The organism is Ottowia pentelensis (assembly GCF_964341695.1).
Genome location: NZ_OZ224513.1, coordinates 1386535 through 1442812, shown reverse-complemented (window position 1 = coordinate 1442812; position 56278 = coordinate 1386535). Strand labels below are relative to the sequence as shown.

Here is a 56278-nt window from a genome sequence, read left to right as displayed (position 1 = left end):
CGTGCGCAGCGTGATGCTCCGGACCGAATCGACCGACGTGAACGCATCGTTTCCCACGGCCAGGTACAGAAGGCTGTTGTCCTCGATGCGGCCCACCGCCTGCAGCGTGTTGCTGCTGGCCAGCGCCCTGGCGACGTCGGGCAGGGTCAAGCCATACTGCTGCAGCACCTGCGGCGCCACCACCACCTGCACCTCGGGCGTGTGCCCGCCCAGCACGCCGATGCGACGCACGCCCGGAATGCCCGTCAAGAGCGGCAGAATCTGGTTCTGCGCGACGGCGCGCAGCTCGGACTGCGGGACCTGGTCGGACGTCAGCGCATAGGAGATGAACGGCATCACCGCGTTCGGGCTCATCTGCAGTGCGTCGTAAGAGGTGCCGGGTGGCAGATTGGGCAGTGTTTGAGCAAACGCGCTGTCCAGGCTCAGCAGCGCCCGGTTCATGTCCGAGCCCCAGGGGAAGTCCACGAAGATCTGCGCCGAGCCGCGCGAGGTCGTGGAGGTCACACTGACGGCGCCGGGTACAGCCCGCGCCGCGGCTTCGAGCGGCTGGGTGACGTCGATCAGCATCTGCCGGGCGGGCATGCTGCCGGCGTTCACGTTGACGCGGATGCGCGGAAAGTCGATCAGCGGGAACAGGCCGATCGGCAGGCTGGCCGCGGCGTAAAGGCCCGCCAGCGTCAGCACGAACGAAACGACCAGCACCGGCAGGCGGTGCGCTTGCAGCCAGGCGGTGAAGCTCATCGGGCGCTCGCCGCAGAGTCGTTGGCGGTCTTGCCGCCCAGCCGTACGGCCATGCCATCGTCGAGCTGGTAGTTACCGCTGAGCACCAGCGGCTGATCGGCCTTCAAGGCGGTGCCGCGAACCACGTTCTCATCGCCTTGCGCGCCGAGCACCTCGACCGCCACCCGGCGTGCCCTGCCACTTTCGACCTGGACTACGTAAGGCTTGCCCTCGGGGTTGACCAGCACCGCGGCATGCGGCACCACGTAGCCCTCGGTTTGCCCCACGGCAATCACCGCCTGCGCGCTTTCGCCGGCGAAGAGCGGGTTGGCCGGCACCGCGATGTCGATGGGAACCAGCCCCGTGCCGGGGTCGATGCTCGCGCCGCGGCGTGCCACCTTGCCCACGACCCGATGCAGGCCGTCAAGCGACGCCACCTGCACCGGATTGCCGGGCGCCACCAGCCGCGCCTGCGGCGGCGTGACGTTCACGCGCAAGGTCAAGTCCTCCGCCTTGGCGATTTCGAGCAAGGCCGCGCCGGCGGCGACCAGCGCGCCGCGTGTCACCGAGACCTTGGTAACGATGGCGTGGAATGGCGCGCGCACCGTGCTGGCCCCGGCCGCGCCCTGGGCTTTCAGCGCGTCCAGCGCCGCCTGGGCATCGGAGCGCGCTTTGCGCGCCGCATCGAGCTGCTGGGCGGTGGCCAGGTGCTGCGCCAGCATGTCGCGCGTGCGCGCCAGCGCCAGTTCGGCATCGCGCAACGCCGATTGCGCGACGCTGTAGCTGGCCGCGGTTTGCGCGTCGGGCACGAGCTGCAGCAGCGGCGCTCCCGCCGGCACCTCCTCGCCGGCGCGCACGTGAATGGCGCCCACCGCTTCGGACGTGCGCGCGCTGATGACTTGCGTGGCCGAAGGCGGCGACAGCATGCTGCCCCAGGCGGTGACGGTTCGCGGCAGGCTGCCGGCCTTGAGCGGTGCGACGTTCGCCAGCACGCTGGGCGCGCCGCCTTCGGCCGCGATGGCCGGCGCCATGGCGCTGCATGCGAGCGCCGCAGCGAGAACAAGGGTCTGGATTCTCATGATTCGTGTGCGTTGTCCAAAGGGGCCAGGCGGGTTTGCGGCAGACCGAGGCCCAGTTCCAGTTCGAGGCCGACTTGCGCCTCGCCAGCCGCGCGCTCGAGGTCGATCACCGTCAGGCGACGCGCAAGCACCGTGGATGCGTAGTCGGTGAGCGCGCGTGCGTCGAGGTTGCCGGCGGCAAACGCCGCGCGCGCCGTGGCGGCCTGCGCCTCGGCCGTGGCCGCATCCTGTTGCGCGCCGACGAGTTGCGTGGCCACCACGGCCATGCGAGTTCGCAGTGCGCGGATGGTGGATTCGGTGGCATCGAGGCGAACCTGGTACTGCTCGCGCAGCAGCAGGCGCGTGGCCCGGCTGAGCGCGATCTGATCCTGGTTGCGCTTGAAGATGGGCACATCGAACGTCACCGTGGGTCCGGCGGTCCGTACCTTGGACGTGTCCATGCCCCAGGTACCACCCAGCACCAGCGCCGGAAACTGGCCGAGGATGGCACTGCGCACGCCCTCGTCGGCCGCGCGGTAGCCGAGCTGCAGCGCCACCAGGTCCGGCCGGCGCCTGGACACGCTCGCAGCCAGTGCGTCCACGTCATCGGACGCCTGCCTGGCTGCTGGCGCCGCAATGGCAAAGCGCGCCGACGGCACGAGGCCCAGCAGCGCATTCAGGTCGGCCCAGTTCTTCAGTTGCTGCAGTTTCAGCGTGGCGACGGACTGCGCGAGTGCAGCCCGGGATGCAAGCAGCGGCGTGAGATCGGGCAGCGTGGCATTGTTCTGTTCGACCGCCCGCTGCATCTCGCCCGCCGTGCGCGTCAGCAGGTTGAGCTGGGTGCGGCTGAAACGAAGCGACTGGTCGGTCCAGTAGATTCCCACCGCCAACAGACGCGCCTTTTGCGCCACCTGCCATTCCTTCCAGAGCAGGTCGGCATTGACCTGCTCCACATGCGTCTTGGCCGCGGCGACGCGGCTCTTGTAGGTCACCAGCGAAGCCACGTCCTGCGCCAGCGACGCCGTCCAGGCCCCCGCGATGCCGGGGCCGCCCAGCAGCGCCGCATAGCCCAGGCTCATGGATGGGTTGGGAATGAGGCCGCTTTGCACCACGCCGGCCTGCGCCACGGCGAACTCGCCGCGCTCGGTGCGCAGCTCAGGCGCATTCAGGATGGCGAGCAGGCCGACCTGCCGGGGGTCAAGCGGCTGCTGGACATCGATGGCTTTCGATACTTCATGCGTCGCCGTGGCCGGCAGTGAATGGTGAAGCTCGCCGACGCCATTCATCAGTTGCGCGCGTTCGGGCAGTGGCAGCGGTTGATAGCTGGCGCAGCCCCCCACCAGCAGCGCGCATGCCCATGCACAGACCAAAAAGACGGGATGGTTCATCGTCATTGGCCTTCCTCGAACGGGCCACGGTTGGCCCAGGGATGTCCGTGGCGGCACCCAATCTTCATGGACATCGACTGCAGCGCGATCCTCATGGCTCGATGACCTCGCTGGCCTTGTCGTCTTGGGGAACCACCGAGTCGCCCACGGCACCTTGATTCGCAATCGCGTTGGCGATGAACTGGACCACCAGCGCGATGACCGTTCCCAAGGCCCAGCCCGCCATGACGTCGAACGGAAAGTGCAGGCCCAGAGCGATGCGGCTCCAGCCCACCACCAAGGCAAGAGCGACAAACAACACGCGCCACCACGGCCTGACCGGGACCATCGCGGCCATGACGGCCCAGGCTGCCGCCACCGTGGCATGCGAGCTTGGAAAGCCCGGGTCCGGACTGTGCGGCAGCCATTGCACGCCAAGTCCCAGCGCGGCGGGCCGCGGCATGGTGAAGCCGTATTTCAGCAAGCGTGACGCGGCGGCGGCAACGGCCACCGCAAGCAGCGTGCGCAGCGCCCGCCCACGCCAAGGCTCGCGGCCGATCAGCAGCGCGGTGATCGTCGCGACCACCAGATACGGCAGCCATTGCTGGCTGGCCATCTGCGCCAGCCTGAGCACCCAATCCGGTGCCGATGGGCTCAGGTTGAGCCACAGAAAAAGTGCTTGATCAAGTTCCGTCATGGCGGGCCTTCTTTTCCCTATCGGCGGATTCGATCCTTCCGGACATGCAGGTTCCGCCCGTGCTGAACATGCGCGCCGCAGTGTGGGCGAAGAAACTTAGCCTTGCCATAGGAAAGGCGATGCATCGCGAGCCTTCGGGTGCAAACCGAACACAATGCCGCCACGACGGCCGACAATGCCAACCGAAACTTGGAGCGACGTTCATGCCAGAGCCATCCCGCCCATCCGCGACCCGAGCCTGCCCCGTGGCGCACGACCATGAGCCGCAGGCCGATGCGCCCGCTTGCCCGTTCGATGAGCGGGCGACCGCCTTCGACCCCTACACCGATGCCTACATGGCCAACCCCTCCGAGCTGGTGCGCTGGTCGCGCGAGGAGCAGCCGGTGTTCTACAGCCCCAGGCTGGGCTATTGGGTGCTCACGCGATACGAATCCATCAAGGCCGTGTTTCGCGATCCGCACACCTACAGCCCCTCGATCGCGCTCGAATCCACGGAGCCGCCGACCGAGGAGGCGCTGGCCATCCTCAAGTCCTACGGCTACGCCCTCAACCGCACGCTGGTCAACGAGGACGAGCCCATGCACATGGCGCGCCGCCGCGCGCTGATGGCCCCCTTCACGCCCGAGCATCTGCGCCAGCACGAACCCATGGTGCGCCGCCTGGTGAGCGAGGCCATCGACGGTTTCATCGACGCCGGAGAGGCCGATTTGTTCAGGCGCCTGACCTGGCATGTGCCGTTTTCCGTCGCGCTGCACTTTCTGGGCATCGACGACGACGAAGATCACGAAAAGATGCATGAATTCGCCATCGCGCACACCAAGAACGCCTTCGGCCGCGCCACGCCCGAAGAACGCATCGAGGTGGCACACACGGTGGGCAAGTTCTGGCAGCTGTCGGGCGAAATCCTGGAGAAGATGCGCCGCACGCCCGAAGGTCCGGGCTGGATGCGCTACTCCATCCGCCAGCAAAAGCACCACCCCGAGGTGGTGACCGACTCCTATCTGCACTCCATGATGATGGCCATCATCGTGGCCGCGCACGAATCGACCTCCTTTGCCGCCGCCAACGCCATCCGCCTGCTGCTGGAGCACCGCAGCGTGTGGGACGAGATTTGCGAAGATCCTTCGCTGATCTCGCCCGCCATCGAGGAATGCCTGCGCCACGACGGACCAATCGCCTCGTGGCGCCGGCGCACCACGCGCGACGTGGTGATCGAAGGCGTTCCCATTCCGGCCGGCGCACGCCTGCTGCTGGTGGTGCATTCGGCCAACCACGACGCGCGCCAGTTCAGCGACCCGGATCTGTTCGACATCCGCCGCAGCAACGTGATCGACCAGCTGTCCTTCGGCTTCGGCGTGCACCAGTGCCTGGGCAAGAACATCGCACGCATGGAAATGCAGATCATGATCGGCGAGCTGACGCGCCGCCTGCCGCACATGCAACTGGTGCCGCAAGAATTCGACTACGTGCACAACCTCGCGTTTCGCGGCCCGCAGAACCTGCACGTGCGCTGGAACCCGGCGCACAACCCCGAGCGGCGCGACCCCGACGTGCGCCATTGGGCGCAGGCCGTGCACCTGGGCGGCCCCATGGCCAGCGCCATGGTGCGCAAGCTGCGCGTGCTGGCGGCCGACACCCTGGCCACCGACCCCGACATCGTGCGCCTGCGCTTGGTCGCCGCCGACGGCAGCGCCCTGCCCCGCTGGACGCCTGGGGCGCACATCGACATCGAGTGCGGCGACACCGGCCTGTCACGCCAGTATTCGCTGTGCGGCGATCTGGACAACGTGCATGAATGGGAAGTGGCGGTGCAGCACGACGCCGCCAGCCGCGGCGGCTCGGCCTGGATCCACCGCTACGCCACGGCCGGCGCGCCGCTGCGCGTGCGCGGGCCGCGCAACCACTTCCACCTGGATGAAGACGGCCGCCAGCGCCTGATCCTGATCGCGGGCGGCATCGGCATCACCCCCGTCATGGCCATGGCCCAGCGCGCGCGCGCCACCGGGCGCGACTACGTGCTGCACTACAGCGCCGCCTCGCGCACGCGCGCGGCCTATGCCGATGCGTTGCAGGCCCTGCACGGCGAGCGCCTGCAACTGCACCTGAGCGACGCAGGCAGGCGCTGCGACTTCGCCGCCCTGCTGGCGCAGCCACGGGCCGACACGCACATCTATGCCTGCGGCCCGCAGCGCCTGCTGGACGCCCTGCAGCAAGCCGTGGCACGGGCCGGCTGGCCGGCCGACGCGCTGCACGTGGAGCATTTCGAGAACAACGCGCCCAAGCTGGACCCCGCACACGAGCGCGCCTTCGAGGTCGAACTGCGCACCGCCGGTCTGACCCTGCACGTGCCGGCCGACCGGACGGTGCTGGAGGTGCTGCACGCCCACAACGTGGACGTGCAGTCCGACTGCGAGGAAGGCCTGTGCGGTACCTGCGAGGTGGCCGTGGCCGAAGGCGACATCGAGCACCGCGACAGCGTGCTCAGCCCGGCCGAGCGCGCCAAGGGCGACCGCATGATGAGCTGCTGCTCACGCGCCCGAACGGGGCGCCTGGTGCTCGATCTGTGACGTTCGATCTCCAATCGGGCAGCCGCACCGAAACGTTCGCCATCAGTCGAGCTTGTCTTCGCGCGACGAGATCACGGTGCCCTTGTCGGCATCGACCCTGACGTCGAACACCTTGCTGCCGCTGACGACCTCGACCTCATAGACCGGGCCCTGCTTGCCGTGCTCGAACTCGGCCTTGGTCGCCTTGCCGGCGGCGTGTTGCTCTGCCGCGGTGATGGCCTGCGTCAGTGAAACCTTGGCGTTGGCGGCAGCCAGCGCGTCGTTCTCGGCGCCAGCGGCAAAGGCCGTGGCGGCGGTGCCGGCGACAAGGAATGCCGCGAGGATGGGTTTGATGCAAGAGCTCATGCTGTATCTCCAAAAGCACGCAGGGATTTGCGTGATGGGGAGCGTAAGAAGGCGGACTTAGCCCACCCTGAGCCGCTGCCGGCCGCCGACGGCGCTGACCCGGCTTGCGCTTCGACACGCAAACAAGCGTTCCGCACCACCTTGATTTGATCGAGCCCGATTTATATACGATGAATTTCAATACGTATGATATTTATTGACATGGATGATGTTTTAGGGAATCATCCGCAGCGGATTTGATGGACGCCACACCCATGTCAGCCCTCGCCCATGCCCAAGCAGCCACGCGCAGCAGCAGCGATGTCGCGCGCAGCGTGCGCGCCGACATCCTCTCGGGTGCACGCAAGCCGGGTGAGCGGGTGCCGCTGGACGGGCTGAAGGCGGCACTCGGGGTCTCGCTCAGCCCGATCCGCGAGGGGCTGTCGCAGCTCGTGGCCGAAGGCCTGCTGATCCCGGCGGGCCAGCGCGGCTACCGCGTCGCCCCGGTGAGCGTGGCCGAATACCAGGACATCATGGGTCGGCGCATCGATCTGGAATGCATGGCGCTGGCCGCGTCGATTGCGCGCGGCGGCGAAGACTGGGAGGTGGCGCTGGTTGCGGCCTTCCAGCGCCTGATGAATTTCGAGTCCAAGCGCTGGTTGGCGGACGAGCTGGGTGCGTGGGAGCAGCGCCACGCGGCGTTTCACCAGACTCTGATCAGCGCTTGCGGCTCACCCATCCTGCTGGGCTTTTGCGCGCAGTTGCATGACATGGCCGACCGTTACCGGCGCGTACTCATGAGCACGCACGAACCGGACCGCGACGTGAGCGTCGAACACCAGGCCATGTACCAGGCCGCACTCGCGCACGACGCGCCACGGGCCTGCGCCGTCTTGCGCGAGCACATCGAGCGCACCGGGCAAACGGTGCTGCGGATGATGGGTGAGCGCACTGCCTCATGAACCCGCCGTCGACGGAGACCCCGATGATCCAGGCCCTGAGCTATGTGCTCGTTTCCACCCCCGCCATGACCGCCTGGCTGCAAATGGCCACCACCCTGGCGGGGCTGGAAGCCGAAGTGCTGCAGCCCGGTCGCACGGCCCGCCTGCGCATCGACGCCAAGTGCCAGCGTTTCGTCCTGCAGGCCTGCCACGGCGCGCCAACGCTGGGCATGGGCTACACGGTGCGAGACGGCGACGCGATGCAGGCGCTGGCGCGCCGCCTGGCGGACGCCGGCTTTGCCTGCACGCCTGCCACGGAGGACGAGCTGACCCTGCGCGGCGTTCAGGGCATGGTGCATTTCCGCGACCCCGACGGCTACCGCGTGGAGATCGCCCACGGCCTGCGCGACGGCGCCACGCCCTTCGCGCCGGGGCGGCCCATCGGCGGCTTTCGCACCCAGGCAGGTGGCGTCGACCTCGGCATGGGCCACACGGCGCTGCTGGCCGGCAACTTCGCGGCCATGCGGCGCCTGTACCACGAGGTGCTGGGCTTCGAACTGAGCGACCACGCCAGCCGCCCCTTCAAGGTGGACTTCTTCCACGTCAACCCGCGCCACCACACCATCGGCATCGCCGATACCGGCAGCGGGCCCGGCATCTATCACCTGATGATCGAATACAACTGCTGGGACGATGTGGGCCGCGCCTACGATCTGGCGCTGGAGCAGCCCGAGTCGATCGGCGTCTCGCTCGGGCGCCACGCCAACGACCACGTCACCTCGTTCTACCTGCGTACGCCCGACGGCTGGATGCTGGAGTTGGGCTGGGCCGGGCGCCTGATCGGCCCCGATTGGCAGGTCACCGAACTGCCGGGACTGAGCCTCTGGGGCCACGACCGCAGCTGGCTGCCCGCCGACAAGCGCGCCCAGGCGCGCCAGATGCTGCGCGACATCGCCGCCACCGGCCTGCGCGCACCCATCGCCCCAACCGAATGCGAGAACCCATGACCGACACCAGCCCCGAAATCGCCCGCAGCCTCACCCTGGGAGACTGCGCCGTCAACGTGCACGACGTGGGCCAGGGCGAGCCCATCCTGCTGATCCACGGCTCCGGGCCAGGCGTGACGGCCTGGGCCAACTGGCGCGGCGTGATCCCGGTGTTGGGCCAGCGTGCCCGCGTGGTCGCACCCGACATGCTCGGCTTCGGCTACACGCGCTGCCCGCCGGACCAGGTACTCGACCCAGCCGCCTGGGTGTGGCAACTGGTGGACCTGATGGACGCGCTCGACCTGCCCGCGGCGCACGTGGTCGGCAACTCCTTCGGCGGCGCGATCGCGCTGGCGCTGGCGCACCGACACCCCGAGCGCGTCAAGCGCCTGGTGCTGATGGGCGCCGTGGGCGTGTCGTTTCCGATCAGCGCAGGCCTCGACAAGGTCTGGGGCTACCAGCCCTCGCTCGGGGCCATGCGTGAGCTGATCGGCCTGTTCGCCTTCGACCAGAGCATCGTGACCGATGATCTGGTACGCATGCGGCACGCGGCCAGCACACGTGCCGACGTGCAGGAGCGCTTCGCGCGCCTGTTTCCGCCTCCACGCCAACGCGGCGTGGACATGCTGGCACTGCCCGAGGCGGCGCTGCGCACCATCGCGCACCGCACGCTGATCGTGCACGGGCGCGACGACCGGGTGATTCCGCTCGAGGTGTCCGAGCGCCTGCTGCGCCTGCTGCCGCACGCCGACCTGCACGTCTTTGGCGAATGCGGGCACTGGGTGCAGATCGAGAAGCTGCCCGGCTTTTTGCGCCTGGTGAGCGACTTCTTGCTGGAGTCCAAGGCATGACGCGCGACGACATCCTCGGCCGCTGGCTGATCGTCGACTGGCGCCAGGACTACGACGATGGTCGCGTCACCTACCCGTTGGGCCAGGGGCTGCGCGGCTTCATCGAGTATGGTGCGAACGGCATGTTCTGCGTCATCGAAAAACCCGACCGCCCTGCGCTGGCCGCCAGCCAGTGGACCGCCGGCGACGCCGACAAGGCGGCCGCCTACACCAGCTATTTCAGCTACGCCGGCGGCTGGGAGATCGAGCGCGTCGAAGGCGAGCAGGCCATCGTCGCGCATCAGGTGCAGCACAGCCTCTACCCCAACTGGGAAGGTGGCGTGCAGCGCCGCAGCGCGCGCCTGCAGGACGGGCTGTTGTACCTGAGCGCGCGCTTCGAGGAGGGCACGCGCGAGGCACGCAGCGCGCATCTCATCTGGCGCCGCGCGCCTGCATGATCGAATGCGCCATTTTTTTCACCACACGAAAGACGGAGACCTCCGCATGAAAGCACCCACCCTTGCCCTGGCCTGGCTGGCCGGCATCGCCACCCTGGGCACACCCGCGTTCGCGCAAACCTATCCCAGCAAGGCCATTCGCATCGTCGTGCCCTACCCGGCGGGCGGGGGCTCGGACTTCATGGCACGCACACTGGGTGCGCAAATGGCCACTGAACTGGGGCAGAACATCCTCGTGGACAACAAGCCGGGCGGCAACGGCGCCATTGCCGCGCAGGACGTGATCCGCAGCGGCCCCGACGGCTACACGCTGCTGAACTCGGACAACGGCCACCTGGTGTTCAACCCCGCGCTGTACAAGAACCTCACCTACAAGGTCGGCGACCTCACGCCCGTGACCACCGTGGGCACCGTGCCGATGATGCTCATCACCGGGCCGCAAAGCGAGTTCAAGGACATGCGCGACTTCATCGCCAAGGCCAAGGCCAACCCGGGCAAGTACAGCGTGGCCTCGGCCGGGCTGGGCAGCCCGCACCACCTGGCGCTGGAAATGCTCAAGCATCAGGCGGGCCTGTTCCTGGTGCACATACCCTACCGTGGCGCCGCGCCCTCGCTGGTCGACGTGGCCGGTGGCCAGGTGCCGCTGGCGATCAGCGACCTGGCCGCGGCGCGCAGCTTTGTCAAGGACGGCAAGGTCAAGGTGCTGGCGGTCGCCAGCAAAAAGCGCCTGCCGCAGATGCCCGACGTGCCCACGCTGGCCGAAATGGGCATCCCCGACGCCGAAGCCGCCGCCATCGTCGGTTTGGTCGCCCCCACCGGCACCTCGCCCGACGTGATCGCCAAACTGCAGCAAGCCGCCGCCAAGGCGTTCGCGGTGCCGGCGGTGCGCGAGAAATTCGTCAACTTCGGCATCGAGCCGGGCGGCATCCCCACCGCGGACTATGTGGCGCTGCTGCAGTCCGAGACGACGCGCTGGCACAAGCTGATCCGCGATCTGAAGATCACGCTGGATTAGCGAGGCCCCCGTTCAACCCGAGGCGGCTGCCCTCGGCGCGGCCTCGGCCGGCTCCAGGGCAGCGGCAATGGCGTCCTCCACGCGCTCCAGCCAGATGAACTGAAGGCGCTCGCGCACCTCGGCCGGAATGTCATCGTAGTCACGCCGGTTGCGCGCCGGCAGCATCACGCGCTTGAGCCCGGCCGCATCGGCGGCGATGATTTTTTCCTTGATGCCGCCCACCGGCAGCACCAGGCCGCGCAGACTGATCTCGCCCGTCATGGCGGTGTCGCTGCGCACCGCGCGATGCGTCAGCAGCGACACCAGCGCGGTGTACATGGCCACGCCGGCGCTGGGCCCGTCCTTGGGGGTGGCGCCGGCGGGCACGTGCACATGGATGTCGATCTTGCCCAGGCGTTCCTCGTCGATGCCCAGTTCCTTGGCGCGATGCTTGACGATGGAAAACGCCGCCTGCACGCTTTCGCGCATGACGTCGCCCAACTGCCCGGTCAGGATCAGCGAGCCCTTGCCGGGAAAGTTCGTGGCCTCGATGAACAGGATGTCGCCGCCCACCGGCGTCCAGGCCAGGCCGGTGGCCACGCCGGGCGTGCTGGTGCGCATGGCGGCCTCGTTCTCGAAGCGCGTGGGCCCCAGGATCGCGTCCAAGTCACCGGGACCCAGGCTCAGCGTAGTGGCCGAGACTTCGGCGATGCGCACGGCGGCATGGCGCAGCACGCGGCCGATCTCGCGCTCCAGGTTGCGCACGCCGGCCTCGCGCGTGTAGTCACGGATGATGCGGCGCAGCAGTTCATCCGACAATTCCACCTGCTCGGCCTTCAGGCCGTTGGCCTCGAGCTGGCGACGCACCAAGTAGCGGCGCGCGATCTCGAACTTCTCGTTCTCGGTGTAGCCCGCGAGCTGGATGATTTCCATGCGATCGCGCAAAGGCCCCGGAATGGTGTCGAGCATGTTGGCCGTGGTCAGGAACACCACCCGGCTCAGATCGAAGGGCACACCCAGGTAGTTGTCGCGGAAGGCCACGTTCTGCTCGGGGTCCAGCACCTCCAGCATGGCCGCCGAGGGGTCGCCCTGCACGCCGCGCCCCATCTTGTCGATCTCGTCGAGCATCATCACGCAGTCGCGCGCCTTGACCTTGCGCAGCGCCTGGATGATGTTGCCTGGCATGGCGCCGATGTAGGTGCGGCGATGGCCGCGAATCTCGGCCTCGTCGTGCACCCCGCCCAGGCTGACGTGGGAAAAGGGCCTCCCCATGGCCCGCGCGATCGACTGACCCAGCGAGGTCTTGCCCACGCCGGGCGGCCCGACGAAGCACAGGATGGGCGCCTTGCCATGTGGCGCCAGCTTGCGCACCGCCAGGAACTCGATGATGCGCTGCTTGATTTTGTCCAGGCCGAAGTGATCCTCGTCCAGAACCTCGCGTGCGTGGGCGATGTCGATCGGGCGCGCCTCGGGCTCGGCCCAAGGCAGATCGATCAGCCAATCCAGATAGGTGCGCACCATACCGGCTTCGGTGGCGCCCTCGGGCATGCGCTCGTAGCGGCGCAGTTCCTTGCGCGCCAGTTCGTCGACTTCGCCCGGCAGCTTGGCCGCCTCGATGGCCCGGGTCAGCTCGGCCACCTCCTGCGCGCGGCCCTCGCCTTCGCCCAGCTCACGCTGGATCGACGCCATCTGCTCGCGCAGGATGGCCTCGCGCTGGCGCTCGTCCAGCGAGGCCTTGGTGCGCTTGCCGATTTCCTGCGACAGGCGCATCACCTCGATGCGCTTGGCCAGGTAGCGCGCCACCTTGTCGATGCGGGCACCGATGTCGATCGTCTCCAGCACCTCCTGGCGCTCGTCACGGCTCAGCTCCAGGTAGGCCGCCACCAGGTCGGCCAGCGCGCCCGGTTCGGCGGTGGACTGCACGGCGGCGATCAGCGGCTGCGGCACTTGAGGCAGCAGTTGCAGCGCTTCCATGGCCTGCTGACGCAGGGCCAGCGTGCGCGCCTCGATCTCGGTGCCCTCCACTTTGGGCTCGTCCAGGGCCTGCACCCGCGCGGCGAGGATGGGCTTTTCGCGCACGAACTCGGTCACGCGAAAACGCTGCAGGCCCTGCACCACCAGGTGATGGCCGCCATCGGCTGCATTGATGTAGCGCAGGATGTTGGCAATGGTGCCGGTACGGTGCATGTCGACGGCGCCTGGCTCGTCCTTGTCGACGTCGCGCTGCATCAGGATGCCGATCGGCCGCTCCTGGCGCAGCGCCTGCTGGGCGGCCAGCACCGAGGCCTCGCGGCCGATGGCGACGGGAAACACCGTACCCGGAAAAAGCACGGTGTCACGCACGGCGACGATCATCAGCGCATCTTCGGGCAAGGCTGGGAACTCGGGGGCCAGCTGCACCGCGTCGGAGGGACTGGCCGCCGGCTCGTCCGGCGCCGGTGTTGCGCGGGCATCGCTCATGGCGCTTTCTCCAGGCTGATGACCAGGCAACCCTGCTCGCTACCCACGTGGATGGCCGAATATCGCCCGGGCGGCAGGGGCACGCGTCGCTCGAAACGCCCCTGCGGCAGTTCCAGCCGGTGAATCGCCGCCCGACCAAGCTGCGGCGGCAGCACGCGCCGCCCGCTCACCAGCAGCGCCGCGCCGTCGAGCTGCGCCTTGACGTCGCGCGCGTCGACGCCCGGCAGCGCGACGAAGATCAACACCTCGTGCTCGGTCTCCAGCACGTCCACCGGCGGCACCCAGCTGGGGGAGTGGGCCGCGCGCGGCTGAAACAGCTGGCTGTGCAGGCGCTCCATGCGGTCCAGCGCCGCCAGCGCATCGGACCACATCCAGTCGGGGGAATCGTCACGGTGTCTCATGGGGCTCAATCGTGCGTGTCGATCGGGCCATTGTGCGACAGTTCGCCGCGCGATGTACGGGCGGTGCTACAGGAAGCGATCGAGCAGCTTGCGGCTGGCACGATCCATGCTGGCCAGATCGCGGATCAGGTATTGCACGCCGTGCATGTCGTTGACGATGAGCAGGTCGGGGCCCAGGCGGCGAATGTCTTCCTCGCCCTTGAGCGTGAAGCGCGTGGGCCCGCGATCGGTGTCGACGTCCCAGATGCTGGGCGTGGCAAAACTGCTGACTGACCGCAGGCGCTTGAGCACCGGCATGAACTCGCGCTGCCGCAAGGCCTGCTCGATCAGCTCGCGTTGCGGCGCGGGGCAGTCGGCCAGGTGCTCGATCCAGGCCAGCTCGTGGCCATCGCCATCGAGCAGGCTGATGCCCTCGTCGGGCGCGGCGATGGGGAAGGCGCGCACGGCCACCACGCCGAGGTGCGCCTGCCCTTGGGCATCGGTCAGCACCAGGCGGCCGAAGGCATCGCGCTGCAGGGCCAGCGGGTTGCTGCTCATGTCCGGCTCTCCCGCGTCAGGTGGGCCGGCGCCAGCACGGCTTCGTCGACCACCAGCATGCGGTCGCGCTCGGCCTTTTCCTGCCGCGCCTGGGCCTCGTACAGGCGCCAGTAGGCACCGCGCTGGGCAATCAGCTGCTCGTGCGTGCCTTCCTCGACCTTGCGCCCCTTGTCCATCACCACCAGGCGATTGGCCTTGCGCAGCGTGGACAGGCGGTGGGCAATGGCGATGGTGGTGCGCCCGCGCACCAGGTTGTCCAGCGCCTTCTGGATCTCGCGCTCGGTCTCGGTGTCGACCGAGGCCGTGGCCTCGTCCAGGATCAGCACGCGCGGGTCGATCAGCAGCGCACGGGCGATGCTGATGCGCTGGCGCTCGCCGCCGGACAGGCCCTGGCCGCGCTCGCCCACCAGCGAGTCGTAGCCCTGCGGCAGGCGCAGGATGAATTCGTGCGCGTGCGCGGCGCGCGCGGCGGCGACGATCTCGGCGCGCGAGGCCTCGGGCTTGCCGTAGGCGATGTTCTCGGCAATGGTGCCGAAGAACAGGAAGGGCTCCTGCAGCACCAGGCCGATGTGGCGGCGCCAGTCGGCCAGCGCCACCTGGCGGATGTCGATGCCGTCGACGCGGATCGAGCCCTCGGCCACGTCGTAGAAGCGGCACATCAGGTTGACCAGGGTGCTCTTGCCCGAGCCGCTGTGCCCCACCAGGCCGATCATCTCCCCCGGCTCGATGCGCAGGTTCAGGTCGCGGATGGTGCTGCGGTTTCCATAGCGAAAGCTCACGCCATCCAGCTCGATGCGGCCCGCCACCTGCGGCAGGGGCACCGGGTGCGGCGCCTCGGGCACGCTGGAGACGTGGTCCAGGATCTCGAAGATGCGCTTGGTGCCCGAGGCCGCCTTCTGCGTCACCGAGACAATGCGGCTCATCGAGTCCAGCCGGGTGTAGAAGCGCCCGATGTAGGTGAGAAACGCCGTCAGCACGCCCACCGTGATGGCGTGGCGGCTGACCAGCCAGATGCCGTAGGCCCACACCACCAGCAGGCCGATCTCGGTCAGCAGGGTGACGGACGGCGAGAACAGCGACCACAGGCGGTTGAGCCGGTCGTTGACCGCCAGGTTGTGGCGGTTGGCCTCCCGAAAGCGCTGGGCCTCGCGGTCTTCCTGGGCAAAGGCCTTGACCACGCGGATGCCCGGAATGGTGTCGGACAGCACGTTGGTCACCTCGGCCCACACGCGGTCGATCTTCTCGAAGCCGGTGCGCAGGCGGTCGCGCACCTGGTGGATCATCCAGGCGATGAAGGGCAGCGGCACCAGCGTGACCAGGGCCAGCGACGGGTCGATGGAAAACAGGATCACCGCCGTCATCGCGATCATCAGCACGTCAGTGGCGAAATCCAGCAGGTGCAGCGACAGGAACACGTTGATGCGGTCGGTCTCCGAGCCGATGCGCGCCAGCAGGTCGCCCGTGCGCCGACCGCCGAAGTATTCCAGCGACAGCTTCAGCAGGTGCTCGTAGGTGGTGGTGCGCAGGTCGGCGCCGATGCGCTCGGACACCAGCGCCAGGATGTAGGTCTTGGCCCAGCCCAGGCCCCAGGCCAACAAAGCCGAGCCCAGCAGGCCGGACAGCAGCAGGGCCACGTAACGAGGATCGATTTGTTTGCCATCCTGAAACGGGATCAGCACGTCGTCCATCAGCGGGATGGTCAGGTACGGCGGCACCAGGGTAGCCGCCGTGCCGGCCAGCGTCAGCAAGAAGCCCGCCAGCAGTCGCCAGCGGTAGGGGTGGGCAAAACGCCACAGGCGCAGCAGGGTCCAGGTGGAGGGCGGCTTTTCATCGGCGCCCTCCTCCTCGTCGGCCTCGGGCTCGTCGGGCTCGTCCGCTGCCACCTGTCCCGGCGCGGCAGGGCCCGCGGTTTGCTCGGCCAGCGCCCGGTCGAACTCGGCCAGCAGACGCAGCGCCGCCGGGTTGTGGCCCAGGGTGAAGCGCCAGGTGGCCAGCAAGGCTTGGTCGTTGCGCAACTCCAACGTGCCGACACCGGCGTGGTCGAGGTGCGCCATGGCCATGCCGGGCGCCAGTTCCCAGCCCTGCCATTCCGTTGCATCCGGAAACTGGGCAACAAGCCGTTGATTCGTAAGTATTAGTCGACCCTGGGCGAAGTTCAGCCGGGCGTCGAGGTCAACGTCCAGGGCGGCCCGGACGTTTTCTGAGGGTCGCAGCGGCACCTCGTACGCTTCGGACGAAGAACTCGGGCCAACAGCCTGGGCGGACGCAGAGGTAAACGAAAGCGGCATGGGTTCAGGAGGCGGCGACTGGCATGCCAGCGCGGCAGGCCTCCTGGATAATCAAATCATCAAAACGAACGCACTCCACTATGAGGCGAATCGACCCTGACGAGCCCGGCTCGTCCAGCGGGGGCGGATTGTATCCCCGCCCCCTTCAGGCGCAGGCCGCCACCGCCGAGCCCAGCGCGGCCCCGCCGGCCCGTGCGCCCTTTGCCGACATCGTGATCCGGCGCATGACCTTCCTGGGTGGTCCCGGCATCTGGACCTACCGCCCGGTGATCGAGGCCGTGGTCGACATCGGCGCCCTCGAAGAGCATCCCTCCAACACCCTGCCCGGCTTCTACGAGCGCCTGACGGCCTGGCTGCCCGGCCTGATCGAGCATCGCTGCAGCGTCGGGCGGCGCGGCGGCTTTCTGATGCGCCTGCGCGACGGCACCTGGCCCGGCCACATCCTGGAGCACGTGGCGCTGGAACTGCAAACCCAGGCCGGCATGAAAACCGGCTTCGGCAAGGCGCGCATGACGGGCGAGCACGGCGTCTACAAGGTCGTGATTCGCACCCGCGAGGAAAGCGTCGGCAAGGCCGCCATCACGGCGGCGCGCGACCTGGTCATGGCCGCCATCAACGATCGGCCGTACGACGTGGCCGCCACCGTCGGGCGCCTGGCCGAGATGGTCGACCGCCTGTGCCTGGGCCCCAGCACGGCCAGCATCGTCGACGCGGCCGCCGAACGCGGCATCCCCTACATCCGCCTGAACGAGGGCAACCTGGTGCAACTGGGCCACGGCGCCGCGCAGCGCCGCATCTGGACGGCCGAGACCGACCGCACCAGCGCCATCGCCGAGGGCATCTCGCGCGACAAGGACCTGACCAAGCAGCTGCTGGCCGCCGCCGGCGTGCCGGTGCCCGAGGGCCAAGTGGTCGAATCGGCCGACGAGGCCTGGGAAGCGGCCCAGGACATCGGCCTGCCGGTGGTCGTCAAGCCCTCGGACGGCAACCACGCGCGCGGCGTTTCGCTCAACCTCAACACCGAAAGCGAAGTCGCCACGGCCTTTGCCGCCGCCGAAGCCGAGGGCTCCGAGGTGATCGTCGAACGCTGCATCCCCGGCCAGGAACACCGCGTGCTGGTGGTCGGCAACAAGGTGGTGGCCGCCATGCGCGGCGAGATCATCCACGTCAAGGGCGACGGGCGCTCCAGCATCGGCGCGCTGATCGACCTGCACGTCAACACCGACCCGCGCCGCGGCGAAGAAGAGCACCTGCCGCTGGAAACCCTGCGCCACGACGACGCCGTGCTGCAACTGCTGCTGCGGCGCCAGGGCCTGGGCATCGACAGCGTGTTGCCGGTGGGCCAGTCGGCCGTCGTGCAGCGCACCGGCAACATGTCGATCGACGTTACCGAGCAGGTGCACCCCGACGTGGCCGAGCTGGTGACGCTGGCCGCGCGCGTGGTGGGCCTGGACATCGCCGGCATCGACCTGGTGGCCGAGGACATCGGCCAGCCCCTGGGCCCGCAAGGCGGCGCCATCGTCGAAGTCAACGCCGGTCCCGGCCTGCTGATGCACCTCAAGCCCGCCGTGGGTCGTGCCCAGCCGGTGGGCGAGGCCATCGTCGAGCACCTGTTTCCGCCCGGCAGCAGCGGGCGCGTGCCCATCGTCGGCCTGATCGGCGACGGCCAGACCTCGCTGGCCGCGCGCCTGGTGGCCGCCTTCTTCCAGTTGCACGGCTGGCAGACGGCGCTGGCCTGCCGCGACGGCCTGTTCCTGGGCCGGCGGCAGCTGTCGCCGCACGGCTCCATCGGTTTCGAGCAGGGCGAAAGCATTTTGATCAACCGCACGGTGCAGGCCGTGGTGCTGGAGACCTCGCCGCGCCACATCCTGACCGAGGGCCTGCCCTATGACCGCTGCCAGGTCGGCGTGGTGCTGACCATGCCCGGCGCCCAGGGCCTGAGCGACCTGTACATCACCGAGGCCGACCAGATGCCGGGCATCCTGCGCACGCAGATCGACGTGGTGCTGCCCGACGGGGTGGCCGTGCTCAACGCCGACGACCCGGCCGTGCTGGCCCTGGCCGAATACTGCGACGGCGAGGTGATGCTGTTTTCCTGCGATCCGGCCAACCCCGCCGTGGCCGAGCACCGGGCCCGTCAGGGCCGGGCGGTACTGGCGCGCGGCACCGAGGTGGTGCTGCAGGGCCCCGCGGGCGAGGTGGCGCTGACCCATCTGTCGGCACCGGTGCAGTCGGCCCTGACGGCCGACGTCCCGCAGGACTTGCGCCCCCACGTGGTGGCGGCGGTGGCCGCGGCCTGGGCCGCCGGCGTGGCGCCCGAGCTCATCCGTGCCGGTTTGTTGCACTTTGATGAGCCGCGTGACACCGAAACGGTGCACTGAATCGCACACTCGTTCGTTTCTAGTCTCGGGACAACTCCCGGTCAGGACCCTCACATGGAAATCACCCGCATTCGCGCGCTGCGCGGCCCCAACCTGTGGAGCCGCCAGACGGCGATCGAGGCCGTCGTCACCTGCGACGAGTCCCAACGCGACCTGCGCTCCAACCCCGCGTTCGAGTTGCGCCTGCGTGAGCTGTTTCCCGCTGTCGGCGCGCTGGTGGGCGACCGGCCCGAGGGCCCGGTGTCCATGGCGCACGCGCTCGAGCGCTGCGCCCTGAGCCTGCAGGCGCAGGCCGGCTGCCCCGTCACGTTCAGTCGCACCACCCCGACCGAGATTCCCGGCACCTACCAGGTCGCCGTGCAGTACACCGAAGAGGCCGTGGGGCGCCTGGCCTTCAGCCATGCCGAGGCCCTGTGCCGCGCCGCCGCCGAGGGCGGCAGCTTCGACAGCGCCGCCGCGCTGGCCGAATTGCACGAACTGGACGAGGACGAGCGCCTGGGCCCCTCCACCGGCGCCATCGCGCACGCCGCCCAGTTGCGTGGCATTCCCATCCGGCGCCTGACGCGCGGCAGCCTGGTGCAGTTCGGCTGGGGCAGCCGGCAGCGGCGCATCCAGGCCGCCGAGGAAGACAGCACCAGCGCCATCGCCGAGACCATCGCGCAGGACAAGGACCTGACCAAGAAGCTGCTGCACTCCGCCGGCGTGCCGGTGCCGCGCGGCCGCCCCGTGGGCGACGTGGCCGACGCCTGGGCCGCCGCGCTCGACGTGGGCCTGCCGGTGGTCGTCAAGCCGCAGGACGGCAACCAGGGCAAGGGCGTCACGGTCGGCATCAGCGAACGCGAGCACTTCGAGATGGCCTATCGCACCGCCGCCGAGTACGGCCCGGTGCTGGTCGAGAAATTCCTGCCCGGCCAGGACTACCGCCTGCTGGTGGTGGGCAACAAGCTGGTGGCCGCCGCCCGCCGCGAGCCGCCCCAGGTCATCGGCGACGGCCAGCACACCGTGCGCGAGCTGGTGGCCGAGGTCAACCTCGACCCCCGCCGCGGCGACGGCCACGGCACCTCGCTCACCAAGATCCGCATCGACGCCATTGCCGAGGCGCGCCTGGCGGCGCAGGGCCTGACCGCCGACTCGGTGCCCGTCAGCGGGCAGCGCGTGGTGCTGCGCAACAACGCCAACCTGTCCACCGGCGGCAGCGCCACCGACGTCACCGACAGCGTGCACCCCGAGGTGGCCGCGCGCGCCGTCGAGGCGGCGCAAATGGTGGGCCTGGACATCTGCGGCGTCGACGTCGTGTGCGAAAGCGTGCTGCAGCCGCTGGAGGCACAAAGCGGCGGCATCGTCGAGGTCAACGCCGCCCCCGGCCTGCGCATGCACATCAGCCCCTCGTACGGCACCGGCCGCGATGTCGGCCAGGCGGTGATCGACCACATGTACCCCAACGGCGGCAACGGTCGCATCCCGGTCATTGCCGTCACCGGCACCAACGGCAAGACCACCACCGTGCGGCTGGCCGCGCACCTGCTGCGCACGCAGGGCCTGCGCGTGGGCATGACCAACACCGACGGCGTGTACGTGGGCGGCCGCCAGATCGACTCGGGCGACTGCTCGGGCCCGCGCAGCGCGCGCAACGTGCTGGCCCACCCCGACGTCGACGCCGCGGTGCTGGAAACCGCGCGCGGCGGCATGCTGCGCGAAGGCCTGGGCTTCGATCAATGCGATGTGGCCGTGGTCACCAACGTGGGCGCCGGCGACCACCTGGGCCTGAACTACATCACCACGCTGGAAGACCTGAAGGTGCTCAAGCGCGTCATCGTGCTCAACGTGGCGCCCACCGGCATGGCCGTGCTCAACGCCACCGACCCCTCGGTGGTGTCGATGGCGCCGCACTGCCCCGGCCGCGTGACCTTCTTCGCGCAGGACGGCCAGCACCCCGTGGTGGCCACGCACCGCGCCCAGGGCAAGCGCGTGGTGTTCGTCGAGCAGGGCGACATCGTGTGCGCCGAGGGCGCGTTTGAAAAACGCCTGCCGCTGGCGCGCGTGCCGATCACGCGCAAGGGCCAGATCGGCTTTCAGGTCGAGAACGTCATGGCCTCGGTGGGCGCCGCCTGGGCCGTGAACGTGCCCTGGGACGCCATCCAGAAGGGCCTGGCCACCTTCATCAGCGACCAGCAGGGCGTGCCCGGCCGCTTCAACGTGTTCGACTATCGCGGCGCCACCGTGATCGCCGACTACGGCCACAACCCGGACGCCATCGCCGCCCTGGTGGCCGGTGTCAACAACATGCCGGCGCAGCGGCGCTCGGTGGTCATCAGCGGCGCCGGCGACCGGCGCGACGAAGACATCCGCGAGCAGACCCGCATCCTGGGCACCGCCTTCGACTCCGTCATCCTCTACCAGGACGCCTGCCAGCGCGGCCGTGCCGACGGCGAGGTGCTGGCCCTGCTGCGCCAGGGGCTGGAAGGCGCCACGCGCGCCCGCCAGGTGGAAGAAATCCACGGCGAGTTTGTCGCCATCGACCGCGCGATGGACCAGCTCCAGACGGGCGACCTGTGCCTGATCCTGATCGACCAGGTGCAAGAAGCGCTGGCCCACATCCAGCAGCGCGTGGCAGCGCAGCGCCCAGCCCCCGCGGCCAAGCCCGCCGCCGGCAAGAAAAGCCGCAAGGGCCAAGTCGCCACGGCGCCCGCGCCGCTGGCCGCGCTGACCCAGCACCTGGCCTGATGCGACGCGGCCGCGCGGCCGCTCCGCCACCCGATCCGGATCGGGCGCCGCCGAGTCAGGCCCGCGCCAGCAGGCGCCGGCGCGCCGCCTCGTACTCGGCGCGCAGGCGGCCGATCAGTGCCGCCGCCGGCTCGATGGCCTTGACGGCGCCGATGCCCTGGCCGCTGCCCCAGATGTCCTTCCAGGCCTTGGCGGCGGCGCCACCGCCGAAGTTCATCGTGCTGGGGTCGCTCACCGGCAGGTTTTCCGGGTCCAGCCCGGCGGCGCGGATGGAGGGCGCCAGATAGTTGCCGTGCACGCCGGTGAACAGGTTGCTGTAGACGATGTCGTCCGAGGTGCCGGCCACGATGGCCTGCTTGTAGCTCTCGACCGCGCGCGCCTCCTCGGTGGCGATGAAGGCGGTGCCGATGTAGGCGAAGTCCGCGCCCATGGCCTGCGCCGCCAGGATGGCGCCGCCGTTGGCGATGGCGCCCGACAGCGCGATGGGTCCGTCGAACCATTCGCGGATTTCCTGCACCAGCGCAAACGGGCTCCTGGTGCCGGCGTGGCCGCCCGCGCCCGCCGCCACGGCGATCAGGCCGTCGGCGCCCTTCTCCACCGCCTTGCGCGCAAAGCGGTTGTTGATGATGTCGTGCAGCACCACGCCACCCCAGCCGTGCACGGCCGCATTCACGTCCTCGCGCGCACCCAGGCTGGTGATGACGACCGGCACCTTGTACTTGGCGCACACCGCCATGTCGTGCTCCAGCCGGTCGTTGCTCTTGTGCACGATCTGGTTGATGGCATAGGGCGCGGCGGGCTGCTCGGGGTGGGTCTTGTCCCAAGCCGCCAGCGCCTCTGTGATCTCGGCCAGCCATTCGTCCAGCTGCTCGGCCGGCCGGGCGTTGAGCGCCGGCATGGCGCCGATGACACCCGCCGTGCATTGCGCAATGACCAGCTTGGGGTTGCTGATGATGAACAGCGGCGAGCCGATGACCGGGAAGGTCTGCCTTTGCAGCACGGGCGGGAGTTGGGACATGGTGAACAGCAAAATATGGGTCAAATATGCCTCTGGCGCCCATCCAGTGCGCGCCAGCAGCTATCGTTATCGAAGCAAACGATCCAGCGAGCGATCAAAAGGCATCCGGTGCCAGCGCCAGGGCGCTGCCCGCGCCATCGACGATGGCATCGCGCAGCGCCAGGGTGCGCGGCAGGATGTGCTCGGCGTAGAAGCGCGCGGTGACGATCTTGGCCTGCATGAAGGCGGCGTCCTTGCCTTGGGCCAATTGTTCTTCGGCCGCCAGCAGGGCGCGGCCCAGTTGCCAGCCGGCCACCAGGTTGCCCGCCAGCATCAGGTAGGGCACGCTGCCGGCATAAGCCGCGTTGGGGTGCGCCTTGGCGTTGGCGTCGATGCAGTCCACCGCATCGCCAAAGGCGCGGCGCGCGGCATGCAGGTGACGGGCCACGGCCTTGGCGTCGGCACTGCCGCCGGCCAGGCGCTTTTCGGTCAGCTCGACCTGCTCGGCCACGCCCTTGGCCACGCGCCCGCCGTCGCGCGCGGTCTTGCGCCCGACCAGGTCGTTGGCCTGGATGGCGGTGGTACCTTCGTAGATCGGCAGGATGCGGGCGTCGCGGTAGTACTGCGCCGCGCCCGTTTCCTCGATGAAGCCCATGCCGCCGTGCACCTGCACGCCCAGGCTGGTCGCTTCCACGCTCATCTCGGTGCCGTAGCCCTTGACCAGCGGCACCAGGAATTCATAGAAGGCCTGGTTTTGCTGGCGCACGCGCGGATCGGGGTCGTGGTGCGCGGCATCGTAGGCAGCGGCCGCCGCACTGGCCGTGGCGCGGCAGCCCTCGGTCAGCGCGCGCATGGTCATCAGCATGCGGCGCACGTCGGGGTGATGAATGATGGTGGCGGCGCCCTTGGTGCTGCCATCCACCGGGCGGCTCTGCACGCGCTCCTTCGCGTAGGCCACCGCCTTCTGATAGGCGCGCTCGGCCACCGCGATGCCTTGCACGCCGACGCCGTAGCGCGCGGCGTTCATCATGATGAACATGTATTCGAGGCCGCGGTTCTCCTCGCCCACCAGGTAGCCCACGGCGCCGGGCCCGGCGCCGTTCTTGCACATCGCCGCCGTGCCATCACCGTACTGCAGCACCGCCGTCGGGCTGGCCTTGATGCCCAGCTTGTGCTCGATGCTGACGCAGTAGACGTCGTTGCGCTCACCCAGGCTGCCGTCACCCTTCACCATGAACTTGGGCACCACGAACAGGCTGATGCCCTTGACCCCCTCGGGCGCGCCCTGCACGCGGGCCAGCACCAGGTGCACGATGTTCTCGGCCATGTCGTGCTCGCCGTAGGTGATGAAGATCTTGGTGCCGAAGATCTTGTAGGTGCCGTCGGCCTGCGGCTCGGCGCGCGTGCGCACCGCCGCCAGGTCGCTGCCCGCCTGCGGCTCGGTCAGGTTCATGGTGCCGGTCCATTGGCCGGACACCAGCTTTTCGAGGTAGGTGGCCTTGAGCTGGTCGCTGCCGGCGGTCAGCAGGGCCTCGATGGCGCCGTCGGTCAGCAGCGGGCACAGCGCGAACGACAGGTTGGCCGAGTTGAGCATCTCCACGCAGGCCGCGGCGATGGTCTTGGGCAGGCCCTGGCCGCCCTCTTCCGCCGGGTGCTGCAGGCCCTGCCAGCCGCCTTCGGCATACTGCCGGTACGCCTCCTTGAAGCCCTGGCTGGTGGTCACGCTGGTGCCCGAATGGCGGGACGGCGCCTTGTCGGCCTCGAAGTTCAGCGGCGCCACCACCTGCTCGTTGAAGCGCGCGCATTCCTGCAGCACGGCCTGCGCCGTCTCCAGGCCGGCGTCCTCGAAACCGGGCAGCTTGGCGATTTCATCGATGCGGGCGAGATGCTCGATGTTGAACAGGAAATCCTTGACGGGGGCGGTGTAGCTCATGGCCATCTCCTCGAATGTCGAAGCTTGCGCGCGCGGGCGCGGCAAAAAACAAAAGGGGCACCGCGCGCGATGCCCCGGGAAGCTCAGTGCTTCATGCGTGCAGAAGCGTCACAGCGCCTTGACCAGTTCCGGCACCGCCACGAACAGGTCGGCCACCAGCCCGTAGTCGGCCACGCTGAAGATCGGCGCCTCCTCGTCCTTGTTGATGGCGACGATGACCTTGCTGTCCTTCATGCCGGCCAGGTGCTGGATGGCGCCCGAGATGCCGCAGGCCACATACAGCTGCGGCGCGACGATCTTGCCGGTCTGGCCGACCTGCAGGTCGTTGGCGGCGTAGCCCGCGTCCACCGCGGCGCGGCTGGCACCGATGGCGGCGCCCAGCTTGTCGGCCAGCGGGGTCATGACTTCGTCGAACTTTTCCTTGCTGCCCAAGGCGCGGCCACCCGAGACGATGATCTTGGCGGCCGTCAGCTCGGGCCGGTCGCTCTTGGCCAGCTCGGCGCCGACAAAGCTCGACTTGCCGCTGTCGGCCACCGCGGCCACGGTCTCGACGGCGGCGCTGCCGCCCGTCGCGGCGGCGGCGTCGAAGCCGGTGCTGCGCACGGTGATCACCTTGGTGGCGTCCTGCGACTGCACGGTGGCAATGGCGTTGCCGGCGTAGATCGGGCGCTCGAAGGTGTCGGGACTGTCGACCTGGGTGATGTCGCTGATCTGCGCCACGTCCAGCTTGGCGGCCACGCGCGGGGCCACGTTCTTGCCGGCGGCGGTGGCCGGAAACAGGATGTGGCTGTAGTTGCCGGCCAGCGCCAGCACCTGGGCGGCGACGTTCTCGGCCAGCCCATGGGCCAGGCCTTCGGCGTCGGCGTGCAGCACCTTGGCCACGCCGGCGATCTGCGCGGCGGCCTGGGCGGCGGCGCCGGCGTTGTGGCCGGCCACCAGCACGTGGACGTCGCCGCCGCAGGCCTTGGCCGCGGTGACGGTGTTGAGGGTGGCGCCCTTGATGGCGGCGTTGTCGTGTTCGGCAATGACGAGTGCGGTCATGAAATCTGGTCCTCGGTATGGGTTCGATGTCGGCGCTTAGATGACTTTCGCCTCGTTCTTGAGCTTGTCCACCAGCGTGGCCACGTCGGGCACCTTGATGCCGGCACCGCGCTTGGGCGGCTCGGACACCTTCAGGGTCTTCAGGCGCGGCTTGACGTCGACGCCCAGGTCCTCGGGCTTGACGGTGTCCAGCGGCTTTTTCTTGGCCTTCATGATGTTGGGCAGCGTGACATAGCGCGGCTCGTTCAGGCGCAGGTCGGTGGTCACCACCGCGGGCAGGCTGATGGCGATGGTCTCCAGGCCGCCGTCGACCTCGCGCGTGACCTTGGCCTTGTCGCCCTCGATCTCGACCTTGCTGGCGAAGGTGGCCTGCGGCAGGTCGGCCAGCGCGGCCAGCATCTGGCCGGTCTGGTTGGCGTCGTCGTCGATGGCCTGCTTGCCCAGGATCACCAGACCCGCCTGCTCCTTGTCGAGCAGGGCCTTGAGCAGCTTGGCCACGGCCAGCGGCTGCAGCTCCTCGGCGGTCTCGACCAGGATGGCGCGGTCGGCGCCGATGGCCATGGCGGTGCGCAGCGTTTCCTGGCACTGCGCCACGCCGCAGGAGACGGCGACGATCTCGCTGACGGCGCCCTTTTCCTTCAGGCGCACGGCCTCTTCGACGGCGATCTCGTCGAAGGGGTTCATGCTCATCTTGACGTTGGCAATGTCCACCCCGGTGCCGTCGCCCTTGACGCGCACCTTGACGTTGTAGTCCACCACGCGCTTGACCGCGACGAGTGCTTTCATCTGGAATCTCCTGTTGAAGAATGGCAAAAATCGGGCCGCCGCGCCGGCCAGCCGGCGGCGGGAATCACGAAGCATTTTAGTGGAGCGCCCGCCCCGCGCCTGTCGCCCATGGGTACCAATGAACGATCGTTCTTTTTGTTCACGCCGGCGCGGCCGGCGCCGGGCCCGGCGCCACGGCCTGGTGCACCACCCGCTGCGGGAAGGGAATGTCGATGCCGTTGGCGCGCAGCGCCTGCAGGATGGCCAGGTTGACCTCCGAGCGCAGGCCCAGGCTGCCCGACTCGGGCTCGTTCATCCAGTAGCCGACGGTGAACTCCAGCGAATCCGCGCCGAAGGCCGACAGGCCCACGAAGGGCGGCGGCTCGCGCAGCACGCGCTGGCTGGACAGCGCCGCCTCGCGCAGCAGACGCTGCACCCGATCGACGTCGCAGCCGTACTCGACGCCGACCACCGTGGACTGCCACACGCGCCGGTCGGCCAGCGACAGGTTCTCGACGCGCTGCGTCACCATCGTCTCGTTGGGCACCACCGACTCGCTGCCGGACCCGTTGCGAATCACCGTGTAGCGCGCGCGAATGTCGGTGATGCGTCCCTCGAAGCCATCGACGCGCACCTGGTCGCCGATGCGCAGCGCACGCTCGGCCAGCACCACGAAGCCCGACACGTAGTTGGCCGCCAGCTTTTGCAGCCCCAGGCCGATGCCCACGCCGATGGCGCCGCCCAGCACCGACAGCGTGGTCACGTCGATGCCGACGGCCGACAGGGCCAGCAGCACGGCTACCGAGACCAGCACCGCACGCAAGGCGTTGGCGATCATCTTGCGCAACGACAGCTCGCTGCCGTGGGCCGAGCGCAGCAGGCGCGCCTCCAGCGCCGACGACAGCCACAAGGCCAGCAGCAGGGCGATGCCGACGTTGATCACCCCTTCGATCAGCTTGCGCAGCGTGAGCGTGGCGCTGCCCACTTTCCAGCTGATGTCGCTGGCCTCCTGCAGCACCACCGGCAGCAGGCCGATCACCCACAGCACCCACACGGCCCACACCAGCCAGGAAATGCTGCGCTCCAGCACGCGCACCCCGCGCGCATCGGGAAACGCCGCCTGCAGCACCTTGACCCCGATGCGAATCACCGCCAGCGCCAGCAGCATCGGCAGCGCCAGGCGCATCAGCGGCGCATGGTCGTCCCAGCGCAGCCAGACCAGGCGCGCGCACCAGGCCAGGCCCAGCCACAGCAGCGGAAACAGCACGCCGTCGACTCCGCGCTGGCCCAGCACGATGCCGGGCTGACCACCCGCGCCGACCCACTTGCGCTGCAGCCGCGCCGTCAACCCCCAGGCCAACAGGCCGGTGACCACGATGGCCGCGAACTCGCCCAGGGCCAGCGGGCGGGTGACCGCCGCCCACCAGGCGCCCCAGTCGTCGATGCGCAGGCTGCGCTGGGTGTCCCAGCCGGCCAGCCAGGACGTCACCCCGCCTTGCGCCACGCGGGCTCCCGCTTGTCGATGAAGGCCTGCACGCCCTCCTGCGCCACGTCGTACATCATGTTGCAGGCCATGCTCTGGTTGGCCAGCTGGTAGGCCGCCTCGATGCCCAGCTCGCGCTGCCGGTAGAACAGCTCCTTGCCGATGGCGATCGCCGCGCGCGGCTTGGACAGGATGGCCTGCACCATGTCCTCGACGGCGGCGTCCAGCTGCTCGGGCACCACCACGCGGTTGATCAGGCCGCGCGCGCGCGCCTCGGCCGCGGTGATGAAACCGCCCGTCAGCAGCATCTCCATCGCCTGCTTGGGCTGCATGTTGCGCACCAGGGGCACGCTGGGCGTGCCGCAAAACAGGCCCACGTCGATGCCGTTGACGCCAAAGCGCACGCCCTCGGCGGCCACCGCCAGGTCGCACTGCGCCACCAGTTGGCAGCCCGCGGCGGCGGCCACGCCCTGCACGCGCGCGATCACCGGGATCGGCAGCTTCAGCAGCGACACCATCATCCGGCTGCACTGGCCGAACAGCTGCTGGTAGTAGTCCAGCCGCGGGTTGGCCTTCATCTGCTTCAGGTCATGCCCGGCGCAAAAGGCCCGGCCTTCGGCGGCGATCACCAGCACGCGCGCCGACGGGTTGGCGGCGATGCGGTCGAGCCGGTGCTGCAACTCGGTCAGCACCGCCTCGCTGAGCACGTTGAAGGCCTTGGGCTGGTTGAGCGTGAGCACGTGCACGCCGCGGGCGTCGGCGCTGTGCAGCACCAGGGCGTCAGAAGATGGGATGGGATCGGATGCAGTCATGGCAGATTCACCTCGTCAGGCAGGCGCTTGCGTTGGCCCAGGAAAACTATCAATTCAATAGCTGCTTGCGCTTTTTTGTCAAGCGCCAAGGGCCATTTTCATTCAAAAATCATGCGCGTGACGCCGACGTCACGCCAGCATTGCCACGGACCCCAATGGCGGCTCGCTGCAAAGTCATGGCGTCACGCCCGATTGCCCATGATGGCCCTCACGCGAACCCGCTCAGCGAGGTCGAAAGCCGCGCGACCACCGGGAGGTCGCGTACGGCTGTCACGGCATCCACGAGGGTCGATTTCTCGGCTGCAGTCAACGTGTTCAAGTCGCCGTCGTCAAAGTAGACCAGCGCCTTCAGGCTTTCGCTGGGCTGAAAATTCGACCCGAACAAGACCCGCGCAGAAGCCATTCCGCGCGACAGACTCACTCCGGCCTTGACCATCGCCGCGACATCGCGGTAGTCCTTGGCCTCCGCGCGCTGGAGAACAACTTTGAGCTTGGTCGCCAGCAAGTCATCAAGAGCCGCCACCTGCATGACACCATCGTCGGTCAGAGCGGATGCTCGGAGAAGAAATCGAAATCCACCGATTCGCGATGCCCCAGGCGCAACGCAATCGCGGTGCCGCCGTACAGCACAAACCCCAGACCCCGGACCTTGCTTAGCTGAGGCCACAGGCGCTGCTGCGCCCGGGGCAAGACGTCCAGGCGCGGCTTGAGCATGCCCGTCACGCAAACCTCCGCACCGGCATCACGGGAACGTGATCCACACTGGACAGGCCCAAGCGGTAATGCCAGTACGCCCACGAGCGCTCGTTGAACTGCCCAGCCTGTGCGTGCACCAGGACGTCGCGAAGCACCTCATCGCCGACTCGGGAGGCCAACAACTGAACATCCGCGTAATCGCCGATATTCATGACCTGGGCGATCACCCGCTCAGGCATCGATACAGCTTCCTCCGGCGTTTTCCACCAGATGTACTTGCTGGCAAAGGGTATCAACCCATCCCGCTCGAGCTGGATCATGTTGGAACCTCTACAACGTGAATCGCCGTGCCACAACCGCCCTCCTTGACCACCCGTTCGGTGGAAGGCGGAAACTTCTCCAACTTCTCAATGGGGCGGCGCGGGCGCGGTAGCAATTCGCCACCACAGTTCGGACACGTTCCGCCAAGGACATGCTCGACGCACGCCATGCAGAACGTGCATTCGAACGAACAGATACGAGCGTCTTCTGAGTCCGGTCGCAATTCAGCAGCACAACACTCGCAACACGGCCTCATTTGCAACATGACCTCTCCTTCGGAAATCAGTGTTTATCGACAGGAAAAATTGAGGGCAAACCAGCATTTACCCCGGTCGCGACACTTCACACATCCGCCAGCACCCGCACATGCGCCTCCACGCTGCGTGCCAGCGCGTGCAGGTTGTAGCCGCCCTCCAGGCAGCTGACGATGCGGCCCTGGGCAAAGCGCTGGGCGATGCCCTTCACGCGCTGGGTGATCCAGGTGTAGTCGCTCTCGGTCAGGCCCAGCTGGCCCATGTCGTCGTCGCGGTGGGCGTCGAAGCCGGCGCTGATCAGGATCAGCTCGGGCTTGTGCTGCTCCAGGCGCGATATCCACATCATCTCGATCAGCTCGCGGATGTCCATGCCGCGGGTGTAGGCCGGCACCGGGCAGTTGACCAGGTTGGCATCGTGAAAGCGCGCGCCGCCGGGCGGGTAGAACGGGTCCTGGTAAAAGCTCACCATCAGGATCCGCTCGTCGCCGTGCACGATGTCCTCGGTGCCGTTGCCGTGGTGCACGTCGAAGTCGACGATGGCCACGCGCTTGAGGCCGTGGCGCTCGCAGGCGTATTTGGCGGCAATGGCGACGTTGCTGAAAAAGCAGAAGCCCATGGCCTGGTCGCGCGTGGCGTGGTGGCCGGGCGGGCGGGTGGCGCAAAAGGCGTTTTCCAGCTCGCCGCGCAGCACGGCGTCCACCGCGTCGATGGCGGCGCCGGCCGACAGCAGCGCGGCGCGCCAGGTGTGGGTGTTCATCAAGGTGTCGGGGTCGATCGAGAACGCGTCGGGCCCGCCGGCGGCCACCTCCTCGGCCAGCATGTCGCTCAGGCCGCGCAGCGCGGCCACGTGGCGCCGGCCGTGCGCCAGCAGCAGCTCGCCCATGGTGGCGGGGGCCGGCTCGCGGCGCTCCAGCACGTCGGCCACGCCGGTGATGAGCAGGCGGTCCTCGATGGCGTCGATGCGTGCCGGGCACTCAGGGTGGCCCGCGCCCATGTCATGCAGACGGCAGTCCGGATGCACGAAATAGCCGGTACGTCCCAATTTCCATCTCCTCGGTGCCCAAAACCGGCCTGATTTTCCGGTAACGTCCCGTCATGGACGCAACAAAGAAGATCAAGGCTGTTCTGGATCAGCTTAACACGGTGATGGTGGGCAAAAGCGCCCAGGTGGAGGGCAGCGTGGCCTGCCTGCTGGCGGGCGGGCACCTGCTGATCGAGGACGTGCCGGGCGTGGGCAAGACCACGCTGGCGCACGCGCTGGCGCGCACCTTCGGCCTGGCCTTTTCGCGCGTTCAGTTCACGGCCGACCTGATGCCCAGCGACCTGCTGGGCGTGTCGGTGTACGAGCGCGGCAGCGAATCCTTCGTGTTCCACCCCGGCCCGGTGTTCGCCCAGGTGCTGCTGGCCGACGAGATCAACCGCGCCAGCCCCAAGACGCAAAGCGCGCTGCTGGAGGCCATGGAGGAAAAGCAGGTGACGGTGGAAGGCGCCACGCGCGCGCTGCCGCAGCCGTTTTTCGTCATCGCCACGCAAAACCCGCACGACCAGTTGGGCACCTACGCGCTGCCCGAGTCGCAGCTGGACCGCTTTCTGATGCGCATCTCGCTGGGCTACCCCGAGCGCCGCGCCGAGCGCGAGCTGCTGGCCGGCGAGGGCCGGCGCGAGCGCGCCGACGCGCTGCAGGCCGTGCTGTCGGCGCTGGAGCTGGCCGCGCTGCAGCAGGCCGTGGGCCAGGTGCACGTGGCCGAGCCGCTGCTGGACTACGTGCAGGACCTGATCGCCGCCACGCGCTCGGGCCGCTGGTTCGTGCAGGGCCTGTCGCCGCGCGCCGGCATCGCGCTGCTGCGCGTGGCGCGGGCGCAGGCGCTGATCGCCGGGCGCGACTACGTGGCGCCCGACGACGTGCAAGCCGTGCTGCCCGCCTGCACCGCGCACCGTCTGGTGCCGGTGGGCCAGGCCGGGCGCGGCGCCGTGGAGCAGGTGCGGGCGATGATCGATGCGGTGCCCCTGGCTTGAACTGAGTTGAGATGAACAGCCGAACGCAGAGGACGCAAAGGATTCGCAGAGGACGCAGAAAAGACATTTCAAAAGGCGTTCCGTGAGATGCCAAACCTTCGTAGCGCGCAACACCCATCAAGATATCGCCGACCCACCATGAATGCTTCTGCGTCCTCTGCGTTCGGTATTTCGGATAGGTATCAAAACAATAGCTTCTCCCGCTTTCCCCGTGCCCGCCAACGCCCTGTTTGACCCCGAATCCGCCGCGGCGCCCGCCCTGCCCTGGTGGGCCGCGCGGGCCCGCGCGCGCCAGCGCTGGGCGCGCTGGTGGCAGGCGCGCCAGCCACGCACCGACACGCTTTTGCTGACGCAGCGCAACGTCTACATCCTGCCCACGCGCGCCGGCTGGATGCTGGCCGCGACGCTGGGGGTGCTCTTGATCGGCTCGATCAACTTCCAGCTCAACCTGGGCTACGCGCTGACCTTTCTCTTGGCCGGCTGCGCCGCCGCCGGCATGGTGATCGGGCACAACACGCTGCGCGGGCTGGCGCTGCAGCTGGCGCCGCCCGAGCCGGTGTTTGCCGGGCAGCTGGCGCGCCTGTCGGTCACCCTGGTCAACAACCGGCGCACGCCGCGCCTGGCCGTCGGCGTGGCGCGGCGCGGCACGCGCCAGTGGGCCTGGGCCGACGTGCCGGCGGGCGGCCAGGCGACGGTGGAGGTGGCGTTTCAGCCCGCGCGCCGCGGCCCGCACGCCGTGCCCGCGCTGGTGGCCGAGACGCGCTTTCCGCTCGGCTCGTTTCGCATCTGGGCGCCCTGGCAGCCGGCCGCGCGCGTGCTGGTCTACCCCGCGCCCGAGCCGCAGCCGCCGGCCCTGCCGATCGGCGAGCCGGCGCCCGGCAGCGGCGCCACCAGCGGCGCACGCGCCAGTGGCGAGTTCGACGGCGTGCGCGCCTACCAGCGCGGCGACCCGCTGAAGCTGGTGGTCTGGAAGAAGTACGCCCGCTCGGGCGAGCTGGTCAGCCGCGACACCCAGCTGGTGCAGCGCCACGCGCTGTGGCTGGACTACGCGCGTGCTGGCACGCCGGACGCCGAGGCGCGCCTGTCGCGCCTGGCGGCCTGGGTGCTGGCGGCCGACGCGCAGCAGCTGGACTACGGCCTGCGCCTGCCCGGCGTCGAGATCGCGCCCGACAGCGGCCCCGCGCACCGCCTGCGCTGCCTGGAGGCGCTGGCCACATGCTGAACGCCGCGCCACACGATGCTGCGCCGGGCGCCCGCTGGCTGCCGCGCCTGCAGCAGCTGCCGCGCGAGACGCGCGACACGCTGTTTTTGCTGGCGCTGGTGGGCTGGATCGTGCTGCCGCAGGTGCCCTACCTGCCCGCCTGGTGCTCGGGCCTGGTGGCCGTGGTGCTGCTGTGGCGCGGCACGCTGGCGCTCACGGGGCGGCCGCTGCCGCACCGGGCGTGGCTGATCGGGCTGCTGATCGCCGCCACCGCCGCCACCCGCGTTACCCACGGCGCCCTGCTGGGGCAGGACGCCGGCGTCACCCTGGTGGTGTGCCTGCTGGCGCTCAAGACGCTGGAGCTGCGCGCGCGGCGCGATGCGCTGGTGATTTTTTTTCTGGGCTTCTTCACCCTGCTGACCGGGTTCTTCCACTCGCAGTCGCTGGCGACGGCCGCCGTCATGCTGGTGGGCGTGTGGGGGCTGCTGACGGCCCTGATCAACGCGCACCGCCCGGTCGGCCAGCCGCCCCTGCGCGACTCGGCCGCGCTGGCGCTGCGCATGGCGCTGGCCGGCGCGCCGGTGATGATCGCGCTGTTCGTGTTCTTTCCGCGCTTTGCGCCGCTGTGGGGCGTGCCCTCGGGCGATCCGCGCGGACGCAGCGGGCTGTCCTCCACCATGGAAGTCGGCAAGGTGGCCGCGCTGGCGCTGGACGACGGCGTGGCGCTGCGCGTGCGTTTCGATGGCGCGCCGCCGCCGCAGCGCGAGCTGTACTTTCGCGGCCCGGTGCTGAGCCACTTCGACGGCCGCGAGTGGACCGCGCGTGGCGGTGGCGACGGCTTCGACGTCGCCCTGGGCCCGCCGCCGCGCGACCTGCAGGTGCGCGGCGCGCCGATCGACTACGAGCTGACGCTGGAGCCCAGCGCCGGCCCCTGGCTGCTGACGCTGGACGCCGCGCCCCAGGCGCCGGCGCTGCCGCCCGGCTGGCGCGCGCGCCAGACGCCCGACCTGCAGTGGCTGGCCAACCGCCCCGTCACCGCGCTGCTGCGCTACCGCGCCCAGAGCTGGCCCGAGTTCAGCTACGGCCAGACTGGCTGGGACGGCCGCCTGCCGCGCCAGCTGGGCGCCGAGCTGCAGTTGCCCGCCGGCTACAACCCGCGCACGCTGGCGCTGGCGCGCGAGCTGCGCGCCGCCGCGCCCGAGGGCGGCCCGCAGGCCATCGTGCAGGCCGCGCTGCAGCGCCTGCGCAGCGGCGGCTACAGCTACACGCTGGAGCCGGGCGTGAGCGGGCGCGACAGCGCCGACGAGTTCTGGTTCGACACCAAGGCCGGCTTTTGCGAGCACATCGCCTCGGCCTTCGTGGTGCTGCTGCGCGCCGCCGGCGTGCCGGCGCGCATCGTCACCGGCTTTCAGGGCGGCGAGATGAACGGCCTGGACGGCTACTGGACGGTGCGCAACGCCGACGCCCACGCCTGGACCGAGGTCTGGCTGGCCGGGCGCGGCTGGGTGCGGGTGGACCCCACCGGCGCCGTCATGCCCGGGCGCATCGGCCAGACGCAGCGCCTGCGCCCGCCGCCGGGCCTGGTGGCCGGCGCCATCGACACCTTCAACCCCGACCTGCTGCGCCAGCTGCGCGCCGGCTGGGAGGCCGTCAACAACCGCTGGAACCAGTGGGTGCTGAACTACACCCAGGGCCGCCAGCTCGACCTGCTGCGCGGCCTGGGCTTCGAGCAGCCCAGCTGGGAAGACCTGGGCAAGGTGCTGGCCGGCCTGCTGACGGCCGCCGCCCTGGTCGGCGCCGCCTGGGCGCGCTGGGAGCGCACCCAGCACGACCCCTGGCTGCGCCTGCTGCAGGCCGCGCGCCGGCGCATGCGCGCGGCCGGCATCGCCGCCGCCGACAGCGCGCCGCCGCGCGAGCTGGCGCGCCTGGCCGCGCAGCACAGCCCCTGGCCCGCCGCGCTGCGGGCGCCGCTGGCGCGCTGGCTGCTGGCACTGGAGCGCCAGCGTTATGGGGGATCCGGCTCGCCTGCGGCGCCCTCGCTCGCTACACTGCGGCGAGAGTTCCGCCAGCTGCGCTGGCCCCGTCCGTCCTGATGTCCGCCATGCCACACCCTGGGCCCACCCGCGCCATTTCCCGTCGTGCCGTCACTTCGTTATTGATAGCTGCCGGCGCTTCATGGACGGGGGCCGAAGCCAGAAATCGTTCCAAATCGGCCGGCGCCGCCGAGCCAACGGCCTACCTGCTGCGCGACGACGCCATGCGCTGGGCCGACGAAATGGCCGAGCGCCGCGGCCTGGACGTCGAATGGACGCGCCAGGCCGTCGGCCAGGCGGTATTTCTGCGCCAGGTGCCGCGCCTGATGCTGCCGCCCGCGCGCGGCACGGCCAAGAACTGGCGCGCCTACCGCAGCCGCTTCGTCGAGCCGCTGCGCATCCGCGCCGGCGTGCGCTTCTGGCAGCGCAACCGCAACGCGCTGGCACGTGCGCAGGCCGAGTTCGGCGTGCCGCCCGAGATCGTCGTCGGCATCATCGGTGTCGAGACCATCTACGGCCAGAACATGGGCAACTTCCGCGTCATCGACGCGCTGGCCACGCTGAGCTTCGACTTTCCGCCCGAGCACCCGCGCGCCGCCGAGCGCCAGGCCTACTTCAGCGGCGAGCTGGAGCAATTCTTGAGCCTGTGCCAGCGCAGCGGCATGGCGCCCGCCCAGCCGCTGGGCAGCTACGCCGGCGCCATGGGCCTGCCACAGTTCATGCCGTCCAGCTGGGTCAAGTACGCCATCGACTTCGACGGCGACGGCCAGATCGACCTGTGGGCCAGCGAGCCCGACGCCATCGGCTCGGTGGCCAACTACTTCAAGGGCTACGGCTGGCAAAGCGGCCTGCCCACGCACTACCCCGTCCAGCTGTCGGCCGAGGCCGACCTGGACGCCCTGCTGGCGCCCGACATCCTGCCGAGCTTCAGCCCCGTGCGCTTCGAGGCCCTGGGCGCCGAACTGGACGCCGCCGGCCGCGCCCACGCCGGCCCGCTGGCGCTGATCGAGCTGCAAAACGGCGGCGACGAGCCCAGCTACGTGGCCGGCACGCAGAACTTCTACGTCATCACGCGCTACAACTGGAGCAGCTACTACGCCATGGCGGTGATCGAGCTGGGGCAGGCGGTGGCGCAGGCGCTGGGGCGGTAGGCAACGCCGACAGAACAGCCGAACGCAGAGGACGCAAAGGACTCGCAAAGGACGCAGAAAAATTCATGGTGGGGCGCTTCACCTTGGCACGTGCCCGACGGTGCCGGCGTTCACTTCTTGACAGACCCCTTCAAGAATGTCTTTGTTGCGTCCTCTGCGAATCCTTTGCGTCCTCTGCGTTCGGTATGGAAGACGCTCAAAACACCCCCGCCGCCAAACCCGCCGCCAACCCGGCCCCCAGCTCCGCGCAGCGCGCCAGGTCGTCGGCACCGATGATCTTGGGCGCCAGGATGCGCTCGGGCGTTTGCGCGTGGGTGCACACGATGAGGCTGGGCGCGATTTGCTTCAGGCGCCAGCCGGTGGCGATGCGCTCCAGCTGGCGCAGGGCGTTGCTGCCGTCGCTGCCGGCGCAGAACATGGCGGCGTAGGGCCGGCCGTTGGCCTGGCCCAGCACGGGGTAGTAGCAGCGGTCGAAAAAATCTTTCATCAGCCCGGCCAGCGCCGCCAGATTTTCGGGCGCGGCAAACAGGTAGCCGTCGGCGGCCAGCACGTCGGCGGGGCCGGCGTCCACGGCGCGCAGCAAGCGCACCACCACGCCCTCTTCGGCGCGCGCGGCGGCGGCGGCGGCCTCGGCCATCTGGCGCGTGCCGCCGGTCAGGCTGTGATAGACGATGAGCAGGGTCTTGGTCATGGCGCGGCACTCGGCACCCGATGGTGCCAGTAACGCGCGGCGCTGTCGCGCTGGCACGCCAGCTCGTCCGGGCGGGCGCTGCTCCAGCGCATGGCGCCGCAGGCGGGCGAGGCGCGCACCGGCACACCGCGTTCGGCGTAGCGCGCCAGCACCGGCGGCGCGGGGTGGTGAAAGCGGTTGCGATAGCCGGCCTGGATCAGTGCCAGGCGCGGCTGCACGGCGTCGATGAAGACGGCCGACGACGAGGTGCGGCTGCCGTGGTGCGGCACCAGCAGCACCGTGCTGCGCAGCGGCGTGCCCACCGCCAGCAGCGCCTGCTCCTGCGCCGCCTCGATGTCGCCGGTGAGCAGCGCCAACGCCTGCGGCGTGCTGACGCGGATCACGCAGCTCATGGCATTGCTGCGCCGCGCGGCGGCGGCTTGCGCGGCGTCGGGGTGCAGCACGTCGAAGCGCACGCCGTCCCACTGCCAGCCCTGGCCGGCGCGGCAGGGCGTGCCGGCGGGCAGGCCCTCCAGCACGCGGCCGGGCTCGATCGAGGTGATCAGATCGGCCCGAGGCTGCTGCGCCAGCACGGCCGCCGCGCCGCCCGTGTGGTCGGTGTCGCGGTGGCTCAGCACCAGGGTGTCCAGGCGCTCGCCCAGGGCGCGCAGCAGGGGCGCCAGCACGCGCTGGCCGGCGTCGCTGTCTTCCGAATAGCGCGGGCCGGCGTCGTACAACAGGCTGTGGCGCGCCGTGCGCACCAGCACCGCGCTGCCCTGCCCGACGTCGGCCGCCAGCAGCTCGAACTGGCCGGGCGCCGGCCGCGCCGGCTGCCACAGCAGCAGAGGCAGCAGCAGCGGCACGCCGGCCAGCCGCAGCGCCAGCGGCCAGCGCATGGCCAGCAGCGCGCCGCCAGCCACCGCCAGTGCGCCCAGCGCCAGGGGCAGCGCCGGCACCGACCACTGCGCCCACGGCCAGGTGGCCAGCCATTGCAGCAGCGCCACCAGCGGCTGCAGGGCCAGCGCGGCGGCCTGCCACAAGGCGGGCCAGGCCACGCCCAGCAAGGCCAGCGGCGTGACCACCAGCGTGACCCACGGAATGGCCACCAGATTGGCCGCCAGCCCCACCACCGAGGCCTGGCCGAACAGCAGCAGCGACAGCGGCGTGAGCGCCAGCGTGACCACGCCCTGCTCACGCAGCAATTGAACAAAATGACCGTTGGCGCCCTTGTGACCTGCGCCGGCAGCTCTCGAATCAGTAGCAAACAAGATGCCCACCGCGACGAAGCTGAGCCAGAAGCCCGCCTGCAGCAGCGCCCATGGGTCCAGCGCCAGCACCGCCGCGCCGGCCCACAGCCAGGCCAGCCACCAGGGCCAGCGCAGGCCGGCCACGCGCAGCGCCGTCATGCCGGCCAGCATCAGCACCGTGCGCTGCGCCGGCACGCCCCAGCCGCTGAACAGTGCGTAGGCCGCCGCCAGCGCCACGCCGCCGATCCAGGCCGCGCTGGGCGCCGGCAGCCACAGGCAGGGGTTGGCGCGCCCCCAGCCGCGCCAGCGCGCCGCGCGCCGCCACAGCCAACCCACCGCGCCGGCGGCCAGCCACGCGAACATGGTGATGTGCAGGCCCGAGATGCTCATCAGGTGCGCCACGCCGGTGACGCGAAACAGGTCCCAGTCGCGGTGCTCGATCACGCCCTGGTCGCCCGTCACCAGCGCGGCGACGATGGCCCGCCGGCTGTGCGCGGCGGCGTCGCCCGGCGATTCGGCCCGCGCCAGGATGCGGTCGCGCACGGCCTGGCGCGCGCGCTCGACGCGGTGGCCCACGCCCTCGGCCAGGCGCTGCGGCGGCGCGTCGCGCGGGCCCGCGCGCACGTAGCCGGTGGCGCCGATGCCCTGCTCCCACAGGTACAGCTCGTAGTCGAAGCCGTGCGGGTTGAGCGTGCCGTGCGGCGCCTTCAGACGCGCCTGCAGGCGCCAGCGTTGGCCGGCGCGGATCGGCTCGGGCGGGCCCCTGTCGGCGCGCGCGGCACCGTCGGGCGCGGCGCGGTACCAGGCCAGCTGCACGCGCGGCGGCAGCCTGACCCGTGAACCATCACGCTCGGCCCGTTCGACCTCGAAGACAAAGCGCCAGCCGGTGGCGCCCTGCTGCGGCATGCGGGCGACCACGCCGGTCAGCACCAGATCCGCGCCTTCCAGGTCGGGCGCCAGGGCCTGCGCGGCCACCTGCTGCGCGCGCCAGCCGGCGGCGCCCCAGGCGGCCAGCGCGCCGGCCAGCAGCCAGGCCAGGGGCAGCAGCCGCAGCGCGCCGGCCGCCACGCGCCGCGTTCGCAAGGCCCACGCCGCCAGCCCCGCCAGCAGCAGCGCCAGGGCCAGCGCGCCGCCGTAGACCGCGGGCGCATCCAGCGCGCGCTGCTGCACCTGCACGGCCGTGCCCAGCCAGGCCCCCAGTGGCAAGGCCAGCAGCGCGGCGGCCAGCGGGCGCTGGGCGGCATGCGCGGGCAAGGACGGTGGCACGGCCAATGAATCTCCCTTCCAATGCCCGCATCATGCCGCGCCGCGCGCCGGCCGTTACAGTGGCGTGGTGCGTGCCTGCCGGGCGGGCGCGCCGCATCCTTTCAACACCCTTGAGGGCACACCATGAGCATCGCCGCCAAACTGCAGCAACTGGGCATCACGCTGCCGCCCGTCTCCACCCCCGCCGCGGCCTATGTGCCCTTTGTGCGCAGTGGCAAGCTGGTCTTCTTGTCGGGCCACATCGCGCGCAAGGAGGGCAAGGTCTGGACCGGCAAGCTGGGGGCGAACATGGATACCGCCGAAGGCGCGGAGGCCGCGCGCGCCGTGGCCATCGACCTGATGGGCACGCTGCAGGCCGCGTGCGAGGGCGACCTGGGGCGCGTGCGCCGCATCGTCAAGGTGATGAGCCTGGTCAACTCGACGCTCGACTACACCGAGCAGCACCTGGTCACCAACGGCTGCTCCGAGCTGCTGGGCGAGGTGTTCGGCGACGCCGGCAAGCACGCGCGCAGCGCCTTCGGCGTGGCGCAGATCCCGCTGGGCGCGTGCGTGGAGATCGAGTTGGTTGCCGAGATCGATTGAGACTGGCGCGCCGCATCGGTCCGATCGCGGGCGCCTGCGCTGTTTGCCCATCCAGCGTTTGTCACGCAATTGCAACCAAACGCCGGCGCGCTCACCCGACAAGCGCTCCTGCAAGAATGGGCACGAGGCAAGGAAAGTCAACGCCGCCGCGGGAAAAGCCCGTTTCCGTAGGCTCGCGCCGCGAATACCCCCACGCTAACGCTTTGTGACCGCCATCGGGGTGGTTGTCGGCATAGTTGAAAGTACACGTGCCTGCCGGGGCGTGCCCGGTTTGACCGGGTGCAGTTCAAACCGCGGCGACATGCTGTCCCGGCTTGCGGCGTCGTCAACGTGCATCTTTGTGTGTGACCGCGGGTTTCGCCTTGTGCAGCCGGCCACTCGAACCCTGCACACAAGGATGCCAACATGACCCTGGAGGTCTCTGAAAGCGCGTGCGCACCGCTGGCAAACCAGCCCGCCGCAACGCCACAGTCCGGCGCGTCGTCATCGACACCGGCCACTGCGACAACGACTGGCCACCCCGTGGCTGGCACCCTCGGCTTGAGCGCCTTGGCTGCGGCGGCCTTGGCGGCCTGCGGCGGCGGCAGCGATGGAGCGGGTGTTGCCGGAAGTCCCGGCAACTTCGACACACCCCCGGCCGCACCCAGCGGCCCCATTTCCCCCGAGCAGGCGGCGCGCTTTCTGCATCAGGCGCAGTTCTCGTCCAGCGACGACGAGATCGCCCAGGTGCGCGCCAAGGGCTACGAGGGCTGGCTGACGGCCCAGATGGCGCAGCCCCCCACCCAGGCGGCCTGGGACTGGCTGATCGCTGGCGGCTACAACGGTACAGGCGCCAACGTTCTCGACAACGATGCCTATGCCGACTACATGGTGTGGTATCAGCTGATGCAATCGAGCGATGCCATGCGCAAGCGCGTGGCGCTGGCGCTGTCGGAGATCATGGTGGTGTCCACCACGCTGATCGAAGGCGAGTCGTGCTCGTTTGCCATGGCCGCGTACTGGGACTTGCTCAATCGCAACGCCTTCGGCAACTTTCGCAAGCTGCTGGGCGAGATCACGCTGAACCCGGCCATGGGCATCTTCCTGAACACGCTGGGCAACCAGAAGGAAGACGCCGCCACCGGTCGCCAGCCGGACGAGAACTATGGGCGCGAGGTGATGCAGCTGTTCACCATCGGGCTGATCCAGCTGAACATGGACGGAACGCCGCGCCTGGGCGCCAACGGCCGCCCGCTTGAAACCTACGGCCAGGACGACGTGAGCAACCTGGCGCGCGTGTTCACCGGCTATGTGCTGGACCCGACGGGCCACGTCAAAGGCACCAAGCCCGAGCGCTATCGCAATCCCATGATCGTCAAGGCCGCCCAGCACTCCACGCTGGACGTCACCTTCCTGGGCACCACCATCGCCGGCAGCACGCCGCCGCAGCAAAAGCTGGACAAGGCGCTCGACACCTTGTTCAACCACCCCAACACCGCCCCCTTCATCGGCCGGCAACTCATCCAGCGCCTGGTGACCAGCGCGCCCAGCCCGGCCTACGTGGGGCGGGTGGCCGCCGCCTTTGCCAACAACGGCGCCGGCGTGCGCGGCGACTTGGCCGCCGTCATCAAGGCCATCTTGCTCGATCCCGAGGCACGCCGCGACCCGGCGCAGGCGCCAGCCACCTGGGGCAAGCTGCGCGAGCCCATGATCCGCTGCGTGCAGTGGGCGCGCACCTTCGGCGCCGCCCCGAAAAACGGTGCGCCCTGGATGATCGAAGACCTGTCCGACCCATCCGAGGGCCTGGGCCAGAGCCCGCTGCGCAGCCCCTCGGTGTTCAACTTCTTCCGGCCCGGCTACGTGCCGCCGAACACGGCCCTGGACGCCACCGGCCAGAGCGCGCCGGAGTTCCAGCTCACCAACGAAACCACGGTGGCCGGCTACATCAACTACATGGAAGGCGCCATCGGCGACGGCATGGATGCCGACAAGGGCACCAAGATCTGGGTGCAGAGCTACACGCGCGAGATGGCGCTGGTGAATGACCCCAAAGCCCTGGTGAACCGCCTGAACCTGCTGCTGGCGGCGGGCCAGTTGTCCAGCGCCACGCTTGCCACCATCACCAATGCCATCGCCACCATCGGTACCGGCAGCGCCTACGGCCGCAAGACGCGCATCTGGAGCGCCATCTTGCTGGTCATGAGCTGCCCCGAATACCTCGTTCAAAAGTGAGACGCCACACCATGCATCACCATCATCAGCCGGCGCGCCGCGCCTTCTTGCAGCGCGTGGGCCAACTGGGCGTGGCCGGCGTCGCCACGCCGTGGGCGCTGAACCTGGCGGCCATGGGCGAGGCGGCCGCCTTCACCGCCAATGACTACCGCGCCCTGGTCTGCGTCTTCCTGTACGGCGGCAACGACCACGGCAACACCCTGATTCCAGCGGACGCCACGGGCTACGCCGAATACGCCAAGGTGCGCGGCGGGCTGGCCTTCGCGCGCAGCGCGCTCAATGCCACGCAACTGGCGCCGACACTCAACGGCGGTCGCCAGTACGCGCTGGCGCCCTCGCTGTCCGCGCTCAAGCCGTTCTTCGACGCTGGCCAGCTGGCCGTGCAACTGAACGTCGGCCCCCTGGTGCAGCCCACCACGCTGGCGCAGTACAAGGCGCGCGCCGTGCCGCTGCCGCCCAAGCTGTTCTCGCACAACGACCAGCAGTCGGTGTGGCAAAGCGCCGCCGCCGAGGGCGCGGTGCGTGGCTGGGGCGGCGCCATGGGCGATCTGGCACTGGCGTCCAACGGCCAGTCGCTGTTCACCTGCATGTCGGTGACGGGCAACGCGGTGTTTCTGGCCGGGCGCAACGTCGTGTCCTACCAGATCGGCGCCAGCGGCGCCGTGGCCATCAACGGCGTGGCCATCGAGCCGCTGTACGACTCGCCCGCCTGCCGCGAGGCGCTGCGCACGCTGATCACCCAGGCACGCCCCCAGGTGCTGGAAAACGAATACAACCGCATCACCGCGCGCTCGATCGATTCGCAAAAGACCCTGGCCACGGCGCTGGCCGGCACGCCCAACTTCGACGCGCTGCTGCCCGACAAGGACGCCGCGACGGGACAAAAGCGCGACCTCAACCGCCAGCTCAAGATGGTCGCGCGCCTGATTGCGGCCGGTCGTGGCATGGGCATCAAGCGGCAGGTGTTCATGGTCTCGCTGGGCGGCTTCGACACGCACGACAACCTGAAGGAGCGCCACCCGGCGCTGCTGCAGCAGGTCGGCGACGCCATGGCGGGCTTCCAGCGCTCGATCGACAGCATGGGCATGGGCGCGGGGGTGACCACCTTCACCGCCTCGGACTTCGGGCGCACGCTGAGCTCCAACGGCGATGGCTCCGACCACGGCTGGGGCGCCTATCACTTCGTGCTGGGCGGTGCCGTCAAGGGCGGCGCCTATTACGGCAGCGCACCGCAGATCGCGCTGGGCGGGCCCGAGGACACCGGCCAGGGACGGCTGCTGCCCACCACCTCGGTCGATCAGTTCGCCGCCACGCTGGGGCGCTGGTTCGGCGTGTCCGACTCCGAGTTGCCGCTGGTGGCCCCCAACATCGCCAACTTCAGCACCCGTAACCTCGGATTCGTTTGATCAGAGAGCCGGCAGCAGCGTGATGATCGCGGCGCGTGCGCCGCATCATCGAAAGAATCGGCCCGCTCAATCCCTGCGCGGATGGATGGCCAGCCATCACCTCGCGGCGGCTACGGCCTTGATCTCGACCAGCAACTCGGGACGAGCCAGCGCGGCCACGCCCAGGATGGTCCAGGCCGAAAACTCGCGCGTGACGTAGCGCTCCTTGATGGCGCGAAACGCCGTCAGTTGCTCGTCGATGCGCACGTGGTAGGTCACCAGCTCGACCAGGTCCTGGAACCCCAAACCCTGTTGCGCCAGGATGGCGTCCAGGCGCTGAAAGGCCAGCTCGGTCTGCTCCTCGGCGCTTTCAGGCACAGTGCCGTCGGGACGGATGCCAACCTGCCCCGCGATGAAGACCAGGCCGCCCGCCTGCACCGCGGGCGAGTACTGAAACAGATCAAAGACCTTGTTGCTGCCGAAGCTCGGGTGATTCTCTGGCAGGCGCAGACGTTGGATGTTGCTCATGATGAATGATGGCTTCAGAAACACGACAGACTGAGCTGCCAAACAGAAAGAAGCAACGCGGGCTTCAGGTACAAGCCGCGGTGGACCGTGCCTGCCACACTGCCCATCACCCCTTCGCCGACCCCAGCTTGCGCAAGCCCGGCACCGTGCGCGCGCCCAGGCCCAGCACGCCGGCCACGATCCAGAACAGGCCGGCTGGGCCAGTGACGGCGCCGATGGAGCCGAACAGCAGCGGCATGGCGAAACTGGACGCGTTCATGGTCAGCGAGCGCAGCGCCATGGCCTCACCCTGGCGCGCGGGCGGCGCGACCTCGTGCAGCAGCGACAGCACCATGGGTTGCACCGCGCCCAGGGTCAGGCCCAGCAGCGCCGAGCACAGCCCCATGCCCCAGGGCCCGCGCGTCCACGGGTAGGCCAGCAGGGCCACCGCCGCCAGCAGGGTGGCGACGTAGATCACCTGCCACTCGGCAAAACGGCGTGCCAGCCAGGGCAGCGCCATGCGCAGCACGGTGGCGGCGATGGCGAAGGCGCCCATCAGCGCGCCGATGACCGACGCCTCCAGGTTGCGCGCGTGGCCCAGCAGCGGCAGCACGAAGGTGTGCGCATCCCAGGCCACGCTTTGCAGCCAGTTGGCGACCAGCACGCGCCGCATCGCGGGCTGGCCCAACAGGTCCCACACCGAGGGGCTGGCGGGCGCGGCCGGCGCCTGCGGCGCCTCGGGCGCGCGGCGCAGCAGCCACCAGCAGGCCAGCGGCAGCACGGCCATCAGCGCAAAGGCGAGGCGGTAGGCGCCCAGGTCGCCCGGCTGCGACCCGGCGTGGTCGATCACCAGGCCCGCCAGCAACGGGCCGACGAAGTTGGCCGCCGCCGGGGCGATGGCGATCCAGCTGAAGGCGCGCTTGCGCTCGCCCGCGTCCTGGGCCGAGCGCCCCACGTGGCGCTGCAGTGCGATCTGCATGGTGTTGGCCGACGCCCCCAGCAGCAGCGCCGACACGCACAGCACGCCGAACACCGGCCACAACGCGGCCAGGGCCGCGCCCAGCACGGCGCCCGCCACCGACAGCGCCAGCGGCAGGTGCAAGCCCTTGCGGTCGGCCAGGCGGCCGGCCGGCAGCGCCAGGAACACCGCCGACAGCGAATACAGCGCCAGCAGCACGCCCACCGCCGCCGCGCTGTAGCCCAGCTTGAGCGCCAGCAGCGGCGCCGCCAGGCGTGCACCCGTCATGGCGCTGTGCTCGCAGATCTGCGCCGCGACCAGGCGCAGCAGCTCGCGGCCGCTCAGCGCCGGCCGCGCGGGGTGTGGGTCGGGTTCGGGCTCGGTCAAGCGGCGCCGCCCCCGCCGTCACCGGGCTCGGGCGGCAGCAGCGCCTGGGTGTCGGCCTCGGGCAGGGCCTCGACCTTCTTGAGCGCGCGGTTCATCATGTTGGTGCGGGTTTGCGCCGCATCCAGCGTCTTGACCACCGACTCGGCCTGGCCCTTGACCTTGGCCACGAAGTCGCCGAACTTGCCGAACTCGGTCTTGACCGCGCCCAGCACCTGCCACACCTCGCTGCTGCGCTTTTCCAGCGCCAGGGTGCGAAAGCCCATCTGCAGGCTGCTCAGCATGGCCAGCAGCGTGGTCGGCCCGGCCAGGGTCACGCGCCAGTCGCGTTGCAGCTGCTCCATCAGGCCGGGGCGGCGCAGCACCTCGGCGTACAGGCCCTCGGTGGGCAGGAACAGGATGGCGAAGTCGGTGGTGTGCGGCGGCTCGATGTACTTGTTGGCGATGCTGCGCGCCTCCAAGCGAATGCGCTGCTCCAGCGCCTTGGCCGCCGCCTCGGCGCCGGCCGCGTCGGCGCGCTGCTGGGCGTCCAGCAGGCGCTCGTAGTCCTCGGTCGGAAACTTGGCGTCGATCGGCAGCCACAGCGGCGCACCCTCGTCGCCGCGCCCGGGCAGGCGAATGGCAAAGTCCACCTTGTTGGCCGAGCCCGGCCGGGTGGCCTGCTGCGCCGCGTACTGGTCGGGCACGAAGACCTGCTCCAGCAGCGCGCCCAGCTGGGTCTCGCCAAAGGTGCCGCGCGTCTTGACGTTGGCCAGCAGGTGCTTCAGGTCGCCCACGCCCTGCGCCAGCGTCTGCATCTCGCCCAGGCCCTTGTGCACCTGCTCCAGGCGCTCGGCCACCTGCTTGAAGCTCTCGCCCAGGCGCTGCTCCAGCGTGGCGTGCAGCTTCTCGTCCACCGTCTGGCGCATCTGGTCGAGCTTGTCGCTGTTGCTGGCCTGCAGCTGCGCCAGCTGCTGCTCCAGCGTGGCGCGCATTTCGCCGATGCGGCGCGCGTTGGCTTCGCTCAGCTGCTGCAGCTGCTCGGCCAGCGTCTGCGACAAGCCGGCGCGCAACTGCGCCAGCTGCTGGGCAAAGGCGTCGATCTGCGCGTTTTGCGTGCGCGTGGTCTCCTGCGCCTGCTGGGTCATCGTCAGGCCCAGGGTCTGCAGCTGCGCCACCAGCGTGTCGCCCAGGCTGCCGCGCAAGTGGGTCAGCTGCTGCGCCAGCGCATCGACCTGCGCGTTCTGCGTGCGCACCGCCTCGGCGCCCTGCGCCGTCACGGCGGTCTGAAAGGCGGCCAGGTTCTGCGCCAGCTCCTGCCGGCTGCTGCGCGCGCCATCGCCCAGCTCCTGGCGCAAGCCACGTTCCAGCCGCTCGCCGTGGCGCGCCGCGGCCTGCTCCACGCTGGCTTGCAACTCCTCGCGCGTGGCCACATCGGCCGGGCGGCGCGGGCGGCGCAGCAGCAGGGCCAGCAGCAGGATCAGGTTCAGCGCCAGCGCGGCCAGCGCCAGCCAAGGCACCCATCCGGGCAGCCAGTTCGTCGTCATGTCACTCCAATTTTGATAGCTATCGGCGCTTAGTATGAACCGGCCAGGGCGCAAAAAGGCTTGAATCCTGGGCATTCGGCCCTGATCGGCCAGGTGCCGAGTGATTTTAGAAGCAGACCCTGCACCGCCGCGGTTGCCGCCGCATTACCGGCCCAACTTCAACAACCGTGGATCACGATAAATCTTAATTTTTGATGCTCATATCAAAAATATATCGCTTTCAGAAATGCTAAATGGCACCTAAAGTTGCCGCCATCGCGTTCGAAATCGCGCGCCCTACGTCCCAACATCCAGAGAAAATTCATGAGCACGATTGCAGAAAAGTTTGCCCGACTATCGACCGACCACGCCCCGGGCCAAGAAGTGCGCCAGAGCGCCGGTGGGCTGGACGCCCTGCTGCGCGGCGAGGCCCTGAAGGGAACGCCCGTCGATTTCTCCCACGGTGACGTCAACCCTTCCGCCTTCGCCCCCACGCCCGGCTCGCTGGAAGAGTTCGTTGCCGGCTTCAAGCGTGGCGGCGAACAGGCGTACACCGAGTACCGCGGCGGCGCCGAGCTGCGCGAGCGTGTGGCGGGGCATCTCGCCACCTTCACCGGCCGCGCGCTGTCCGGCGCCGACGAGCTAATCATCACCCCCGGCACCCAGAGCGCGCTGTTCCTGGCCATCGCCGCGACCGTGAATGCCGGGGACAAGGTGGCCATCGTGCGGCCGGACTACTTCGCGAACCGCAAGCTGGTGGAATTCTCCGGCGGCGAGGTAGTGCCCGTGAGCATGAACTATCTGGATCACACGGATCGCGCGGGGCTCGACCTGAATCAGTTGGAGGAAGCATTCAAGGCAGGCGTCAAGACCTTTCTGTTCTCCAACCCGAACAACCCCGCGGGTGTCATCTACTCCAAGCAAGAGATCGAGCAGATCGCAGCGCTGGCCAACCGCTATGGCGCCACCGTCATCGTGGACCAGCTGTATTCGCGGCTGCTCTACAGCGGCTCGTCGTACACGCACCTGCGCGCCTCGGCGATCAACGCCGACAACGTGGTGACCATCATGGGGCCCTCCAAGACCGAATCGCTCAGCGGCTACCGCCTGGGCGTGGCCTTCGGCCCCAAGGTCCTGATCGACCGCATGGAAAAGCTCCAGGCCATCGTGTCGCTGCGCGCGCCCGGCTACTGCCAGGCGGTTTTGCGCACCTGGTTCGAGGAGCCCGCAGGCTGGATGCAGGAGCGCATCGCCCAGCACCAGGCGATCCGCGATGACCTGCTGAAGGTTTTCCGCACCGTCGATGGCCTGGCCGTAAGGGCGCCCGAGGCGGGCAGCTACCTGTTCCCGCGCCTGCCGGCGATGTCGCTGTCGCAGCACGACTTCGTGCGCGTCCTGCGCCAGCAGGCCAGCGTGACCGTGACGCCCGGCACCGAGTTCAGCCCGCATGCGACGGACAGCGTGCGCCTGAACTTCTCGCAAAACCACGCGGCAGCCGTGCAGGCGGTGGAGCGCATGGTGCAGCTGATCCAGCGCTACCGCGCCTGATCGGGAGCAAGCCACCATGACCACACGCAAGGCCTTCTCCAGCGACAAAACCCCGCCGCCGGCGGGCACCTACAGCGTCGCCATGCAGGCGCAGGGCCTCGTCTTTCTCTCGGGACAGACCCCGCGCGATGTGAACAACGTGCGCCACGGAGACAAGCCCTTCGAGTTCCAGGTGCGCATGGCCCTGGACAACCTCGAAGCGGCCGCCAACGCCGCGGGCCTGTCCCTGAAGGACGCCGTGAAGGTGGGCGTGTTCCTCAGGAACCCCGCCGACGCCAAGGCGTTTGACGCCATCTACGCCGAGTACGTCGGCGACCCGCCGCCCGCGCGCACGCTCACGCAATCGAACTTCGCCGGCTTCGACATCGAGGTCGACGCCGTGCTGCTCGCCAAAAACGGCTGACGGCAGCCCTTGCCAGCCCGGGGCCGCAGGGCACCGAGCGCAAGTCAATTCTCTGTTTCGCTTCCAGACCCCTCCGGCAACGCGATGAATGGTCTTCATCGGCCGCGCCGGATTCACTTTCGCCACCCCCAAGGAGACCCCGTGATTCGCTTCGCATTCAAGAGCCTCGTTTTGACCTCCGCCCTGACCGTTCTGGCTGGCGGCGCCCTCGCACAGACCGACACCCTGGCCAAGATCAAGGAGGCCAAGTCCATCGTCGTCGGCGTACGCGAAGCCTCCGGCGCCATGTCCTTCACGCTCGGCTCGGGCAAGTACACCGGCTTTCATGTCGAGGTGTGCGAGCACATCATCGCCAACATCGAGAAGGCGATCGGCGTGAGCAAGCTCGACGTGCGCTACCAGCTGGTGACGGCGCAAAACCGCATGCCGCTGGTGCAGAACGGCACCGTGGACATCGAGTGCGGCACCACCACCAACAACCTGGCGCGGCAAAAGGACGTGGCCTTTGCGCCGGCGCTGTTCATCGAAGGCGTGCGTTTCGCCGTCAAGACCGCCTCGGGCATCAACAGCTCGTCGCAACTGGCTGGCAAGACGGTGGCCGCCACGACCGGCACCACGGCGGTGCAGGCACTGCGCAAGTTCAAGCGCGACGTGGACGTCAACGAAGTGCTCGGCAAGGACAACGCCGACGCCTTCCTGCTGCTCGAAAGCGACCGCGCGACCGCCTTCGTCGGCGATGGTCAGGTGGTCGCCACCCTGATTTCCCGCAGCCGGAACCCGTCGCAATTCAAGCTGCTCGACCAGGTGCTCAGCGTCGAGCCGATCGCCATCATGTACCGCAAGGACGACCCAGCCTTCAAGAAGGTGGTGGACGACACCGTCATCGCACTCGCCAAGAGCGGCGAAGCCGCCAAGATCTACGACAAGTGGTTCATGCAGCCGATTGCGCCGCACAACGTGGCCGTGGGCCTGCCCGCCTCCTCGGCGACCAAGGCCGCCTGGGCCAATCCCAGCGACAAGCCGATGGAAAGCTACGAGGCGCCCTGAACCCGGCACACCCCTACCGCACCTGCCCCGCCCCCGGCTTGACGCGCTTGGCGTCAGCCGCCTGCTGCAGGAACTGGGCAAAGTGCGAGACGATGGCCGGCGTGCTGCGCAGCCTGCGCTGCAGCAGCCCGGTCTCGCGAAAGAAGGTCGAAGCGCCCAGCGGCACGGCGCGCACGCCCTCGGGCAGGGGCAGGTGCGCCTCGACCATGGGCACCAGGGCCACGCCCAGCCCCTCGGCCGCGAGCTGAATCAGGCCCGGGATCTCGTCGATCTCCACCGCCTCATTCACCGCCAGGCCTTCGCGGCGCAGAAAGCCCTCGACGATCCGGCCGCCGAACGAGGTGCGGTCGTAGCGCAGAAAAGGCTGCTCCTGGATCAGCCTGCGCCAGTCCCGGCTGCGTGACATGGCCGCCGGAACGGCCAGTACAAAGGGCTCCCGCACCAGGGGCTGCCAGACCATGTCCGAGGGCATGCCGAAGGGCGGGCGAATCATGATGGCCGCATCCGTCTTGCCCGAATCCAGGTCGTCCATCAGTCGCATCGAGACACCCGGCGTGACGTACACGCGCACGTTCGGAAAGGCCTGGCGCAGGCGGCCGAGAGCGCGCGCCACCAGTGTGGTCTGGGCCGAGGCGATGGCCCCGATGCGCAGCAGGCTGCCGGTGCTTTCGTCGGCGGATGGGTCGCGCAACTTCTCGTACAGCGCGCACAGCTCCTCCGCCCGGCCCAGCGTCACCTGCCCGGCAGCATTCAGGGTGGCCGAGCGGCCCGTGCGGTCGAACAGCGCAAAGCCCAGCGACTCCTCCAGGCGCTTGATCTGGCTGCTGACCGCCGACTGGGTCAGCCCGATGCGATCGCCCGCGGCCGCGAAGGTGCCGTGCTTGCACACCGCGATGAAGGTCTTGAGCTCGGTAATCATGCTGTGTCACGACCGAATGTGCGGGTCGACACGCGTTTGCGCCGGCGCGATGCGCGTGATGGCACTGCCCATGATGACGCTGTTGGGCATGATGACCTCGTGGCCCTGCTGGTCGACCAGCACGGTGTTGCCCAGCGAGATCAGGCGCACGGTGGCGTCGAAGGCGCCCACCGACGAGGCCAGGTGAATCGCGTCGCCCACGCGGATCGTGCCGGACAGCACCAGCCAGAAGCCGGCCACCAGGTTGCCCAGCGTGTTTTGCGCCGCGACGCCGATCACGACCGAAATCACGCTGACGCCGGTGAGCAGCGCCGTGCCGAAGGCGCGCAGCTCCGGAATCAGGTGCGCGTAGAGCACAAAGCCGAACAGATAGGTCAGCAGCTGCGCGAAGGCGCTGACGAAACCCAGCGCCGTGACATCCGTCAGGTGCTGCCGGATGCGCCGCGTGCCCCGGCGGATCGCCAGCGCAACGATGAACGACAGCGCGAAGGCCAGCACGCCCAGAACAACCGCGCCGACGACCGAACTCGGGTTCAGCCAGCCCACGGCGGGGTCCGACGCAAGGACCATCGCCTCAACCCGCGCGCGCGGTCGGGTTCGGCGTCGGCTCGCCGATCTTCACCAGCCGGTTGCGATCGGTGTGGGCAAAGGGTTCGGCCTGGCCGGGAATGATCAGCGTCGTTTCCTGCTCGTAAGACCACGTGCCGTCGTCGTGGATGGTGACGGTGATGACGAAGCGGTCGGTGCGAAAGGCGTGCTCCAGGAACGGGTTGGAGCAGATGCCGTTCACCGTCGAGCCGCGCACCGCCTCCAGCCGAAACGACTTGGCGTCGGCGGCGGCCTGGCCCATGGCCAGCGCGGTTTGCCCGCGCGGAATCGACAGCGTCTGGATCACCGTGCCCGTGGCCGGCTCCCACAGCCAGTAGCCGACCTGGTCGTGCAGCGTCTCGACATCGTCCGGCTTGAGAATGTGGGTGTGATAGCGCAGCCCGTAGTACAGCTGCGGACCGTTGGTCTGCGCGTCGATCGGCTGCAGCTCCATGCGTTCGATGTAGGGCTGGCGCTCCGGCCCGTCGGCCTTGGGGTTGATGTCCAGGCCCTGCGCGCTGGTCCAGATGCCCGCCATCGGCGCCAGCGGCCCCAGGTTGGCCAGCGTATCGACGTCGGGCGTCGGCTCGGTGTAGATGTTGGCGGGGTAGTTCGGCATGGGGCGGTCCTTCAGTGTTCGCCGCAGCTTAGCAGGCGGGTCGGCCCGGCTCGCAACTTCATCGAAACGCCGCCACGTGTGGCGAGATGCAGGTTCCGCCCCATTCGTTCAGGCGATCGGGCAATCACGGCTCGGACTATTTGAGGTCGAACCGACGCGCGGCGCCCGGCGACGGCTTGAAATGCAGCTGAGTGAAAAAAATCGCCTACCCCGATTTCCCAATCTTCCCCAACCAATTGCTAACCACGGTGGCGCCGATAGTGCAAAGCAAGTGCGCCGTTGCGAAGCGGCTTCGCCGAGAGCAGTTCGAGCCGGCGCGTGGCGGACTGCCAGCTCTGGTACAGGGTCGGGCCGTGACCGGCGATCCTGGGGTGAACGAGGAATTTGTATTCATCGATCAGATCCAGCCGATCCATCTCTGCCGCGAGCCTGCCGCTACCAAGGAGCACGCCCGCGGAAGTCTCGTCCTTGAGTTTCTGCACACCCGCGCGAAGGTCGCCGGCGATGTGGTGGCTATTGGCCCACGGATAGTCCTTGCGCGTTGACGACACCACATACTTGGGCTTGGCCTCCAGCTTGACTGCCCATTCGCGAACTGCGGGTGAAGCCTCCATGTCGCCGCGCGCCACTGCCGGCCAGTAGCCCTCCATCATCTCGTAGGTGACACGACCCCACAGCATCACCCCGCTTTCATCCATGAGCCGGGTAAAGAAGGCGTGTGTTTCATCGTCAGCGATCCCCTCCTGATGATCAACGCAGCCGTCCAGCGTGATATTGATGCTGAATATCAGGAGTCCCATGCGGCCAGTCTACGGTCAGCGCCCTTGGTTCAGCTACCGCAGCGGCGGCCAGTCGCAACGAAAGGTACGGCTCACAGACGAGCATGCAAGGCGACAACGCCACCCTACCCCCGCGCCCCTCCCGGCTTGCACGCCGGATGCAAGCTGCCCGCCGCCGACGGCCGCGCCGCCACGCGATCGAACCATGGGCCGATGCGCGGCAGGCCGCGGTCCCAGGGCTGGCCCACGGTGGCGGCGAAGTCCAGCCACACGTACAGCCAGATGTCGGCGAGGGTGAAGCGCTCGCCGGCCAGCCAGGGTTGCGCGCCCAGCATGCCGTCCAGCCAGGCCAGGCGGTCTTGCGCCACGCGCTTGAGGCCGGCGGCGGCCTCGGGCGCGACGGGGATGCGGCCGGCAAAGCGCGCCTGGCCCTCGGCGTAGTGGTAGGCGTTGTGGATGTTCTCGGTGATGTTCAGCTCCACCCGGCGCTGCCACTGGCGGGTGGCGGCGCGCTCTTCGGGCGTGGCGCCGATGAGCGCGGGCGCGGGGTGCCGCTCTTCCAGGTACTCCATGATCGCCACCGATTCGGCGATGCAACTGCCGTCGTCCAGCAGCAGCGCGGGCGTTTGCCCGGCTGGGTTGTGCGCCAGGTAAGGGGCCTGGCGGTTTTCGCCGCTGAAGACGTCGACTTGGCGCATGGGCAGGTTCAGGCGCTTTTCGAGCAGGAACATGCGCAGGCAGCGTGGCGCGGGGCTGAGGGCATCGAGGACGATCATGGCGGCGGGGCGCGGCTTGGCCGTTATGGTTTTAATAGCCGCTGGCGCACGATGGACGGGCGCCGCAGCCCATTATGACCCTGATCGCAAGCCCCGCCCGCCGGTGGGGCCGTGGCGTGCTCAGGCCGCAGCGTCCAGCGCCACGCGGCAGGCCTTGCCGCTGCGCCCGCGCGGCACGGCGCAGCCCAGCTCGCCCAGCACGCGGATGGGCTCGGCGCCCTGGCGCTGGGCAAAGTCCTGCAGCGCCAGGCGGCAGCGCTCGACGGCGGCGGCCGCCGCGGCGTCGCTGCCGGGCAGGCGCAGCACCAGGGTGTTGGGGCCTTGCTGGCGCAGCTGAAAGTCGAACACGCCGCCCTCTTCCTCCAGCACGGTGCACAGGGCCAGCGGCAGCAGGCTGACCTGCTCGCCGGCGCGGCGCGCGGGCACGCGCATCACGTCGTCGCTGCGGCCCTCGACCTCGATCACGGGCAGGTGCGAGCCGCAGGCACAGCCTTCGCCGTGCCAGGTGATGCGGTCGCCCAGGTCGTAGCGGATCAGCGGCTGCACCCGGTTGGCCAGGTTGGTCAGCAGCACGGTGTGCGATCGCTCGCCGGCGGGCACGGGCTGGTGGCAGTCGTCCACCGGCTCCAGCAGCACCCAGTCGGCGTTGACGTGCAGGTGGCCGTGCGCGCATTCCCAGGCGATGGGCAGAAATTCGGACGTGCCGTAGCTGGCGCGCACGCTGGCGCCAAAGACGCGCGCCACGCGCTCGCGCACGGCGTGGCTCAGGGTTTCGCCGCCCATCATCACGCAGCGTGGGCGAATGCGCAGGCGCCCGGCCTCGGCCTCGTCGGCCAGCAGCGCGGCGGCCGTGGGGTAGGTGGCCAGCACGGTGGGCTGAAAGTGGTTCAGCTGCGCCACCAGCTCGTCCACCGGCTGCATCACGCAAAAGCTGCGCGAGCTGGCGGCCACCCAGGGGTTGATGGCGCGCAGCCGCTCGAAGCTGACGACGCTGGCAAAGTGCCCGCCGGTGGCGGTGACCAGCGCGTGCCGGTCGGCCGCGCCCAGCAGCTGCAGCGCGCCGAAGGGGTCGAAGGGCAGCGGCGTGGCGCGCGCGGGCGGGCGGTGGCGCGTGGCCTCGATGGCGTCGTACACCGCCATGGCGCGCGCGTCCTGCACGAAGATGCCCGGCATGCCGCTGGTGCCCGAGCTTTCCCACACCACGTAGCGTCCCAGCCAGGGCTGGCCGGCACGCGATGCATCCAGCGTGAAGGCGCGCAACTCGTCCAGGCGCAGCGCCGGGTCGGTCACCCAGTCGTCGAAGCGCGCCATCAACTCGGCGCGCCGGACCGGGGCCATGCGCTCGAGCGCGGGCGTGTCGCCGTCCATGCGCTCGCGGTACAGCGCCGAGCCGCGCGCGGCCTGCAGCAGCTGCTGCACGCGCGTCTGCTGGCGTTGCCGGATCAGCCAGGCCGGCGCGTGCGTGGCCAGCATCACGTCCTGCGCGGCCGACTGCAGGTGCAGGGCGTCGAAGACCGGGGCGTGCGCGGTCGTCATGGCGCGGGCCCCGCGCTGGGGGGATGGTGGGCGTGGTGAACAGCCATGCTGTCTCCTCGTGGGTGGAGGAACGGCGCGCCGCCATGGGGCATGGCTCGCCCCGCGGCACGCCCCCTGGTTTGTGAACAAATGCGATCTTCTTGTTGCTGCGAGGGCTGATCTTGCATCAAATCAAAAGTTCAACCTTGACGCAAGCCAATCCTTGGGCTTGTGATTACGATTGGTTAAACAAACGGAGCACGAACCGCCATGGCCCGCAACAGCCCTTCCGTCTCGCGCAGCCCACGCCACAGCCGGCGCCCGGCCACCCTGGCCGTCGAGCGCGCCGACCCGGCCCACCTGGTCGAAACGCCCACCGAAAGACTCGACCGCGTGGCGCAAAGCCGCGCCGCGGCGGCGTTTCGGCACCTGTCGCCGATCACGCTGGGCCTGGCCTGGGCCGACTGGGCCTGGCATCTGGCCGCCGCGCCGGGCCGCCAGCTGGAGCTGGCCACGCTGGGCGCCAGGCTGGCGCTGGACAGCGCGCGCGGCCGCCACGCCGACGACGAAGGCGTGGGCCTGCAGGACGAGGACCCGCGCTTTCGCGCCGACGAATGGGCGCGCTGGCCCTTCAGCCAGTGGCGCGCCGGCTTTCGCAACGCCGAGGCCTTCTGGCGCGAGGCCACCCGCGTGCCGGGCGTGAGCGAGCACCACGGGCAGCTGGTGGGCTTTTTCGCACGCCAGTACCTGGACATGCTCTCGCCGGCCAACCACCCGCTGACCAACCCGGTGGTGCTGCAGCACACCCTGCGCTCGGGCGGCGCCAACCTGGCGCAGGGCCTGCGCAACTGGGTGGCCGACCAAACCGGCGTGCCCACCGCCGAGGACGTGGCCAACCAGAGCCGCTACGTGGTGGGCGGCAACCTGGCCACC

50 protein-coding genes (2 of these 50 running past the window's edge) are annotated in these 56278 nt (G+C 69.4%); 19 read left to right on the top strand and 31 right to left on the bottom strand.

The window, feature by feature from the left end:
• The 4 genes in view from ACWHMB_RS06965 to ACWHMB_RS06950 are tightly spaced (at most 44 nt apart) and all read right to left on the bottom strand, a layout consistent with a single transcriptional unit that may run on beyond the window.
• Positions 1-741 carry the beginning of an efflux RND transporter permease subunit gene (locus ACWHMB_RS06965; RefSeq protein WP_377480562.1) on the bottom strand. 2337 nt of this gene lie to the left of the window's left edge, so 741 of the gene's 3078 nt are visible here — the first part of the coding sequence; the start codon lies at positions 739-741; the stop codon falls past the left edge of the window.
• The gene (locus ACWHMB_RS06960; protein WP_377614707.1) at positions 738-1751 is read right to left on the bottom strand and encodes an efflux RND transporter periplasmic adaptor subunit; all 1014 of its coding nucleotides are present in this window, start codon (positions 1749-1751) and stop codon (positions 738-740) included. Before ACWHMB_RS06960 ends, ACWHMB_RS06965 begins: the two co-directional genes overlap by 4 nt.
• Before the next feature lie 44 nt (positions 1752-1795).
• Positions 1796-3223, bottom strand: a complete 1428-nt coding sequence (locus tag ACWHMB_RS06955; protein WP_377480567.1) for a TolC family protein — start codon at positions 3221-3223, stop codon at positions 1796-1798.
• 34 nt (positions 3224-3257) lie between these two features.
• Complete coding sequence (locus ACWHMB_RS06950; RefSeq protein ID WP_293226115.1) at positions 3258-3842, bottom strand: phosphatase PAP2 family protein; 585 nt, start codon at positions 3840-3842, stop codon at positions 3258-3260.
• A gap of 203 nt (positions 3843-4045) precedes the next feature.
• Here ACWHMB_RS06950 and ACWHMB_RS06945 point away from each other — a divergent pair, with 203 nt between their 5' ends.
• Positions 4046-6409 (top strand): cytochrome P450/oxidoreductase, encoded by a 2364-nt coding sequence (locus ACWHMB_RS06945; RefSeq protein WP_377480570.1) that lies wholly within the window; start codon positions 4046-4048, stop codon positions 6407-6409.
• 42 nt (positions 6410-6451) lie between these two features.
• On the opposite strand, the gene ACWHMB_RS06940 is transcribed toward ACWHMB_RS06945, so the two are convergent.
• Positions 6452-6754 carry a PepSY domain-containing protein gene (locus tag ACWHMB_RS06940; protein WP_293226120.1) on the bottom strand — a complete coding sequence of 101 codons (303 nt, stop codon included), beginning with the start codon at positions 6752-6754 and terminating at the stop codon, positions 6452-6454.
• A 254-nt stretch (positions 6755-7008) separates the two neighbouring features.
• On the opposite strand from ACWHMB_RS06940, the gene ACWHMB_RS06935 reads away from it, so the two are divergent.
• Genes ACWHMB_RS06935 through ACWHMB_RS06915 form a run of 5 tightly spaced genes read left to right on the top strand, consistent with a single transcriptional unit; the run spans position 7009 to position 10963 of the window.
• A complete protein-coding gene (locus tag ACWHMB_RS06935; RefSeq protein WP_377480573.1) occupies positions 7009-7695 on the top strand; it encodes an FCD domain-containing protein in 687 nt (228 codons plus the stop codon).
• Positions 7696-7718: 23 nt separating this feature from the next.
• Positions 7719-8681 (top strand): VOC family protein, encoded by a 963-nt coding sequence (locus ACWHMB_RS06930; protein ID WP_293226126.1) that lies wholly within the window; start codon positions 7719-7721, stop codon positions 8679-8681.
• A complete protein-coding gene (locus ACWHMB_RS06925; RefSeq protein ID WP_293226128.1) occupies positions 8678-9511 on the top strand; it encodes an alpha/beta fold hydrolase in 834 nt (277 codons plus the stop codon). Before ACWHMB_RS06930 ends, ACWHMB_RS06925 begins: the two co-directional genes overlap by 4 nt.
• The gene (locus ACWHMB_RS06920) at positions 9508-9948 is read left to right on the top strand and encodes a lipocalin-like domain-containing protein (protein ID WP_293226130.1); all 441 of its coding nucleotides are present in this window, start codon (positions 9508-9510) and stop codon (positions 9946-9948) included. Before ACWHMB_RS06925 ends, ACWHMB_RS06920 begins: the two co-directional genes overlap by 4 nt.
• Before the next feature lie 46 nt (positions 9949-9994).
• Positions 9995-10963: a Bug family tripartite tricarboxylate transporter substrate binding protein gene (locus ACWHMB_RS06915; protein ID WP_293226132.1), complete on the top strand. Its 969-nt coding sequence runs from the start codon at positions 9995-9997 to the stop codon at positions 10961-10963.
• A 12-nt stretch (positions 10964-10975) separates the two neighbouring features.
• Here ACWHMB_RS06915 and lon read toward each other — a convergent pair whose 3' ends face one another.
• The 4 genes from lon to ACWHMB_RS06895 form a co-directional block, all read right to left on the bottom strand.
• Positions 10976-13297 (bottom strand): endopeptidase La, encoded by a 2322-nt coding sequence (lon, locus tag ACWHMB_RS06910; protein ID WP_377480816.1) that lies wholly within the window; start codon positions 13295-13297, stop codon positions 10976-10978.
• Positions 13298-13398: 101 nt separating this feature from the next.
• Complete coding sequence (locus ACWHMB_RS06905) at positions 13399-13803, bottom strand: Hsp20/alpha crystallin family protein (RefSeq protein ID WP_293226134.1); 405 nt, start codon at positions 13801-13803, stop codon at positions 13399-13401.
• 66 nt (positions 13804-13869) lie between these two features.
• The gene (locus tag ACWHMB_RS06900; protein ID WP_377480577.1) at positions 13870-14340 is read right to left on the bottom strand and encodes a cyanophycin metabolism-associated DUF1854 family protein; all 471 of its coding nucleotides are present in this window, start codon (positions 14338-14340) and stop codon (positions 13870-13872) included.
• Positions 14337-16628: a cyanophycin metabolism-associated ABC transporter gene (locus ACWHMB_RS06895; protein WP_377480580.1), complete on the bottom strand. Its 2292-nt coding sequence runs from the start codon at positions 16626-16628 to the stop codon at positions 14337-14339. Before ACWHMB_RS06895 ends, ACWHMB_RS06900 begins: the two co-directional genes overlap by 4 nt.
• 224 nt (positions 16629-16852) lie before the next feature.
• On the opposite strand from ACWHMB_RS06895, the gene ACWHMB_RS06890 reads away from it, so the two are divergent.
• Together ACWHMB_RS06890 and cphA are read left to right on the top strand one after the other, a co-directional pair.
• Positions 16853-19009: a cyanophycin synthetase gene (locus tag ACWHMB_RS06890; protein WP_377480818.1), complete on the top strand. Its 2157-nt coding sequence runs from the start codon at positions 16853-16855 to the stop codon at positions 19007-19009.
• A 54-nt stretch (positions 19010-19063) separates the two neighbouring features.
• Positions 19064-21733, top strand: coding sequence for a cyanophycin synthetase (gene cphA, locus ACWHMB_RS06885; RefSeq protein WP_377480583.1), 2670 nt, complete (start codon positions 19064-19066; stop codon positions 21731-21733).
• Between the two features lie 55 nt (positions 21734-21788).
• Here cphA and ACWHMB_RS06880 read toward each other — a convergent pair whose 3' ends face one another.
• The 11 genes from ACWHMB_RS06880 to ACWHMB_RS06830 form a co-directional block, all read right to left on the bottom strand.
• Positions 21789-22751, bottom strand: coding sequence for an NAD(P)H-dependent flavin oxidoreductase (locus tag ACWHMB_RS06880; RefSeq protein ID WP_293226145.1), 963 nt, complete (start codon positions 22749-22751; stop codon positions 21789-21791).
• A gap of 94 nt (positions 22752-22845) precedes the next feature.
• A complete protein-coding gene (locus ACWHMB_RS06875; protein ID WP_377480586.1) occupies positions 22846-24663 on the bottom strand; it encodes an acyl-CoA dehydrogenase in 1818 nt (605 codons plus the stop codon).
• A 108-nt stretch (positions 24664-24771) separates the two neighbouring features.
• Positions 24772-25704 (bottom strand): electron transfer flavoprotein subunit alpha/FixB family protein, encoded by a 933-nt coding sequence (locus tag ACWHMB_RS06870; RefSeq protein ID WP_293226150.1) that lies wholly within the window; start codon positions 25702-25704, stop codon positions 24772-24774.
• Positions 25705-25740: 36 nt separating this feature from the next.
• Positions 25741-26490 carry an electron transfer flavoprotein subunit beta/FixA family protein gene (locus tag ACWHMB_RS06865; RefSeq protein WP_293226153.1) on the bottom strand — a complete coding sequence of 250 codons (750 nt, stop codon included), beginning with the start codon at positions 26488-26490 and terminating at the stop codon, positions 25741-25743.
• Positions 26491-26629: 139 nt separating this feature from the next.
• Entirely contained in the window at positions 26630-27973 is a 1344-nt protein-coding gene (locus tag ACWHMB_RS06860) for a mechanosensitive ion channel family protein (RefSeq protein ID WP_293226155.1), read from the bottom strand.
• Positions 27955-28764 carry an enoyl-CoA hydratase gene (locus tag ACWHMB_RS06855; RefSeq protein WP_447648484.1) on the bottom strand — a complete coding sequence of 270 codons (810 nt, stop codon included), beginning with the start codon at positions 28762-28764 and terminating at the stop codon, positions 27955-27957. The genes ACWHMB_RS06860 and ACWHMB_RS06855 overlap by 19 nt, the downstream gene beginning before the upstream one ends.
• A 208-nt stretch (positions 28765-28972) precedes the next feature.
• Positions 28973-29293, bottom strand: coding sequence for a nucleotidyl transferase AbiEii/AbiGii toxin family protein (locus tag ACWHMB_RS06850; RefSeq protein WP_293226161.1), 321 nt, complete (start codon positions 29291-29293; stop codon positions 28973-28975).
• 14 nt (positions 29294-29307) lie between these two features.
• A complete protein-coding gene (locus ACWHMB_RS06845) occupies positions 29308-29478 on the bottom strand; it encodes a nucleotidyl transferase AbiEii/AbiGii toxin family protein (RefSeq protein WP_293226183.1) in 171 nt (56 codons plus the stop codon).
• A 5-nt stretch (positions 29479-29483) separates the two neighbouring features.
• Positions 29484-29780, bottom strand: a complete 297-nt coding sequence (locus tag ACWHMB_RS06840; RefSeq protein ID WP_293226163.1) for a hypothetical protein — start codon at positions 29778-29780, stop codon at positions 29484-29486.
• A complete protein-coding gene (locus ACWHMB_RS06835; RefSeq protein ID WP_293226166.1) occupies positions 29777-30046 on the bottom strand; it encodes a DUF1272 domain-containing protein in 270 nt (89 codons plus the stop codon). Before ACWHMB_RS06835 ends, ACWHMB_RS06840 begins: the two co-directional genes overlap by 4 nt.
• Before the next feature lie 77 nt (positions 30047-30123).
• Positions 30124-31077 (bottom strand): histone deacetylase family protein, encoded by a 954-nt coding sequence (locus ACWHMB_RS06830; protein ID WP_377480591.1) that lies wholly within the window; start codon positions 31075-31077, stop codon positions 30124-30126.
• 53 nt (positions 31078-31130) lie between these two features.
• Between ACWHMB_RS06830 and ACWHMB_RS06825 the strand changes: the two genes are divergently transcribed.
• The 4 genes from ACWHMB_RS06825 (at position 31131) to mltB (ending at position 36436) form a co-directional block, all read left to right on the top strand.
• Positions 31131-32051 (top strand): AAA family ATPase, encoded by a 921-nt coding sequence (locus ACWHMB_RS06825; RefSeq protein ID WP_293226171.1) that lies wholly within the window; start codon positions 31131-31133, stop codon positions 32049-32051.
• Positions 32052-32262: 211 nt separating this feature from the next.
• Complete coding sequence (locus ACWHMB_RS06820) at positions 32263-33273, top strand: DUF58 domain-containing protein (RefSeq protein WP_377480593.1); 1011 nt, start codon at positions 32263-32265, stop codon at positions 33271-33273.
• Positions 33267-35345: a transglutaminase family protein gene (locus ACWHMB_RS06815; RefSeq protein ID WP_377480596.1), complete on the top strand. Its 2079-nt coding sequence runs from the start codon at positions 33267-33269 to the stop codon at positions 35343-35345. The genes ACWHMB_RS06820 and ACWHMB_RS06815 overlap by 7 nt, the downstream gene beginning before the upstream one ends.
• Positions 35346-35353: 8 nt before the next feature.
• On the top strand, positions 35354-36436 hold the full coding sequence (gene mltB / locus ACWHMB_RS06810) for a lytic murein transglycosylase B (protein ID WP_377480599.1): 1083 nt from the start codon (positions 35354-35356) through the stop codon (positions 36434-36436).
• Positions 36437-36632: 196 nt separating this feature from the next.
• Here the strand turns inward: mltB and ACWHMB_RS06805 are convergent, their stop codons facing one another.
• On the bottom strand, positions 36633-37127 hold the full coding sequence (locus tag ACWHMB_RS06805) for an NAD(P)H-dependent oxidoreductase (RefSeq protein ID WP_377480603.1): 495 nt from the start codon (positions 37125-37127) through the stop codon (positions 36633-36635).
• Positions 37124-39619 carry a DNA internalization-related competence protein ComEC/Rec2 gene (locus ACWHMB_RS06800; protein ID WP_447648483.1) on the bottom strand — a complete coding sequence of 832 codons (2496 nt, stop codon included), beginning with the start codon at positions 39617-39619 and terminating at the stop codon, positions 37124-37126. The genes ACWHMB_RS06805 and ACWHMB_RS06800 overlap by 4 nt, the downstream gene beginning before the upstream one ends.
• Before the next feature lie 123 nt (positions 39620-39742).
• Here ACWHMB_RS06800 and ACWHMB_RS06795 point away from each other — a divergent pair, with 123 nt between their 5' ends.
• From ACWHMB_RS06795 to ACWHMB_RS06785, 3 genes are all read left to right on the top strand, one after another.
• Complete coding sequence (locus tag ACWHMB_RS06795; RefSeq protein ID WP_377480608.1) at positions 39743-40201, top strand: RidA family protein; 459 nt, start codon at positions 39743-39745, stop codon at positions 40199-40201.
• A 522-nt stretch (positions 40202-40723) separates the two neighbouring features.
• The gene (locus tag ACWHMB_RS06790) at positions 40724-42412 is read left to right on the top strand and encodes a DUF1800 domain-containing protein (RefSeq protein ID WP_377480611.1); all 1689 of its coding nucleotides are present in this window, start codon (positions 40724-40726) and stop codon (positions 42410-42412) included.
• Between the two features lie 11 nt (positions 42413-42423).
• Positions 42424-43818 (top strand): DUF1501 domain-containing protein, encoded by a 1395-nt coding sequence (locus ACWHMB_RS06785; protein ID WP_377480614.1) that lies wholly within the window; start codon positions 42424-42426, stop codon positions 43816-43818.
• Positions 43819-43914: 96 nt separating this feature from the next.
• On the opposite strand, the gene ACWHMB_RS06780 is transcribed toward ACWHMB_RS06785, so the two are convergent.
• From ACWHMB_RS06780 to rmuC, 3 genes are all read right to left on the bottom strand, one after another.
• Positions 43915-44325, bottom strand: a complete 411-nt coding sequence (locus ACWHMB_RS06780) for a RidA family protein (protein ID WP_377480616.1) — start codon at positions 44323-44325, stop codon at positions 43915-43917.
• Between the two features lie 106 nt (positions 44326-44431).
• Positions 44432-45649, bottom strand: coding sequence for an MFS transporter (locus tag ACWHMB_RS06775; RefSeq protein WP_377480618.1), 1218 nt, complete (start codon positions 45647-45649; stop codon positions 44432-44434).
• On the bottom strand, positions 45646-47172 hold the full coding sequence (gene rmuC / locus ACWHMB_RS06770) for a DNA recombination protein RmuC (RefSeq protein ID WP_447648482.1): 1527 nt from the start codon (positions 47170-47172) through the stop codon (positions 45646-45648). The genes ACWHMB_RS06775 and rmuC overlap by 4 nt, the downstream gene beginning before the upstream one ends.
• A 303-nt stretch (positions 47173-47475) precedes the next feature.
• Here rmuC and ACWHMB_RS06765 point away from each other — a divergent pair, with 303 nt between their 5' ends.
• The 3 genes from ACWHMB_RS06765 (at position 47476) to ACWHMB_RS06755 (ending at position 50149) form a co-directional block, all read left to right on the top strand.
• Entirely contained in the window at positions 47476-48699 is a 1224-nt protein-coding gene (locus ACWHMB_RS06765; protein WP_377480620.1) for a pyridoxal phosphate-dependent aminotransferase, read from the top strand.
• 16 nt (positions 48700-48715) lie between these two features.
• Positions 48716-49102 carry a RidA family protein gene (locus tag ACWHMB_RS06760; RefSeq protein WP_293224056.1) on the top strand — a complete coding sequence of 129 codons (387 nt, stop codon included), beginning with the start codon at positions 48716-48718 and terminating at the stop codon, positions 49100-49102.
• Positions 49103-49243: 141 nt separating this feature from the next.
• Positions 49244-50149 (top strand): amino acid ABC transporter substrate-binding protein, encoded by a 906-nt coding sequence (locus ACWHMB_RS06755; protein ID WP_293224055.1) that lies wholly within the window; start codon positions 49244-49246, stop codon positions 50147-50149.
• A 13-nt stretch (positions 50150-50162) separates the two neighbouring features.
• On the opposite strand, the gene ACWHMB_RS06750 is transcribed toward ACWHMB_RS06755, so the two are convergent.
• From ACWHMB_RS06750 to ACWHMB_RS06725, 6 genes are all read right to left on the bottom strand, one after another.
• Positions 50163-51068, bottom strand: coding sequence for a LysR family transcriptional regulator (locus ACWHMB_RS06750; RefSeq protein ID WP_293224054.1), 906 nt, complete (start codon positions 51066-51068; stop codon positions 50163-50165).
• A gap of 6 nt (positions 51069-51074) precedes the next feature.
• On the bottom strand, positions 51075-51638 hold the full coding sequence (locus tag ACWHMB_RS06745) for a mechanosensitive ion channel domain-containing protein (RefSeq protein WP_377480625.1): 564 nt from the start codon (positions 51636-51638) through the stop codon (positions 51075-51077).
• Between the two features lie 4 nt (positions 51639-51642).
• Positions 51643-52275: an FABP family protein gene (locus tag ACWHMB_RS06740; protein WP_447648481.1), complete on the bottom strand. Its 633-nt coding sequence runs from the start codon at positions 52273-52275 to the stop codon at positions 51643-51645.
• Positions 52276-52514: 239 nt separating this feature from the next.
• Positions 52515-53075 carry a dihydrofolate reductase family protein gene (locus ACWHMB_RS06735; RefSeq protein WP_293224051.1) on the bottom strand — a complete coding sequence of 187 codons (561 nt, stop codon included), beginning with the start codon at positions 53073-53075 and terminating at the stop codon, positions 52515-52517.
• 104 nt (positions 53076-53179) lie between these two features.
• Positions 53180-53830: a glutathione S-transferase family protein gene (locus ACWHMB_RS06730; RefSeq protein ID WP_377480631.1), complete on the bottom strand. Its 651-nt coding sequence runs from the start codon at positions 53828-53830 to the stop codon at positions 53180-53182.
• Between the two features lie 120 nt (positions 53831-53950).
• Positions 53951-55366 carry an AMP-binding protein gene (locus ACWHMB_RS06725; protein ID WP_377480635.1) on the bottom strand — a complete coding sequence of 472 codons (1416 nt, stop codon included), beginning with the start codon at positions 55364-55366 and terminating at the stop codon, positions 53951-53953.
• A gap of 249 nt (positions 55367-55615) precedes the next feature.
• Between ACWHMB_RS06725 and ACWHMB_RS06720 the strand changes: the two genes are divergently transcribed.
• Positions 55616-56278: the start of a PHA/PHB synthase family protein gene (locus ACWHMB_RS06720; RefSeq protein WP_377480638.1), read on the top strand. The gene runs 1152 nt beyond the window's last position; the window shows 663 of its 1815 coding nt (coding positions 1-663); its start codon is at positions 55616-55618; the stop codon falls past the right edge of the window.

What these genes read in the sequence shown, in the direction of transcription:
- ACWHMB_RS06730 (WP_377480631.1), bottom strand. Translation starts at nt 53,830, where the DNA reads ATGATCGTCCTCGATGCCCTCAGCCCCGCGCCACGCTGCCTGCGCATG.
- ACWHMB_RS06785 (WP_377480614.1), top strand. Translation starts at nt 42,424, where the DNA reads ATGCATCACCATCATCAGCCGGCGCGCCGCGCCTTCTTGCAGCGCGTG.
- ACWHMB_RS06900 (WP_377480577.1), bottom strand. Translation starts at nt 14,340, where the DNA reads ATGAGCAGCAACCCGCTGGCCCTGCAGCGCGATGCCTTCGGCCGCCTG.
- rmuC (WP_447648482.1), bottom strand. Translation starts at nt 47,172, where the DNA reads ATGACGACGAACTGGCTGCCCGGATGGGTGCCTTGGCTGGCGCTGGCC.
- ACWHMB_RS06865 (WP_293226153.1), bottom strand. Translation starts at nt 26,490, where the DNA reads ATGAAAGCACTCGTCGCGGTCAAGCGCGTGGTGGACTACAACGTCAAG.
- lon (WP_377480816.1), bottom strand. Translation starts at nt 13,297, where the DNA reads ATGATCGTCGCCGTGCGTGACACCGTGCTTTTTCCGGGTACGGTGTTT.
- ACWHMB_RS06945 (WP_377480570.1), top strand. Translation starts at nt 4,046, where the DNA reads ATGCCAGAGCCATCCCGCCCATCCGCGACCCGAGCCTGCCCCGTGGCG.
- ACWHMB_RS06930 (WP_293226126.1), top strand. Translation starts at nt 7,719, where the DNA reads ATGATCCAGGCCCTGAGCTATGTGCTCGTTTCCACCCCCGCCATGACC.
- ACWHMB_RS06880 (WP_293226145.1), bottom strand. Translation starts at nt 22,751, where the DNA reads ATGTCCCAACTCCCGCCCGTGCTGCAAAGGCAGACCTTCCCGGTCATC.
- ACWHMB_RS06795 (WP_377480608.1), top strand. Translation starts at nt 39,743, where the DNA reads ATGAGCATCGCCGCCAAACTGCAGCAACTGGGCATCACGCTGCCGCCC.
- ACWHMB_RS06815 (WP_377480596.1), top strand. Translation starts at nt 33,267, where the DNA reads ATGCTGAACGCCGCGCCACACGATGCTGCGCCGGGCGCCCGCTGGCTG.
- ACWHMB_RS06740 (WP_447648481.1), bottom strand. Translation starts at nt 52,275, where the DNA reads ATGCCGAACTACCCCGCCAACATCTACACCGAGCCGACGCCCGACGTC.
- ACWHMB_RS06780 (WP_377480616.1), bottom strand. Translation starts at nt 44,325, where the DNA reads ATGAGCAACATCCAACGTCTGCGCCTGCCAGAGAATCACCCGAGCTTC.
- ACWHMB_RS06940 (WP_293226120.1), bottom strand. Translation starts at nt 6,754, where the DNA reads ATGAGCTCTTGCATCAAACCCATCCTCGCGGCATTCCTTGTCGCCGGC.
- ACWHMB_RS06855 (WP_447648484.1), bottom strand. Translation starts at nt 28,764, where the DNA reads ATGACTGCATCCGATCCCATCCCATCTTCTGACGCCCTGGTGCTGCAC.
- ACWHMB_RS06840 (WP_293226163.1), bottom strand. Translation starts at nt 29,780, where the DNA reads ATGATCCAGCTCGAGCGGGATGGGTTGATACCCTTTGCCAGCAAGTAC.
- ACWHMB_RS06905 (WP_293226134.1), bottom strand. Translation starts at nt 13,803, where the DNA reads ATGAGACACCGTGACGATTCCCCCGACTGGATGTGGTCCGATGCGCTG.
- ACWHMB_RS06750 (WP_293224054.1), bottom strand. Translation starts at nt 51,068, where the DNA reads ATGATTACCGAGCTCAAGACCTTCATCGCGGTGTGCAAGCACGGCACC.
- ACWHMB_RS06845 (WP_293226183.1), bottom strand. Translation starts at nt 29,478, where the DNA reads ATGCTCAAGCCGCGCCTGGACGTCTTGCCCCGGGCGCAGCAGCGCCTG.
- ACWHMB_RS06835 (WP_293226166.1), bottom strand. Translation starts at nt 30,046, where the DNA reads ATGTTGCAAATGAGGCCGTGTTGCGAGTGTTGTGCTGCTGAATTGCGA.
- ACWHMB_RS06725 (WP_377480635.1), bottom strand. Translation starts at nt 55,366, where the DNA reads ATGACGACCGCGCACGCCCCGGTCTTCGACGCCCTGCACCTGCAGTCG.
- ACWHMB_RS06960 (WP_377614707.1), bottom strand. Translation starts at nt 1,751, where the DNA reads ATGGCGCCGGCCATCGCGGCCGAAGGCGGCGCGCCCAGCGTGCTGGCG.
- ACWHMB_RS06825 (WP_293226171.1), top strand. Translation starts at nt 31,131, where the DNA reads ATGGACGCAACAAAGAAGATCAAGGCTGTTCTGGATCAGCTTAACACG.
- ACWHMB_RS06870 (WP_293226150.1), bottom strand. Translation starts at nt 25,704, where the DNA reads ATGACCGCACTCGTCATTGCCGAACACGACAACGCCGCCATCAAGGGC.
- ACWHMB_RS06850 (WP_293226161.1), bottom strand. Translation starts at nt 29,293, where the DNA reads ATGCAGGTGGCGGCTCTTGATGACTTGCTGGCGACCAAGCTCAAAGTT.
- ACWHMB_RS06915 (WP_293226132.1), top strand. Translation starts at nt 9,995, where the DNA reads ATGAAAGCACCCACCCTTGCCCTGGCCTGGCTGGCCGGCATCGCCACC.
- ACWHMB_RS06735 (WP_293224051.1), bottom strand. Translation starts at nt 53,075, where the DNA reads ATGGGACTCCTGATATTCAGCATCAATATCACGCTGGACGGCTGCGTT.
- ACWHMB_RS06875 (WP_377480586.1), bottom strand. Translation starts at nt 24,663, where the DNA reads ATGAGCTACACCGCCCCCGTCAAGGATTTCCTGTTCAACATCGAGCAT.
- ACWHMB_RS06920 (WP_293226130.1), top strand. Translation starts at nt 9,508, where the DNA reads ATGACGCGCGACGACATCCTCGGCCGCTGGCTGATCGTCGACTGGCGC.
- ACWHMB_RS06950 (WP_293226115.1), bottom strand. Translation starts at nt 3,842, where the DNA reads ATGACGGAACTTGATCAAGCACTTTTTCTGTGGCTCAACCTGAGCCCA.
- ACWHMB_RS06935 (WP_377480573.1), top strand. Translation starts at nt 7,009, where the DNA reads ATGTCAGCCCTCGCCCATGCCCAAGCAGCCACGCGCAGCAGCAGCGAT.
- mltB (WP_377480599.1), top strand. Translation starts at nt 35,354, where the DNA reads ATGCCACACCCTGGGCCCACCCGCGCCATTTCCCGTCGTGCCGTCACT.
- ACWHMB_RS06890 (WP_377480818.1), top strand. Translation starts at nt 16,853, where the DNA reads ATGACCTTCCTGGGTGGTCCCGGCATCTGGACCTACCGCCCGGTGATC.
- cphA (WP_377480583.1), top strand. Translation starts at nt 19,064, where the DNA reads ATGGAAATCACCCGCATTCGCGCGCTGCGCGGCCCCAACCTGTGGAGC.
- ACWHMB_RS06925 (WP_293226128.1), top strand. Translation starts at nt 8,678, where the DNA reads ATGACCGACACCAGCCCCGAAATCGCCCGCAGCCTCACCCTGGGAGAC.
- ACWHMB_RS06805 (WP_377480603.1), bottom strand. Translation starts at nt 37,127, where the DNA reads ATGACCAAGACCCTGCTCATCGTCTATCACAGCCTGACCGGCGGCACG.
- ACWHMB_RS06895 (WP_377480580.1), bottom strand. Translation starts at nt 16,628, where the DNA reads ATGCCGCTTTCGTTTACCTCTGCGTCCGCCCAGGCTGTTGGCCCGAGT.
- ACWHMB_RS06760 (WP_293224056.1), top strand. Translation starts at nt 48,716, where the DNA reads ATGACCACACGCAAGGCCTTCTCCAGCGACAAAACCCCGCCGCCGGCG.
- ACWHMB_RS06745 (WP_377480625.1), bottom strand. Translation starts at nt 51,638, where the DNA reads ATGGTCCTTGCGTCGGACCCCGCCGTGGGCTGGCTGAACCCGAGTTCG.
- ACWHMB_RS06765 (WP_377480620.1), top strand. Translation starts at nt 47,476, where the DNA reads ATGAGCACGATTGCAGAAAAGTTTGCCCGACTATCGACCGACCACGCC.